This window comes from Nocardia cyriacigeorgica, assembly GCF_029868385.1.
Lineage (GTDB): Bacteria > Actinomycetota > Actinomycetes > Mycobacteriales > Mycobacteriaceae > Nocardia > Nocardia cyriacigeorgica_F.
In genome coordinates this window covers 1-57671 of the sequence record NZ_JARWNX010000029.1, presented here as the reverse complement: position 1 = coordinate 57671, position 57671 = coordinate 1, and the positions used below count along the sequence as shown (strand labels likewise).

The following is a 57671-nucleotide window of genomic DNA, read 5'->3' as shown; positions in this document are numbered from 1 at the left end:
AACAGTGGCACGCTGCGGATGGGTGATCTGGCCGGTGCGGCGATGCTGTCACCGGCTGCGCTCACCAATAGGGTGAATCGGCTCGTCGCCAAAGGGCTTATCGTTCGAACTCCCCACTCCGACAACCGGCGAATCGTGCAGACCTCCCTCACCGAGTCGGGGCGCCAGCTGGTCGACGCGTTGATCGGGGGGCACTTTGCCCACGAACGCGAGCTCGTCGACGGGCTCACCGCCGCCGAACAGGATCAGCTCGGCTCCCTGTTGCGCAAGCTGCTGGAATCCCTCGGCGACAGGTCCGCTACTGAACCTCGCTGATCGATGACGTCTCGATCTGGCTTCGGCTCGAACAAGGACTCCGACTCGGGCGTGCGCGGTCCACGGTTCAGCGGGGCTTGCCGGGTTGACCAAGTCCCAACAGGTTCGCTGTACGTCTGCATACGTCGAAGTTGCGTTCGACCTTCACGATCATCATCGGTATTCGAAATGGTCAAGACTAGCAACAGATTTCGGTTGTTATCGACAGCGGACTGCGATAAGGGGCGAACGCCTCGGGAGGGAACGGAAGGTCAGGGGCCTGATTCCGGGCTCACTCATCGCGTTTCGCCATACGTGCCCTGGTTCGGTTGACGGGGTGAGCTGACCGCGAGCCTGCTCGACGGCGTCGGGGGATCGGCGCACGCGCGCCGCGGCCCGACTGACTTCTCGTACACGGGAAGGTGAGTCGCCGGCCTCCGCATGCGATTCGCTTAGCATGTCGTGCGCTGGTTTCGGGGACGTAAATTTGCTGGTGGGGTTACGTTGAGCGGTTCGGTAGCTTCCGAAAACCGCGGAGGTGGTTACCGTTCGATCGTGGCGATCCGCCAGGTCCGGCGGCCCGGGAGGCGAAGGCTCCGGTCTTGGTTTTGACGATTGGAATGGTGTGAAGTACCGCTCGTTTCTTGATGTGGTGACCGACCGCGCGGCCGGCCAGCCGCGCGCCCTCGCCTATCGGTTTCTGGAGAATGGAGATGTCGACGGGCCGACGAGTGAGCTGACCTACGACCTGCTGGGTCGTCGTTCCCGCGCCATCGCCTCCTACCTGGACGATGCGGGATTGGCACACCGTCGGGCGCTGCTGCTGTACCCGCCGGGCCTTGATTTCATCTGCGGTTTCCTGGGCTGCTTGGCGGGCGCGGTGGTCGCCGTCCCGGCCCCCGTACCGCAGCCCCATGAACTCGATCGCGCGCTGCGGCGGCTGCGGGGCATGATCGCCGACGCCGATATTGACGCGGTTCTGTCCACGCGGCCCGTTATTGACGCAATATCTGCTGTGACACAACAGGTTCCGGAACTCCGGTCGTTGGTTTGGATCGCCACCGAGGAGATTCCGGACGATGCGGCGCAATCCTGGCGGGAACCGTTGTTGACGCCGGATTCCCTCGCGTTCCTGCAGTACACGTCCGGCTCCACCAGCACCCCGCGCGGTGTGATGATCACCCATGCCAACCTGCTGGACAACCAGCGAGCCATCGGTGAGGTGATGAACGATTCGCCCGAGCAGGTCGCGGACTGGGGCGGTGCGGCATCGTCGGTGAGTTGGCTGCCGATGTACCACGATATGGGGTTGATCGGCCCGGTCCTGCACACCGTCTATGTCGGAGCGACCACCGTGCTGATGTCACCGTTGCATTTTCTGCAACGGCCCCAGCGATGGCTGACGGCGGTGTCGGCGTACGGCGCACATACCAGCGGCGGTCCGAACTTCGGCTATGAGTTGAGCCTGCGTCGTGCGACACCCGAGTGGGTGGAATCCCTCGACCTGAGCAGGTGGGACGTGGCGTTCAACGGTGCCGAGCCGGTGCGCGCGGACACCTTGCGTCGCTTCGAGGAAGTCTTCGCCGGAGCCGGTTTCCGGGCCGAGGCATGGCAGCCGGTATACGGACTGGCCGAGGCCACATTGCTGGTATCGGGCACCCCGGCGGATCGGCCGCCGACATTGACCGGTCATCCCGACGTGGTGGGGAAGGTAGTCGGAGCCGGGTATCCGGCATCGGGGATCACTGTGGTGATCGCCGATGCCGAGCAGGCGACCGAACTCGGCCAGACGGAGATCGGCGAGATCTGGGTGGCGGGGGACAGTGTCGCCGAAGGCTATCTGGGAGATGACGTGAAGACCACGGAGACTTTCCGGGCGAGCCTCGACGACGGGCGCACCGGGTTCCTGCGCACCGGCGACCTCGGATTCATGTCCGACGGGGAACTCTTCATTACCGGGCGCAGCAAGGATCTGCTGGTCATCGATGGTAAGAACCATTATCCGCAGGATCTGGAGTGGACCGTGGAGGCGGCGCACAACAGCGTCCGGCGTGGTTGTGTAGCCGCGTTCGCGGTCGACGACGGCGCCGGCGAGCGGCCGGTCATCGTGGCGGAGGTGTCCACGACAGATTCCGCGGTGCTCATGGCCGTGGAGGATGCGGTGCGCGCATCGATCGGCGTCGATCACGGGCTGTCGGTGCGCGAGGTGGTGCTGATCGCACCGCGCACAATCCTCAAGACGAGCAGTGGCAAGATTCAGCGGCAGGCGTGCCGGCAGGCCTATATCGCGGGGGAATTGTCCATCGTGGCGGGCGTGAATTCCGCGCCGGAGCCCCGCCACGCCGAGAACGAGACGGTGCGCCGGAACGATGGCCTGGTGTCGTGGCTGGTAAAGAAGGTAGCCGCGGCCGCGGGGCTGGACGCGGCGCGGATCGACTCGGATCGGCCGCTGATGGAGTTCGGCCTCGGATCACGTGAGCTGGTGGAACTGACCGCCGAACTCTCGGGACGGGTAGGGCGGGAACTGGATCCGAGCCTGGTATTCGACTACCCGACGATCAACCTGCTCGCCGCCGCATTGGCCGACGACACCCGGGTGACTTCCGATTCCGGCCCAGTCGTATATGACGATGCGATCGCCGTGGTCTCAATGGCCTGCCGCTTCCCCGGAGGTGCGGACAGCCCGGAACGGTTGTGGCAGTTGCTGGTCGACGGTGCCGATGTAGTCTCCGATCCACCCACGGACCGTTGGCGTACCGACGGACTGCTGGACTCCGACCCGGCTGCCGCCGGTAAGGCCTACACTTTGCGCGGCGGATTCATCGAGGGTATCGACCTGTTTGATGCCGAGTTCTTCGGGATCGGTCCGAATGAAGCTGCCGCGATGGATCCCCAGCAACGACTGCTCCTGCAGGCGAGCTGGGAGGCGATCGAACGCTCCGGCCGCGACCCGCGGGAGTTGAACGGCACCGCGACAGGTGTCTACCTCGGGCTCTACGGCAGCGGTTACCTGGCCGATGCGAGTCTGGAACAGTTGAACGGATACATCGGCACCGGTACCGCGACCAGCGTCGCTTCCGGGCGCATCTCCTACACGCTCGGTTTGCGCGGACCGGCCGTCACGGTCGATACGGCATGCTCCTCGTCACTGGTCGCAGTACATCTGGCGGTGCAGGCGCTGCGGGTCGGCGACTGTGACCAGGCATTGGCCGGTGGTGCGACACTGCTGGTCTCGCCGAGCTCGCATGTCGAATTCAGCAGGCTCGGCGTGTTGTCGAGCAGCGGCCGGTGTGCGCCTTTCGGCGCGGACGCCGACGGCGCGGTCTGGTCCGAGGGCTGCGGCATGATCATGCTGAAACGCCTGGACGACGCGGTGCGTGACGGTGATCCGGTGCTGGCAGTCATCCGTGGGTCAGCTATCAACCAGGACGGCCGGAGCCAGGGGCTGAGCGCGCCGAACGGGCCTGCCCAGGAGCAGGTGGTGCATACGGCGTTGCGGGCCGCGGACCTGACGCCCGGCGATATCGACTACGTGGAGGCGCACGGTACAGGAACCCCCCTCGGTGATCCGATCGAAGCGCGGGCCTTGGCCCGGGTTTTCGGACCTGATCGAGATTCCGGGCAGCCAGTGGGGATCGGCTCGCTGAAATCCAATCTCGGACACACCCAGGCCGCCGCGGGTATCGCGGGTGTGATCAAGATCGTGCTGTCGCTACGGAACGAACTGGTACCGGCATCGCTGCATGCCGACACCGTGAGCACGCACGTCGACTGGGACAACGCCGGTGTCCGGGTGCAGAATCGGCCGATGCCGTGGTTGCCCGGCCGCCGGATCCGGCGGGCCGGCGTCAGTGCGTTCGGAATCAGTGGTACCAATGCCCACGTCGTCCTGGAGGAAGCGCCCGCCGCGGAACTTCCCGAACCTGTCGGGCCGGTGCCGAGGTTGTATCCGGTGTCGGCCCGCTCCGCAGCGTCGTTGCGCGGCCAGGCCGCCCGGCTGCACGCCCTGGTCGAGGGCGACCCGCAGCTGTCACTGCCGGCACTGGCCCGGTCCCTTGCCGTCGAGCGGACGCATTTCGAGCAGCGGGCGGTGGTCACTGCCCGGAATCGGGACGAATTACTCGCCGGACTGAGTGCGATCGCTGCCGATCGGTCGAGTGCACAGGTCGTGACGGGATCGAGCCCGGTGTCGATGGCACCGAAGCTGGCGTTCCTGCGTACCGGGCACGACAGCAACGCGGCCACGGCCGAACGTACCTGGCGAGACCACGGCGTGGTTGCCGATGCGGTCGTCGATGTCACGGAGTCGGTGGCCAGCACGGTGGAGCGCCTGACACTGGACGGCTACCGATACTTTGTCGAGTTGGGCGCCACGGCGCAGTGCGCTGTCGCCGGCGCTGTGGTGGTGGGTACGCCGGATATGGATCGCGGGCTCGCCGAGCTGTATGCGAACGGTGCGAGGATCGATTGGACGCGGCTGGTTTCCTCGGCCGGCCGGGTCGATCTGCCCACCTATGCCTTTCAGCGCAAACGCTACTGGCTGGAACCCGCGGAACGGGTCGCCGCCACCGGGCAGACTCTGGCGGCTTATCCGCTGTCGGCACCGGACTACACCGCACTCCGCGATGTAGCGGCCCGGCTGGTGCGCACTCTGGAAACGGACCGGCAGTTCGACCTGACCGCTCTCGCGCGCTCGCTGGCGCGGGGCGTGCACGCCGAGTACCGCGCTGTGGTCGTGGCGCGCGATCGCGGTCGGCTGCTCACCGCGCTGAATGGGCTGGTCGACGACCAGCCCACTCCCGGACTTGTGCAGACGTACAGCACCGTCGATCGCGGCAAACTGGCGTTCGTGTTTCCCGGGCAGGGTGCGCAATGGGTCGGGATGGCCCGCGATCTGCTCGTCGAATCCCCGGTGTTCCGCGCGGAATTCGACCGCTGTGATACCGCACTGCGCCCGCTCACCGGCTGGTCGGCGCGGGCGGCGCTGTGCGGGGCGGACGAGGCGCCGTCGCTGGAAGATCTGCTCGACCGGGAGGAGATCATCCAGCCGGTGCTGTTCGCGGTGATGGTGTCACTCGCCGCGGTCTGGCGCGCCCACGGTATCGAACCCGACGCCGTGGTCGGCCACAGTCAGGGCGAGATCGCGGCGGCCTGCGTCGCGGGTGCATTGACCCTGGCCGATGCGGCCGCTGTGGTGGTCCTGCGTAGTCAGGCCATGGCGGTCCATGACGCCGCCGGCCTCATGGCGGTGGTCGGATTGCCTTGCGATACGGTCGAATCGCGGCTGACTGCCGCGGCGGGCCAGGTGTCGGTCGCCGCGGTCAACAGTGGGCGCGCGACGGTCGTCGCCGGGGAGCCGGAACCGTTGCAGGCGCTCCTGGATGAGCTCGAGCAAGAATCGGTGTTCACCCGTATCCTCCCGGTTCGCCGACCCTCGCACTGCCGGCAGGTGGAGCCGATCCGGGAGCGGTTGCTGGCCGATCTCGCCGGTATCGATCCGGGACTCAGCAACCTGACCTGGTACTCGACTGTGCTGGCAGAGCCGATCGGGGACCGGGTCCCTGATGCGGATTACTGGTACGGCAACCTACGCAACCCGGTCCGGTTCGCGGAGACCATCGAGTCGATGATGGCTGATGGATACCGCTATTTCGTCGAGATCGGAGTGCACCCGTCGCTGACCGCTGCCGTCGAGACGATCGCCGAGGATTGCGGGCGCCAGGTCATTGCGGTCGGATCGCTTCGGCGCGGTGAGCACGGTCCGAGCTGCCTGTACGAAGGGCTCGCCCAGTTGTATACCGGCGGACGGACTCTGGACTGGACGCGACTGGCGCCGGTCGACGGCCACAGCGAACCGCCCGCCGAACTCGGCCATCTGGGTCTTCACCGTACGGCGCATCCCTTACTGCACGTCATCGTGCCGCAGCACGTGTCGGGCGGCATACTGCTGGCCGGTGTATTGTCGCCGGCGAACGCCCCGTGGCTGGTGGACCACCGTGTCACGGCTGGTGACACTTGGACGTTGCTGCCGGGGGCGGGACTGGTGGAACTGGCCCTGTGTGCCGGCCAGGAGGCCGGCGCCACAGGCATCAGTGAACTGGTTCTGACTGCTCCGATGGTGATCCCGGAGCATCAGGGACTTGCGGTACATGTGAGCGTCGGCGAACCCGACAGTTCCGGTGAACGCAGTGTGTCGATCCACTCCAGGCCCGCCGACGACTCCGCCGTGCCGTGGACTCAGCACGCGCACGGCATGCTGTCCTCGTCGCCGCAGCCAGTTTCGCCGGTAGTGGAGTTCGGCGAGTGGCCGCCAGCGGCCGCCGAGCAGCTCGATATCGATGAGCTGTACCGCGAGCTCACTTCGCGCGGTTACATTTTCGGGCCAGCTTTCCGCGGATTACGGGCTGCCTGGCGGGCGGGTACGGAGGTGTTCGCGGAGGTCGGGGCGCCGGACTCGACTCTGCGCGATGCAGGACTTTTCGGTCTGCATCCGGCGCTGCTCGACGCCGCTATGCACGCTGTCGGATTCACCGGCGTCGAGGCGCAACCCGGCAGCGTGCTCTTCCCGTTCTCCTGGTCCGGGGTATCGTTGCGGACCGGAGGTTCGCCGGTGCTCCGGGTGCGGCTCAGCGTGATCGGCGATCGGCAGGTCCGCGCTGATTTCGCGGACATCTCGGGCAATCCGGTGGCGCATATTGATTCGTTCGCCGTTCGCGAGGTGCCAACGGACCGGTTGGCCGCTCTACTCACCGCGGCCCGGCCGGCGCCGCGCCGCGTCGTCGAACAACCGCGGATCGTCGCCCGCCTGGAAGGACTACCCGGGCCGGATCGGCGCCGGCTGCTCCTGTCGATCATCCGAGATCAGGCCGCCACGGTGCTGGGCCATGACGGTGGCCACGCGGTGGAACCCGAAGCAACATTCAAGGATCTCGGGTTCAACTCGCTGGGAGCTGTCGAACTCCGCGATCGGTTGCGTCAGATGACCGGGGTCGCACTGCCCGCCACTACCGTCTTCGACTATCCCACCCCGGACGGTCTCGCCGACCACCTCCTGGACACGCTCGAACTATCGAACGAGTCGTCGGCCGGCCACGAGGCGGCACGCGGAGCGCGGGGCACATCCGCCGACGACCCGGTCGTGGTCGTCGGAATCGGTTGTCGCTATCCCGGAGGGGTGGCGTCGATGGACGATCTGTGGGATCTAGTGGGGAACCGCGGCACGGTGCAGTCGCCGTTTCCGGACGACCGCGGCTGGGACCTGGACACCCTGTTCGATCCGGATCCCGATACGCCCGGTACAAGCTACACTCGCACCGGCGGATTCCTGGACACCGCCGCCGATTTCGACGCCAGCTTCTTCCGGATCAGCCCGCGGGAAGCCGCTGCTATGGATCCGCAGCAGCGGTTGATGCTGGAAGTTTCGTGGGAGGCCCTGGAACGCGCCGGGATAGATCCGAAAACATTGCGGGGCAGCGCGACCGGTGTCTACGCCGGAGTTTCCTATATCGATTACGTATCCCGGCTGGCTGGCCGGATACCGGCGGGCGCCGAGGCCTTCCTCGGCGAAAGCGGCACCAGCAGTGTCGTATCCGGTCGGGTGGCGTACACGCTCGGGTTGGAAGGGCCGGCGGTATCGGTGGATACCGCGTGCTCGTCTTCGCTGGTCGCCATGCACCTCGGGGTACAAGCGCTACGGGCCGGTGAATGTTCACTGGCGTTGGCCGGTGGTGTGACGGTGATGTCGACGCCCAATGTATTTGTCGGGTTCTCCCGTCAGCGCGGGCTCGCGCCCGACGGCCGGGTGAAGGCGTTCGCCGACGCTGCCGACGGTACCGGTTTCTCCGACGGCGCGGCCGTGGTGGTGCTGGAACGCTTGTCGGACGCAGTGCGCAACGGGCATCCGGTGCTCGCGGTCGTGCGCGGCTCGGCAGTCAACCAGGACGGTGCCAGCAATGGAATGGCCGCGCCAAACGGTCCGTCGCAGCGCCGGGTTATCACCCGGGCGCTGGCCGATGCGGGGCTCACTGCCGCCGAGGTCGACGCCGTGGAGGCACACGGCACCGGGACCACACTCGGCGACCCCATCGAAGCGCAGGCGCTGCTGGCCACCTACGGTCAGGGCCGGCCGGATGACCGACCACTCTGGCTGGGTTCGTTGAAGTCCAACCTCGGTCATACGCAGGCGGCGTCGGGGGTCGGCGGTGTCATCAAGATGGTGGCGTCGATGCGGCACCGAATCCTCCCCGCGACATTGCACGTGGACGCGCCCAGCACCCATGTCGATTGGTCGGCAGGCGCGGTGAAGCTGCTCACCGAGTCCCGTGAATGGCTGACCGTGGCCGGTCGTCCCCGTCGTGCGGGCGTCTCGTCGTTCGGGATCAGCGGCACCAATGTGCACGTCATTCTGGAGGAGCCGCCGGCTACCACATCGGCGGGACCGGCGGGCGAGCAGCCCGAAATGCAGGCACCCACAGATCTCGTGGCGCGTCCAACCGAATCGGCGGCCGTCCCTGCAACGCAACGATCCGCGGTGGTGTCCGAGCGACGGGCTGTCCTGCCGCTCGTGTTGTCGGGCGCGACGGACGATGCCTTGACTGCCCAGGCGGCGCGGCTACTCGAACATCTGGAGCGCCGGCCCGATCTGGATCCGGTGGACGTGGGCTGGTCGCTGGTGACCACCCGGTCGTCGTTCGATGCCCGCGCGGTGGTGTTGGGCACCGATCGCGACCGGCTCCTGTCCGGACTGCGGGCGCTGAGCGCCGGCGAGCCTTCCGACGACGTCGTCCGCGGTCGGCGTACCGGGGCCGGCGATCCTGTCTTCGTTTTCGCCGGCAACGGTTCGCAATGGCAGGGGATGGCGCTGGAACTGCTCGAGACCTCGCCGGTATTCGCCGACCGGTTACGCGAATGCGAGAAGGTACTACGTGAATTCGTCGACTGGTCGCTGCTCGAGGTACTCGATGGTGCCGCCGGCGCGCCCGAACTGGATCGGCTGGATGTGGTCCAGCCGGTGTTGTTCGCGGTGGCCATATCGTTGACGCGATTGTGGGAATCGCTGGGTGTGCGCCCGGCGGCGGTGATCGGCCATTCGCAGGCGGAGATCGCGGCCGCCTGCGTGGCGGGCGCCCTGACCCTGCGCGAGGCCGCGGGGCTGGTGGCGCGGCGCGGCCGGGCGCTGGCCGGGCTGGCGGGCTCCGGTGCTATGGCGACGGTGGCGAGCTCACCCGACCAGGTCCGTGAGCTGCTCGCGCCCTGGGAAGGCCGGCTCGAGATCGCCGCGATCAATGGGCCCGCGTCCACTGTCGTCTCCGGTGACCGCACAGCCATCGACGAACTGCTGGCCCGATGCGAGGCGGATAACATCTGGGGACGGCGTATTGCGGTCGACTACAGCTCGCATTCACATCACGTCGACACCGTTCGCGACGAGCTGGAACGGGCATTCGCCGGTACGAAGGCCGGCGCCGCGCCTGTCGCATTCTTCTCCACAATGCAGGGTGACCTGCTCGACACCACCGAACTCGACGCGGACTACTGGTATCGCAACGTTCGCGGGACGGTGCTGTTCGAACAGGCCGTGCGTGCCGCCTACCGGGCTGGGCACCGGACGTTCCTCGAAGTGGGCCCGCACCCGCTGCTCACCGTCGGTATCGAGGAAACTGTGCATGCGATGGACCGGGAGGCCGAGGTCTACATCGGCGCGACCGTGCTGCGCGGTGACGGTGGTCTGTCGCGGATGCTCACCTCGGCCGCCCAGCTACACGTTGCGGGCGTGACCGTGGACTGGTCCGGGTGCTATGCGGGCGCGCACCGTGTCGAATTGCCGACCTATGCCTTCCAGCGCACCCGTTTCTGGCTGGAACCCGAAGCTCCCGCCGGGTATTCGGGCGCGCTGGGCTGGGCCCGGACCGGGCACCCGCTCGTAGCCGCGGTGGTGCCGCAGCCCGAATCCGACCAGGTGGCGCTGATCGGTTCGCTCGCGGTGACATCGCTGCCCTGGCTCGCCGACCACGCGGTATCGGGGGCGATCCTGTTCCCGGGCTCCGGATTCATCGAACTGGCCGTCCGTGCTGGGGACGAAGTCGGTTGTGGCTCACTGCGCGAACTGATTCTGGAGGCGCCGCTGGTGCTGCCGGACCGGGGTGCAGTGCAGATCCAGGCTCTTGTCGGCGAGGCCCGAACCGCGGACGACCGGGTGATATCGATCTACTCCAGGCCCGAAGGCGATACCGGGCCGTGGCAACGGCACGCCCACGGCGTACTGTGCCCCACGGTGGCCTCGATGGGGACCGGTACGGCCGAGTCATTCGGTGTGTGGCCGCCCGACGGTGCCGTTCCCGTCGAATTCGACGATGCGTACGCGCGCCTGAACGCCCGGGGCTACGGGTACGGTCCGGCCTTTCAAGGTGTTCGTGAGGTGTGGCGGCGCGGTGCGGAAATCTTCGCCGATATCACCCTGCCCGAACCCGTGCACTCCGATGCGGGCGACTACTGCCTGCACCCCGCCTTGCTGGACGCCGCGCTGCACGCGATGCTGATCGCCGATGAAGACGGCGACCAGGTGTATCTGCCGCTGGTCTGGAACGATGTGACGGTTTCGGCGTCCGGTGCCACGTCGCTGCGGGTGCGGCTGCGCCGGTCGGGAACAGGCAGTGCCGGAAGTACTGGCGCCGGGGTGGCGCTGTCGCTGCTCGCCGTCGATCCCGTCGGCCGGCCGGTGGTGACGGCGTCCGTGGTCGGCCGGCCGGTGGCCGTCGACAAGCTGGCACCCGCGCCGCTGTCGAAGTCCGATGGCGACCTGTTCCGGGTCGAATGGCAGGCCGCTCGCCGCGCTGCGACACCGGACGCGTCCGCATCGATCATGGTCGTCGAAAGTATGGCAGGAACCACCGCGGGTGTCGTGCACGCAGCTACCCGCGAGATGCTGGCGACACTACAGGAGTGGCTGGAAGACAATCAGCACACCGAGACGACGCTGGTGGTGCATACGCGCGGTGCCGTGGCACTGCCCGGTGAGGATGTGGTCGATCTGGCCGGTGCCGCGGTCTGGGGTCTGGTGCGGTCGGCGCAGACGGAGAACCCGGGCCGGATCGTGCTGGTGGACACGGATGGCCCGCTCGATCTCGGCGCAGTCCGCGCCGTCGGCGAGCCGCAGCTGGTATTCCGTGGCGGGCAAGCCCAGGTGCCCCGGCTGCAGCGCGCGCCGATAACCGGGCCGGGGCCAGGGGGCCAGCTGCTGGAGGGCGGCTCGGTACTGGTCACCGGCGCATTCGGCGGTATCGGCTCGCTGATTGCGCGACATCTGGTGGACAAGCACGGAGTGAAGCGACTGCTGCTCGCCGGTCGGCGCGGGATGGCCTCCCCGGGCGCGCAGGAACTGTGCGCGGAATTGGTCGGACTCGGCGCCGAGGTGGACGCTGTGGCCTGTGATATCACCGATGCCGGGAGCGTCCGGGAACTGGTAGCACGCACCACACTGACCGGAGTCGTGCATATCGCCGGCGTCATCGATGACGGTACGGTCGGTTCGCTGACCCCCGACCGGCTGGCCGCGGTACTCGCCCCTAAAGTCGATGCCGCACTTCATCTGCACGAGGCGACGGCACACCTCGAACTGGCGCTGTTCGTGCTGTTCTCCTCGGTATCGGGTGTCGTGGGCGCCCCGGGCCAGGCGAATTACGCGGCGGCCAACAGCTTCCTGGACGCACTGGCCACCCATCGCGTCGCGCACGGTCTGCCCGGCCAATCGCTGGCTTGGGGGATGTGGGCCGTCGGTCTGGCGGATACTTTGCGCGGTGGCGATCGAGACCGGGCGCGCCGCGCCGGGGTCGCGGCGCTGGCACCGCAGGACGGAATGAAACTGTTCGACACGGCGATCGGACTGCCCGAGTCCATCCTGGTTCCGGCCCGCTTCGACGCCACCGTCCGTGTCGACACGGTGCCACCGCTGCTGCGGAGCCTGGTTCGGGGCGCTCCCAGACCGGCAGCCGCGACTGGGACAGTCGATCCTGACGCCGCCAGGCGGTTCGCTGATCGCCTGGCGCGAATGAGCGAAAACGAGGCTGTTGCCGCGGCATCTGACGTTGTTCGCGCACAAATCGCGGCGGTGCTGGGCCATAACCGGGCCGAGGACATCGATGCCGAACAGTCCTTCCAGACCCTAGGGTTCGATTCGCTGACCGTTGTCGAATTGCGGAACGGACTGCGTGCGGCGACCGGGGCCACCATCGCGGTGCAAGCGGTTTTCGACAATCCAACCCCGATATCGCTTGCGCGTCACCTCGTATCCGCCGTGGCCGGTGGAGAGATCCAGGGTGCGGCATCCACCGCGTCTGTAGAAACGCCCGAGGTCCAGTCCTACCCCGCGACGCGCGACATGATGCGATTGCTGCGCGCCGCGCAAGCGGGGGTTCCGGCGGCCGCACATGTCGTGTCGTCGGCGGTTCGGTTGCGCGTTGCGGTCACCGAACCCCAGCTGGTCGCCATGCTGCACCGGTTGGCCGGTCGGCATGCGGCACTACGCGCGGCAGTTGTGCCGAGCCTCGAGCATGGCCGGGGCCTGGCGGTGCGGCGCGAACCGGCGGGGGCGCTGTTGCGCGCGATCCGCGTCGACGATCTGAGCGATCACACGGTGGCCGACCGGCTGCGCTCCCTGTTCGAGCCGCCGTTCGACCTGGCAACCGGGCCGCTGTGGAGATTCGAACTGCTCGAATCCGATAGCGGGGAACAGGTTCTCCTCTACGGTGCCCATCACAGTGTGTCCGATATCGCGTCGATGCTCGTGGTAGCAGATGAGCTCGATTCAGAACTCGACCGCCGCCCGCCGGAAGCGGTGGTGTCGAATCAGGATATCGACGACCTCATCGCGGCCCAGCAGCATCGGCCGGCCGCCAGCGGAAACGCCGACCGGCGTGCGGAATTCGCGGGAAGCCAGCGGCTCGAACTGACCTTGGCCCATCCCCGTCCGGCGATCAGGTCCTATCGTTGCGGGACGCTGGCACTGGACCTCCCCGCAGGGCTGTTGGACCGGGTGGGGGAACGAGCCCGCGAGCTGGACATCACCCCGGCCGCATTCTTTCTCGGCGCCTTGACGATTCTGCTGGCTCGACGCCGAGGCGTCGGCAAATTCGTCGTCGCGGTCCCGGTGGATACCCGGATCTATGGTGACGCGGAGCGCGCTATCGGCTACTTCGGTGTGCCGATGCCATATCCGGCGAGCGTCCACCCCGGGGACGCGGCCGCCGATGTGCTGGACCGCACAGGTTCCGGGCTGCGTGCGCTGCTCGCCCAGGGTCTCGGATTCTCCGACGTGTTGGCCTTGCTCGCGGCCGAAGGGCTGTACCGGGACAACGCGCCGATGGTAGAGGTCTACTTCAATTTCCTGCGATCCGGTTCCGGGCTCCGGAATCTGGAGCTGTTGCCGGCCACCAGTGGCTATACCGACCTCGATCTGATGGTGACGGTGATGGCCGATCTCGGCCGCATCGGCATCACCTTCAACCGAGATATCCTCGATGAGCGGGCCTGTGCCGACCTCGGCGCGCAATACCTCGACCTCCTTGCAGATATCGCCCGCACCCCAGATCAGCCGGCAGTGCCGCAGCCCACCACCGCGGTTCCGGCCGGGGCTACCGGATCGGCGTCGGCGGCCCTACAGCCTGCTGCGGCTTCTGGTGGTGAAATAGATTCGTCCGCGACATATTCCGAACTCTCTCAACACGGTGTCGGCGGGCCGGCGGTCTCGGCGGCGAGCCGCCTGGAGATCGGAACCGACAAGAGCTGCACCACCCCGGTTGTCGCGCTGGCCGCAACGTTTGCGCTGGGCTCGCTGCCACAGCTGTGCGGGCTCGTATTCGACGGTGCCGCGGTTGCCGAGGCGCCGTACCACCACGTGCTGACAGGGTTGCGTGATCCCGCCGGAGTCTTCTTTACACCCTCGACAACCGCCGGTGTCGTGTTGGTGCGTGCAGCCGATCTACCGCGATTCGGCCCGATCGATGACGAACTGCTGACCGAGCTCGGCGTCGAGTACCTGGCCGCAATCCGGTCGGTCGCCGAGCGGACCCGGCACCCGCTGGTCGTCGGATTCCTTCCGGCGCGTGCGCCCGAGGACCGTCTGGTCCGCTGGGAGCGGCAGCTGTCCGATGCTCTGCGAGAGCTACCAGGCGTTGCCGTAATCGGTGCGGACGAGTGGACCGCGGGTCACGACGTCGATGAGTGGTTCGACGCGCACACCGAGGACCTCGCTCATCTTCCGTTCACTCCGGAATTCCAAGCGGCGGTGGCATTGAAGCTCGCCGATGTCCTCGCCACTCTCACCGCACGGCCGCCGAAGGTGATCGCGGTGGACGGTGACGAGACGCTGTGGGGTGGTGTCGCCGCCGAGGCGGGTCCCGAGCACGTCGAGCTCGCTGGGCCACGAGCCCGGTTGGCCCGGCGATTGCTGCAATGGCGTGCCGCGGGTGTGCTGCTGGTGCTGGTCAGCAACAATGACGATGCGATCGTCCGGGCGGTGTTGGAGCGGCCGGACTCGGTATTGCACGCGGAGCATTTCCACGTGATCTCCACGGGTTGGCGTCCCAAGTCCGAGCGAATCGCCGCGGCCGCCCGGGAATTGGGGCTCGGGCTCGATAGTTTTGTCTTCCTCGACGACAATCCTGTCGAACTTGCCCGGATGCGGGATGCTCTGCCCGAAGTACTGAGCGTGACCTGCCCCCCGGCTGGCGAGCTGGATGCATTCTTGGCTCGGCTTTGGCCGTTGGTGCCGGTCGCTACGACGGCCGAGGACGCCACCCGCACGCAGTACTACACCCAGGAACGCGACCGGGCGGCGGCGCGCAGTCGCACAGAGTTCGGCGAGTTCCTGGCTCAGCTCGAACTCGCGGTCGATATCGCGGAACTGGACGATGAGAACGTCGAGCGCGCCGCCCAGCTCATCCGGCGCACCAACCAGTTCGCGTTGCACAAGGCCGCGGACACCGAGCTCGATCAATGGCGTCGTGACGGAGAGGTGTGGACGGCCACCGCCCGCGACCGCTTCGGTGACTACGGCCGCATCGGGGTACTGGCCGTGGTTGTCGACGGCGAAACTATTCAGGTTCTGGGCTGGCATCTGAGCTGCCGTGCCCTCGGCCGCGGCGTGGAGGAACGGCTGCTCGGCCACCTCGCCGACCGGGCCGAAGCCGCGGGCTGCGCTGGGGTGCGCTTCGTCGTGCAGAACACCGGCCGCAACCTTCCCGCCCGCCGTCTGATCGCGACCCTCGCCGGCCGGCCAGGTGATATCGACGAGCCGGCGCTCGACATCACGATGTCGCCGGAACACTTACGGTCGTTCCGATCGTGGGAGCACTGAGTATGAAAGGATTTTCCGTGGATCCACGGTCACGTACAGAGTTCGTCGAAACCGGTGCCCGCGGTGGGCTCAGCGTCGCCGAACTGCTCGCCCGCGCCCGCGGCGCGGGGGCCGCGAAACCGGCGGCCGGTGCCGAGTCCGTGGCCGACGCCGCATCGCCGGCCACTGTCGACACCGGCACTGGGCAGTTGGCGCGTGCTGATCCTCGGGGCCCTGGTGACCCCGCCACCACCGAGTCGGTGCCGGAGGCGCCCGCAGATGCCGAGCCGGTGGCCGCCGATCGGTCGCCGGCGATTCCCGAGCCGGCGGTCGGCTCCGCGGCGCCCGGTGAACGGGATGTCGATCGGTTGGCTGCTGCCATGACCGCGATCGCGAACCGGTTCTTGGCCGACCCCATAGACGCCGATACCGATTTCTTCGACGGCGGAGGCAAGTCCGTGGACGCTGTCGGCCTGGTCGCGGCCATCGCCCGCGAACTCGAGGTCGAGCTCAGCCTCGACGACGTGTTCGCTGATGCTCGTCCGCGCCGGCTGGCCAAGGGCTGGCTGACCACGTACGGGGTGGACGCGGCTGCCGGCCGTCCGGCAGCCGCGTCAGCCACCACCCGCGGCGACGAGGATCTCCGCCGGATCGTTGCCGATATCGCTGGCGCCGACAACCTCCCGTGGGTCGGCGCACCGGAGAAGGTCGCGCCGCGCCGAATCCTGCTGACCGGAGCGACCGGCTTCCTCGGTAGTCACGTGCTGCTGGATCTGTTGCGGCACAGCGACGCGCATGTTGCCTGCCTGGTCCGCGCGGACGACGATGCGGCTGCCGTGCAACGATTGGGTGCTGCACTGGCGAGCTTCCAGCTGCCCTGGTCCGCGGAGGTGCGTCGCCGGGTCACGGTGCTGGCGGGTGATATTCGCAAACCACGGCTGGGGTTGTCCGAGGAGAACTGGAACACGCTGGCCGAAGAGGCGGACGCCATTGTCAACGTCGCGGCGGCCGTCGACTTCCTGCGCGGCTACTCTTCACTGCGGCAGAGCAATGTGCTCGGACCGCTCACCCTCGCCGAACTAGCGGCCACCGGAAGAAGTAAGCCGCTGCACCATATTTCGTCGGTGGCGGTATTCAACGAGCTCGGTATCGAGTCGATGGGCGAGGACGATCCGGTCGCGCATATCGACAAATTGGTGGCCGGATACGACCAGTCCAAATGGGCTGCCGAGGCCGCCTTGCGCCGTGCCCGGGAACACGGTGTGGTGGTCACCTTCCTGCGTCCCGGCGGTATCGGCGGTAACACGCATACCGGTGCGCACAACCCGCGCGATCTGAGCACCGCGTTCAGCGGCGCGTTCACCCGGTTCCGCACCGCGCCCGCGTTCACCTATCTGAATGCCGCGCCGGTCGACTGGGTCAGCCGGATCACAGCGGCCGTCGTCTGCGACCCGGACGCGTGGGGGTACAACTACCACTTGACCGGCGTCCCCAGCACGCTCGACGATGTGGTGAGCCAGATGTCGCTCGCCGGTATGGGGTTACGGGTACAACCCTGGGAACAGTGGCGTTCAGAAACAGTGCAGCGCATAAAATCCGAGCCGGTGCCCGAGCTGGCTTTCCTGGCCCGTGTCCTGGAAAGTCCGACGGCCCGGCAGCTGTGCGAGGCCTCGGTGAATGTTCCCGCAGCCACCTGTGAGCGCACCCGTGCGTTCGTCGCCCGGCACGGGCTGCCACCGGTGCAGCGCCACGATGCGCGGGCACAGCAGGCGACCATCGAGCGCCTGGCAGCCACCGGTGTCGCAGTTCTGCCGAGCCCCGCGGATTCGCCGCACCTGTGGTTCCCGGAAACCCTGGAGGGCACGGTCGGCGACGATCGGTGCACCATGTCGCTGACCCTGTCCATTGCCAGCAACTACCAGATCATGAACGAGCGCCGTGTCGATGTAGGTGGTGAAATAATCTGTCCGGCAATCCATTCAGAGCCGCTGATAGTGGTTTCGGGTGATATGTGGGTCCGGCCACAGGCCGGTATTCCGCGTCAGCACGGCCTGCGGCATCCGTTGCTGCGCTATCGGCTTCGGCTGCGTGATGTCGACGGAAAATTCTGGTGGCTGGAGGGGCAGAAAACGGCCCGCCCCCGGCGTGACTGGTGGCGGCAGACCCGAGCGCTGGCCGTCGAGATCGGCCGCGACGGCGAACCGACCCTCGCGAGCGGCGAGGTCGTCGTGCCTTCCCACAGCTATGTGCCGGACCAGGTCGACGGTTTGCGCACCAACCCGGAACTCACCGACCGCGAGCAGCGGACGGCCAAACTTGTCTGGTTCGGCTGGCTGTACTCCCAAATGAGCCTCGGGCTCGCCGAACCCGCGTTGCGCGCCCTTGCTGAACTACTCGACCTGCTGCCCGGCAAGCGAATGAAGGAACTCGACCGATGACCCTGTTTCCAGTAGCCGATCGGCAGCGACTCGGAGAAATCCCGTTCCGCGCCGGAGACGGTACCCGGCTTCTGTTGCGTCGTGTAGACACCGGTGATCCGACACGTCCTGCGGTACTGCTGCTACACGGCCATGCGGCATCGTCAGAGATGTTCCTGCTGCCCGAAATCCGCAATCTGGCCGATGTGCTGGTGGACGCCGGATACGAACCGTGGCTGCTGGATTGGCGCGGTAGTTCCCGACTGCCGTACAACGAATCCGGTGCGCGATTCACCTACGATGACGTCGCCCTGTACGATATACCCGACGCTGTCGCGCAGATCCGAGGCGTAATCGGCGAGCGCCCGCTCTATATCGTCGCCCAGTGCATCGGCGCGCTCACCCTCTCCATGAGCCTCGCGGCAGGCCTGCTGCCCGGCCTGGCAGGTGTCGTCGCCCAGGGCGTTTTTCTCACACCGAAGATGAGTGGATCCTCCCGGCTGCGGGTGGCACTGGGTGGTGAACTGCTGCGGAGCCGGGTCAACCACATTCCGGCCGACTTTCGCAAGGTCGGTCTGTGGTCGCGGTACACCCCGCTGTTCGCTGCGATGTCGCGCCGCGGTGACTGCGCCGACCCGACGTGCCGTCTGGTCCACAGGAACTGGGGGTTGGGCGGTGAGTTGTTCCTGCACCGTAATCTCGATCCCCGTACCCATGATCGGCTGGCCGATCTGCTAGGCCCTGTCCCGCTGTGGATAATGCCGCATATGCGCCGGATCGAACTGGCGCATACCGTGGTTCGCTGGCACGAACGCGACGACCGTTACCGGGCGTTACCCGAGAATGCCCTCGACCATGCCGACCGGATCGACTGCCCGGTGCTGCTGATGTCCGGCAGTGACAACAAGTTCTGGTACGACTCCAATCGTCTCTGCCATGAGGTGCTCACCGCCCGTCACCCCGAACTCGAGGTCGACTACGTCGAAATCCCCGGTTACGGGCATCTGGATACCTTTATAGGCCGCGGCGCCGCCCTCGATGTTTTCGGCCATATCCTCGAATTTCTGGATACTCACCGCGGGTAGTCACCGGAATCGGGCCCGTGGACACCCGGGGCGACGCGAGCCGGCCGTAGGTGCCGGAGCCTGGTGCGCCGGTCCGAGAAATGAAAGCCCTCGTCAAACCCTGGGGGACCGGTGCAGGGCTGACGAGCCACTCGAGTTGTGTCAGCTCCGCCTCGGCTCGGACGAGCCGGCCGCGATCGGGACCGTTCTGCCCCAAGCGTTCCCGATGTCAATCCATACCTTATCTGCGCCGTGCTCGCCTGTTTCCGCCTCAGGGAATGACCGGACGGCTCGACTATGGTTACACAGTGCATGTTGCAATATTCGTCGACTATATGCCCGCAATTCATTCCGATATCCGCACGGTAATCGACTCACTCTGCAACGGCCTCGAAAGCGGGGGGCATCAGGTGACCTTGTTTGTCGCCGCCGGTCCGGAGGAACGCACCACAGCGCATGTGGTGCCGTTGGAGACAATCGGCAGGTTTGCGGTGAAGCATATCCCGATCGTGTTGCCCACCAAACGGAACGCGGACCTGATTGATAATGCATTCGCCGCTCGCGGGCCGATCGATCTAGTACACACCCACACTGTCCACGGCGTTGCGATCGCCGGTGCAAGGGCCGCACGCCGGCATCGGATTCCACTGGTGCATACCGTGCATGCCAGTGGCGATACGCCGATCGAACACTTCGCAGCTGTGCCCTACCCGGCGACGCTGGTACTGCAGGCCCTGTTCGGTCGATCCGCGCACCGTCGGCGGCGGAATCCGGCACCCACGGAAAAACGTGCGGTCCGGCATGCCTGGCGTGTACTTGTCGAGCATGCGCAGGAAGCCGACCAGGTCATCGCGCCGACTCGGCGTGTCGTCGACCGACTGCTTGCGCACGGGGTGGCCCGCGCCGTCGAGATCGCGCCCCGAGGCACCGGTGACGAACTGCCTGGGGACTGCATGAGCACTGCGGACCCGTCGCCGTCAGCGATTGCCGAGGCCATCGAGAAGTTCGCCTGCGATCGGACCGCGCTCGACGAAATACGGAACGCGGCGGCGACGCATCGTGCTGCGGTGCGGTATGCCGAGCGGATGCTGCACACCTATCGGCAGGTCACTGCGCGAGACGCAGGCAGCCCGGAACAGCAAATGCCACAGAGCCTTTCCGAGGTGCCCGTCGCGCCTGGTGGATGGCCCCTGGTAGGGCACAGTCTGCGCGCGCTGCGCGACGCCCGCGGATTCGTCACCGCGCTCTCGGACCTGGGGCCGGTGGTTCGGGTCCGATTCGGTCAGAAGAGCGGCTATCTGCTGACGACGCCGGATCTGGTACGCGAAGTCGGTCTTGGTGCCGAGGTGGATCGGGAAGATCTCCGCGAAGCGATCGAAGACCTCGCGGGGAGCTCGGTGAATGTGCTGCGTGGTGAGGAACACAAGGCGCGGCGCCGGATGATCGGCCCGGCCCTGCGGCAGGCGCGTCTCGCGGTTTATGCCGAATCGGCGGCGGATATCGCTGAACGTTGGTCGGCGGGCCTACCCGCGGATGGGCGAGTGAACCTCATGGCAGAGGCGAACGGCCTGATCCTGGATACCATGACCGCCACCCTGTTCACCGCCGATTTCAGCGATGACGTGCGCCGCCGGATCGGTGCCACCGTGCCCTCGCTGCTCAGCGAGATCATCGTGCGGACCGCGCTGCCGCCGCAGGTACGGCGGCTGCGGATATTCGCCAACCGGCGGTGGCGGCGCGAGGCGCGGGAACTGCGCGCTGCCATCGGTGGGATGGTCGCCGAGTATCGCCGCCGTGACGAGGACTTCCACGATGTGGTGTCTGCGCTCATCCGGCACACCGACGAGCGGGGTGACACGCTGTCCGATGATCACATCATCGATGATGTGATCATGATGCTGTCCGGGGGAATCGGAACGACGGCATCGATGGCAGGCTGGTTGTGGCATGAGGTCATGCGCAGGCCCGCCATCGCCGAGCGGCTCTACGCCGAACTCGACAGCGTAGTCGGTGGTGAGCCCGTTCGACCCGAGCATCTCACCCGGCTTCCCTATCTGAAACAGGTGGTGACAGAGACGCTCCGGTTCTGGGCTCCGTGGGTCAACGCGGTGACGGCCGATGGCGATATCGCCGTCGGCGGGCTCCTTGTTCCCGATGGCACCGCAATAATGTCCAGCCCCTATATGATTCAGCACGATAGACGCTATTTCGCCAACCCGGAAGCATTCGACCCGGACCGTTGGTCTCCGGAGCGTATCGGTGAGCTGGACAAGAAGTCCAACCTGTGGTTCGGTGTCGGCCGCCGAAGGTGCCCGGGCGAACATTTCGGGAACCTGGAGATCGCCCTTGCCTCTGCCGCACTGCTGTCCCGCTGGCGGCCCATTCCTGATCCGGATTACGCGGTGCGGGCCTTGACCAAAGATTTCGTTCTGTCGCCTTCGGCATTGCCGGTTACGCTGCATCCCCGGTGATAGAGCCGAATTCTGCGATAACGGAAACGGTCCATGGGTCATGCGCGAGCCCGCCGTCGAAGATCTCGCGTGGGTATTCCGCGTCGACGCAGTGCGGCCAGGGAGGTGGTGTGGTCGACGTCGAAATGATTGCCTACGTGTGCGAGTGTCCGGCCGAGTTCGTAGAGATGGACGGCGGTGTCGACTTGGTCGGAGAACGGGCCGCGACGGCGCATCGGTAGCCTGGTTGCGAATTCACAGGTGCGCGTCGAGCAGCCCACCTCCGAGGGCATCGACCGGTTTCATGGCGTTGCACACCACGCCGGGCATTGAACGCAAAACGGTCCCTCAACTTGTTGAGCGGGCGGTACCGGCATATGGCGGCGCATCAGCAGCAGACTGCACGCGAGATTCCGGTGACCGATGGCGCCGCGTGACGCATCACATGTAGTCCGATGACCGGGGCTTGGCTCAGTCGGGCGGTTGTACCGATAGGGCGTGCCGGAAGTGGTTTCGTGGATCCCACGTTCGCTTCACCTGTTGGAGCCGGGCGTAGTTCTTCCCGTAGTAGAGGGCGTGCCAGGGCACGGAGGAGGTGTTCTGTTCGGGGTCGGCCAGGTCGGGGTCGGGGTAGTTGATGTAACAGCCGCCGTTTCGGGCGTTGTGGGACGGTACGCCACTGGTTGTGGCGTATACCTCCCGGTAGAGGTCGCGTACCCACTGCTGATGTGCGGCGTCGTCCTCGGCAGACGAACCGGACGCGGTGAAGATGGCCTTGAGCACACAGTCGCGTTGCGCGACGGCGGTATCGCCAGGGCGGACGGCATTGACCTTGCCACCGGTGGAGACCAGCCACACCGCGCCCTGCGGCCCGGCTTCGGGCCGGGCGGACAGGGCTTGCCACAGCACCTGGATCTGCGCGTCGGTGAACCGGTCGCGCAGATACCCGGTCTTGACGACGAAGCGGGAGCCGAGAACTTCCTCACTGTCGCCCGCCGAGGTCTGGTTCTCGAGCCAGGGGCGGTACGCCTGCTCGAGGTGATGCGGTGCGCTCATGCCCGCGGTGAGAGCGGCGACGTAACCGGCCAGCGTGCGCTCGGCCTGCGGGCCGACCACCTGCCCCTTCACGATGACCGCGCCGAGTCTGGTCCCGAACAGCAGCAGCGCGCTGTGCAGGGCGGTGCCGGGGGAATCAGGCGCGCTGTTGGCGGCGTGCCATCGGCCGTGCTGGCGAACCAACCTGGTGAACGACTCATGGTCGAGCTGGTCCCATCCCCACACCAATTGGAAGTCCAGCACCATCGCGGGTGGGCGCGGCAGCAGGTGCCGCGGGTCGTCACCGGCCGCACCGGGTGTCCGCATCCAGTAACGGGTCAGCACGCCGAAATTGCCGCCGCCGCCTCCCGTATGCGCCCACCACAGGTCGCGGTTGGGATCATGGGACTCACAGGTGGCCACGCTGACCCGCACTGTGTTCGAGGCGTCGACGGTCACGACCTCGACGGCGTACAGGTGGTCGACGCCTAGCCCGTGCAGCCGCGACATCGCACCGTGCCCACCGCCCACGATATGCCCGCCTGCCCCCACCTCAGGGCAACTGCCGAGCGGGACGGTCACTCCCCACCCGAGGAACAGTCGCCGATACAGCTCTCCGAGCTGAATGCCCGGTTCGATCGCAAACGCCCGCAGAGCGGAGTCGTACCACAGGCCGGTCATCCCGGCCAGGTCGATGATGACCTCGGTATCGGGGTTGTCCACGAAGTCGGCGAAGCAACCTCCACCACTGCGGACGGCGATGCGTTTCCCAGCGCTCACAGCCTCGGCGACTGCGGCAACGACCTGGTCGGTAGAGGAGGCCATGTGAATGTAGTCCGGTGCGGCGCGAAACCGTTGGTTGGCGCCCCTGGCGACCAGATCGGGGTATCGGGTGTCGCGGCTACCCACCTTGTCCGCCGGTGGGTAGGTGGCGGGCGTCGCTGCGGTGGTCGACCGGGATACGGCCCAGCCGCCCACGCCGCCGGTGGCGAGGCCTCCCACCGCGCCGACGGTCAGACCGGCCAGAACGGCGCGGCGATCAGGCATGTTCATCGAACTTCCTCCTCCTGGAAGCAGCTCATATACAAAGACGGTGGACGTGCCGGGCGCCCCAGGCGAGGACGAGATGCCTGAAGCCGCGCGCGGATCCGGAAGTCAGCCGAACATCACCTTCCGGCAACCAGCAGGTTGACGACCGCGTTGACGGCCAGGGCGATGCCGAGGCCGCCGACGGTCCAGCCCAGCAGTTTGGCGCTGTTCTTGGTGAGCCATGCGTTGAGCCGCTGCAGGAGCGGATCCATCCGCTGATGGGCGGCGAGCCTCGCAATGGCCAGGGCCGCAGCCGGGACCACCATAATCGCGCAGTATCCGGCGAGGACTCCGCCAGTGAGTTGCCAGTCGAGGCCGGCGTCGGCGATCAGCGCGATCGCGGCCAGGTAGGGCAGCATTGTGGCCAACTCCAGAGCGGCCGCCACGGTGGCCAGACTCATCAGCGCCCGTGCGCTGCCCGAGCCCGTCATCGCCCGTGTCCGCCATCGGTGGACTTTGCCCGGCTCGTCGCCTTGACGGCGGGCCCGGGCCTCCAGTCGGTAGCTCCATACGATGATCAACACACCGGCGGTGAGCTGCCCGATCCGAAGCGGAAGCGAAGGGACTTCTGCAAGCGCGCGTTGTACGGTTCCCAGCGCTGCATTGGCGCCGGTGGCCAGCAGAATGCCCACCAGGAAATAGAACAGTGCCACGGTGGCGAGGTAGATGAAGATCCGCCCGGTACGTAGCCGGCCCGGCGTCAGCAGCAGCCAGATCGGAATCAGCAGTGTCCCGAAACTTGTGCTGTCGAGCAGGCTGAGCCCTGTCAGCCCCACCACGAGTGTCATCCGTGCCTGCCTCGGTCAAACAGCCGATCGATGTAGGCCCGCAGCGCCGCACGCGAACTCGCGGCGTCGAAGCTGTTGGTGGCCACGTGATGCAGGCACAGCCCGTCCACGAAAGCCGCTAACGCCGCGGCCTCGGCCCTGACATCGAACTCGGGCTCGAGCTCCCCGGCTCTTTGAGCCCCCTCGAAGGCCTCGGCGAGACCGTCGATCAGCTCGGTGACGCCCGCCTGGTGAATCGCGGCCATCTCCTGATCGGTGAGCGAGGCCTGGACGAAGCTCAGCCAGACGCCCAACTCCTTCTCTCGCTCAGGTTCCAGGGGCAGGATCTGCTCCATCAGCGCAATGACGATCTCCCGGACCGGAGGCACGATCGGGACTCGACGCAACCGCTCCTGCGTACGTCGACAGACGTGGTCGAACCCGAACCGCAGCAGTTCGTCCTTGGAGCGGAAATAGCGCTGCACCAGGCCCACCGACACCCCGGCCGTGGCCGCGACATCTGCCAGAGTGGTCCGTGCCAGCCCTCGCTCGGCGACTGTGGTCAGTAGTGCTTCGGCGACCTGAGTTCTTCGTTGCTCGGCATCGGCATGTCGGGTCACAGATAGAATAGTATCATATTATTTTAGTTAGATGATTCTCCAGCGCCATCACTTCTGGTGCCTACTGGACATCGCGGAGATCATATGGTCGGTCGCCCGCGCGGTCATGTCGGTGGGCGCGACCGAATCCGGCCTTCGCCCCGCTGCCGAACTAGCGGCGGCCGAAGAGGTCACCGAGTCGACCGCGCGATGAAGAACTGCAGCATGAACATCGCGCACAGCACTAGCCATGCACACACCGCCGCGGGCCTACCCGAGCTCGGGGCAGGCCCGCGGATCCACGCTCACGCGCAGGTCAGAATTCGACTACCTGTCGTACTTCCACTCGGCCGTACCGTGCGGTGGGGATGCGCTGCGCCCACGAGACGGCCGTGTCCTCATCGGAGACCTCGAGGACGTAGAACCCTGCCGCTACGACACCGGAAACCCCCTTGTCGACGGTGGCATCACCGTCGCGCACTTCGATCACCTTGGCGTCGTCACCAGGATGGAACCCGGCCTCGTGGACGAAGATCCCGGCTTCCTTGACCTGGTTGTCGAACTCGATCCATTCCTGGACCTCGTCGTCGGTCTGCCGGGAGGTGGCAGGATCGTGGGCGTAGATCAACGTGTACTTCATGGTGTTCGGTTCCTTCGATCATCTTCTGTCAACCACTGTTCGTTATCGACTCAATCCAGCTGGATCGCGCCATTCGATCTTGTAGACGCTGAGGGAGGCCCGAATTCATCGGTAGTCCGCGATCGCGGACCACACCGAATGCCCTGCGGCTGCACATCGAGAAGCCGGCCGTTGCCGCCGAATAACACCGGCTTGCCCGGCCCGGCCATCGTGCTGCCATTGCGGGCGCGATGTGCAGGCTATGCAGTCCGCACCCGTTCCAGTACGACGACCGGAATCGTGCGCCTGCTGCGTGCCGCATAGGTGTGATAGACGGGCGCCATATCGGTCATCAGATCCCACAGACGTTGCCGCTGCGCGCCTTCGGCGGTGCGGGCCACCGCGGTGAACCGCTCGGCGAGGATCTGCACCTGGACCAGCGGCTGCGCGATCAGGTTGAGATACCACTGCGGATGGGTGTGGGTGATGGCCGAACCCGAGGCGACGAGGATGTAGCGGTCGTTGTCCTCGCCGAAGAACAACCCGGTGCGGTGCAACCTGCCGGTGGTCCGGCCGCGATGGGTGAGGATCAGATTCGGTGAACCTCCTTCCAGATAACCACTGGCTCCGTCGGTCGCGAGATAGCGGCGCACATGCTCGGCCACCGACGGATCGGGGCTGTCGCGGACGGCGTCGCGGGTGAGATCGTCGGACATCGCCACGACCTCAGTGCGCGACCGGCAGGCCCTGGGCGAAGCCACCGTCCACCGCGAGCTCGACATTGGTGCTGAAGGTGGCCTCGGCGGCAAGGAACAACGCCGCGGCCGCGACCTCTTCCACGGTGCCGGTCCGGCGCAGCGGCGTGGATTCGTGACCCTGCCGCACGAACTCGGCACGCTCCTGCTCGCTGAGGCCGGGTACGCCCATCGTCGGCGTCTCGATGAAGCCGGGCGCCACCGAGTTCACTCGGATCTTGCGCGGCAACAGTTCGGCGGCCAGCACATGCGCGAAGGCCCGCACCGCTTCCTTGGAGGCGGAGTAGGCGCTCAATCCCGGGAAGATCAGGTCGTTGCCGACCGTGGTGAACACAATGGAGCCGCCGTCGGCCAGCAGCGGAGCCAGTGCCTGCACGGTGAAGAAGGCGCCCTTGGTGTTGACGGTGAAGTGGCGGTCCCATGCCTCTTCGGTCACCTCGGCGAGTTCGGCGAACGCGGCGATACCGTGGTTGACGAACAGGTGGTCGATATGGCCGAGCCGCTCCCGCGCGGTATCGGCCAACGCCGCGACATCCGCCATGCTCGCGGCATCGGAGCGCACCACATGCGCGGCCTGCCCGGCGAGTTCGGTGCGTGCCTCTTCGAGGGTCTGCTCGTTACGGCCGGTGAGGACCACCTCGGCGCCGGCATCGAGCAGGGCCTTGACGATCGCCAGCCCCATCCCGTGGGTGCCGCCGGTGACGAGTGCCTTCTTGCCGGTGAGGTTGCTGCTCATGTCGAATCTCCTGGTTCGGTTGTCGTGCGGACACCGACGACTGTGCGATGCGGCGCTGTCGATTCGCTGTCGGTCGGCTCTCGGTCCGCATGCGGACGTCGATTACGCTGGTCCGGTGCGTTTCGGGGTTCTTGGTCCGCTCACCGTGTGGGCCGCGGACGGCACGGTGGTGCCGGTGCCGGAGAAGAAGGTCCGTACGCTGCTGGCGATCCTGCTGCTGGGACCCGGCCGGGTGGTCTCGGCCGACCGGCTGATCGACGGGATATGGGGTACGCAGGTTCCGGCCCGCCCGGACGGTGCGTTGCAGACGCTGGTGTCGCGGCTGCGCCGGGCACTGGGTGCGGCGGGATCCGGCCTTGTGGTGCGCCGTGCCAACGGTTATCTGCTCGATATCGCGGCCGATGCGGTCGACGCGGGACGCTTCCTCACCGCGGTCGAAGCGGCCCGACAGGCCGGTGAGCCCCGGCAGCGGGTGGCCGGATTCGTCGACGCCTTGGCGCAGTGGCGCGGCGACGCCTTCGCCGATATCGCCGATGAACCACTGGCCCTGAGCACAGTGACACGGCTGAACGAGCAACGCTTGCTCGTCCTGGAGGAGCTGGCCGATACCCGGCTGCTGCTGGGCGAATACGGTGCACTCGCCGCTGAACTGCCCGACCTCGTCGAGCAGCACCCATTGCGGGAACGGCTGCGCGCGACCCAGATGCGGGCACTGCACGGCGCTGGACGTGTCGCCGAGGCTCTAGCCGTCTTCCGCGATGTGCGTCGCCGTCTCGACACCGAACTCGGCCTCGAGCCCGGCCCCGCGCTCACCGAACTCCACGAGCAGATCCTGCGCGCCGACCCCGCGGCGCTACCTGCCGCGCCCATCCCTGCCGAGATCACTCCGCGCACGAACCTGCCCGCGCCGACCACCGACCTCATCGGCCGCCGATCGGACCTGGCGCACGTGCGCGCATTGCTGAGCACCGAACGGCTGGTGACATTGGCCGGGCCCGGCGGCGTCGGCAAGACCCGGCTCGCAGTCGCGGCGGCGAGCGAAACCTCGCACGACTACGCCCACGGCGTCCGGCTGGTGGAACTCGGCGGCCACACCGTAGCGAACGAGGAGATCGACGGACTCGCCGATATCGTGGCGGCGGCATTGGGGATTCGCGACGATGCGCTGATTCCCGACCGGCCCGCGCTGTCGTCGCAAGACCGGATGGTGCAGGCGTTACGCGATCGCGAGCTGCTGATCGTGCTGGACAACTGCGAGCATGTGATCGGTGCCGTTGCCGCGCTGGTGCGGCTGCTGCTGGACCGGGCGCCAACGGTGCGTGTGCTGGCCACCAGCCGGGAGCCGCTCGGAATCGCCGGTGAAAGCCTGTGGCAGGTGCAGCCGCTCGATGTGCCCGCACCGGGCGCCTCGCTCGAAGCGGTGCTGCGCTCGGGTGCGGTCCGGCTGTTCGCGGAGCGGGCCGCCGCGGCGGTGCCGGGATTCGTCCTCGATGCCGACAATGCCGCCGCCGTGGCGACCGTATGCCGCCGGATGGATGGGCTTCCCCTCGCTCTGGAATTGGCGTCGACCCGGGTCCGGGTTCTCGGACCCGAGCGCCTCGCCGAACGGCTCGACGACCGGTTCGGCCTGCTCACCGGCGGCCGCCGCGATGCGCCGCCGCGTCAACAGACCCTGCGCGCGGTGATCGATTGGAGCTGGGAGTTGCTGACCGCGGCCGAGCAGACGGTGCTGCGGCGGCTGGCCATCCACGCCGATGGATGCACACTCGATGCCGCCGAACAGTTGTGCGCCGGCGCCGGGGTGAGTTCGGTGGAGGTGCTCGATCTCCTTGCGCGGCTGGTGGATCGGTCGCTGGTGGTGGTCACCCATGACGGCGAACCCCGGTATCGCCTGCTCGAATCGATCGGCGCCTACGGTATCGAACGGCTGCGCGGGTATCCGGCCGCCGAGCCCTACCGGACCGAATACGACCGGCTGCGGTATGCACACGCAGCTCATTACACCGATTTCGCCGAGCAGGCCGCCACCCACCTGCGCGGTCCGCGGCAGCGGTACTGGCTGGACCGGTTGGACGCCGAATCCGCCAATCTGCGCCGCGCGCTCGACACGGCAACCGATTCCGGCGATGCCACGCTGGCACAGCGGCTGACGCTGGCACTGACCTGGTACTGGTTCCTGCGCGGGCGACTGGGCGAAGCCCGGCGGTCGATCACCCGCGCACTCGCGGTGCCCGAACCGGCTGCGGCGGCCGATTCGCCGCGCGCACGGTTGGCAGTCTGGCGCGCCGCGATGGCGCTACTGGCCGGCGAGGGAGCCGCATCCACGGATGCGGGCACTCCGCTGCGCTTGTTCGACGCGCTGGCGCCGGATGAACGGGCCGGGCCGGGTTGGTTTCTCGGATATGCCGTCACGATGTTCGGTGTCATGGACGATGCCGTGCAGATCATCGACCGTGTCCTGGACGAGATACCCGCCGGTGACGACAGCTGGACCACGGCTGCGGCCCACACCGTCCGTGCGATCCAACGTTATTCCCGTGGTGAACTCGATGCGGCCCGTATCGATGCCGAACAGGCCATGATCTTGTTCGGCGACGAGCATTGGGGCCGGTTACAGGCCACCGCGGTGCTGGGCCGGTTGCACGAGATCCGCGGTGAGTACGGCGAAGCCGAGGCCCGGTATCGAGCCGGGGTTCGGATCGCCGAGGATTTGGGATTGTGGACCGAGGCGGCGGCGCACTGGTCGCAGCTGGGCCGGATCGCCCTGCTCCGCCAGGATTTCGACTGCGCCGACGAGCTACACGAACGGGCCCGCCGCCTGGCGGCGGCGCACGGTGACCGGCCGGCGCTGGAAACCGCGGAGGTGGGGCTGGCGATGAGTGCTCGCCGCCGCGGCGACCTCGATACCGCCGACGAGCTGCTGCGCCCCTGGCTGGACTGGAATCTCGGCTTCGACGCGGCCAATGGTGCCGCCCTCATCCTCGCCGAACTCGGTTTCATCGCCGAACTGCGCGGCGACGCCGCCACCGCGCTCGCCTTGCACGAGCGCGGCCGGGCAGCCGCCGAACGCACCGGCGACCCGCGTGCGGTCGCCCTGGCGCTGGAAGGGCTCGCCGGCGCACACACCGCGGCCGGCGCCCTCGAACCGGCGGCCCGGCTGCTCGACACCGCCACCCGCATGCGCGCATCGGTCGGCGCCGCCCTCCCGCCGGGTGAACGCGGCGACGTCGATCGCATCGTGGCACGGCTGCGTTCGGAGCTGGGTGACACCGATATCGGTTTCGACGCAGACAGCATCGGCGGCTCGTCGTAATCCGAGCGCTGGTGTGCACACTCGAGGTCTCGATGGGGCATTCCAGGAAACGCAGTGAACATCGGGGAGGATCTCGGTGCGATGCACGCTGGTGACGTGCTATGTGCCAGGGATGACCCCGAGCTCCGAATCCGGCAGTCCCGCCGGGGTGTTGCCCATAATGCCGCTGCCCTGATCCCCGACCCATCTGGGAACGTCGCAGGCGTCTCCAGCGAACACTTCTCGAGCCGGTGGTGTCCTCGAGACCGAGAAGCGTCGAGAATGTCCGCCGTGGCGATGACGTACCGTTGTTCTGTGTCCGATAGCTACTCGGTTTCCCCGGTGTGACGGTCGAGGTACCGCATGAGGTAGCTCTGTTCCTCAACCTCATCGGAGTCCCGTATCCGGACATCGATGAGGATCAGATCCGTGAACTCGCTCGGCAGGTAAGGGATTTCGCCACACGGGTCGCGGATACCCACGAGTCGGCGACCAGCGCGATCCAACAGATGGGCTCGGTGTACTCGGGCTACTCCTACGAGGGGCTGGTGGCGGCATGGGCGCGGATGAGTGCCGACCATATGGCCAGTCTCGACCATGCGTGCCGGATCGCTGCGCAGATACTCGACGCGACTGCGCAGGTGATCGTCGTGGTGAAAACCGTCGTGCTGGTCGAACTCACGGCATTGGCGTCCGGTTACCTCGCCCTGATGGCTGCCTCGGCAGCGACCGCCGGGGGGTCGGCGGTGCTCGCCGCCATGGTCCGGCAAGCCGTGACCAGAGTGGTATCGTCGATGGAGCAGATGCTGCTCGGCTACATCGTTGCGGAGGTGATCGGCAAGGCTATCGAGCCACTCGAGGATGTCGTCTCCCGCATCGTCATGGGTGTGGTCGGCAAGGTCGCCCACACCCTCGACGTGCCACCACGCCCGAACAACTCCGCACTGTTCGTTGAGCCGGATGAGGTACTGCGTTATGCCCAGGTGCTCGACGATTACGCCGACGACATCCTGGACCACGCCGTGCGGTTCGCCGATAATGTTGCGGCGCTGGACTTCACCACGTCATCCAGGCCAGCAGATCCGGGACACACGGCCCAATGGACACCACCCGGCCCGGCCATTTCGCCGCCCCCGGAGTCCACGGATCGAGCACCTGTCGCGCCGGTGCGGGCTGACGCGTTATCCGCGCCACCGCCGACAGACGTGTCGCCCTTGTGGCCTCGTGCGGATGTGTCGCTGCCGCAGGGACTGGACACCCTGCCCCTGCGGTCTACCGCGCCGCTCGGGCAGAGCTCGGCATCAGGGCCGGACTCAGTACCTGGACAGGACTCGATGCTCGGCCAGGGCCTGATACCAGCCCGAGGCTCGGACGAGCGGACAGGAATTGACGCGTCCCAGACGATGATCGCCCCGGTTCGTAGCTCGGTGGGATTCGTGCCCGACGCTCCGGCCGAGGCCAACGGAGGGGATCAGACGGGTAGGAGCGGCATACAGAACATGCTCGATCGTTCGGCGTACGCGGTCCGGGATATGCTCGGCGGGTCGACCGGCTCGATGCCCAGCGACAACACCGATTTCCGCACGGCCGACTCGGCCGCGACCGATGCCGGTCCGCATCGCCCCATGGCGGCACCGAATCCGGCCGATCAGAACGCGCCGTTCGGCGGCGACGGGTACGGGAATCTCCGACCGGACACTCCGAATCGCCCGCAGGCCGACGACATCGTGCAGTCCACGCCCTGGAGTCGGGCGAACCGGCCGGGCGAGTTGCGCCGCTCCCCGCAGCGGCCGGCGCGTCGTCACACCGAACGTCGCGGCGGTCCGGCCCCTCTTACACTCGGGAGCACTCCCTGGTCGACCAAGCTTGCCGCAGTCGCCCCGAAGACGAGGGTATTCGGTACACCGGTCGACCGGCCCCGGCGGCCGAGTCGTGGTGGCGAGGCCACCGGGACGCCGAATCGTCACTCTGCCCCCGCGCAGGCGATACCGAAATCTGCTGATACGGAATCTACTCCCTAACCGCGGGAGGGATATCCAGCACCGGCCAATTGCCACAGCGGCAGCGGTGGCGGACCGAGAGGGCATGATCGGCGGTTGTCTCTGCGACGATCAGCGCCTCTATCTCGACGCGGTATCCGGCAGCGCGGAACTCGTGGGCGTAAACATCCGCGGTGTTCGGACCACCGGTTCCGATCGCGAGCAGCACATTGCCGCGGTGGGAGATGGTGTGGTCGACCGCCATGACCACCCACTCCAGCAGATCGGGCCCGAGGACATCGTCGGCGTGGGCATCGTTGGCGAGGACGAGATCCCAGCAATGCGGGTGGTACGCGCGGTAGCTGCTCGGATCGATCAATGTCGGGGCAGCACCGTGCCAGTCGCGGTACCGGCGGCGCAGTACGGCGGTCTTCCCGGACCCAGGTGGGCCAGTGACTATCACTGCGACGGGCCCCACCTGCGGGCACGGGGTTCCGATCATTTCTGGCGCGATCCGATCCCAGAACACGGCGGCACGCGTTTCTCGGTCGAGTCGGTGGGTACGCGACCGGCTTCGTGCGGGCGTGTTCGGCCTCGGTGCCTCGACCTTGCTCGCCAGGATGGTGCCGTAGTCACGAATCGCCTCGTCTACCGCTGCGGTGTTCTGGGGGTCGAGTTCGGCTAGCTCGGCCAGGTACGCCCGACGTAGCGACCGCATATCCTCGCGCACTCCGATGTCGTCGGCTCGTGCGGCCAGCGTCTCGACCGCGGTGCACTGCGCCATGAGGCTGGTGAAGATATCTACCGCAGCCTCATAGTGCAGCATCCGCTGCCATTGCGAAGACGGCCCGGCCACTACAGCAGTCCCGCGAATCGGCCGAGCAGTGGGATCGCCGACTGCTTGATCACGTGGGCCTCCGTCGTCAGGCGTTGCCAGACCGGTTCCTCCTCGGGGCGAAGCTGTCGTCCGAGGGCGATACCCTCGTCCAGGTCCTTCATCTGACCGACGAAGCCGCGCTGCTCGACCGCGGTCATCGGTCGGTTTCGCTCGTACTCCATGAGTTCCGATCCCTCCGGGTGTTTGGACCAAGTACCCGACGACAGCCGGTGGTTCTCGAACAACACATCGGTGCGTGACCGCACCCGCAGGTTCTCGATCAATACCGGCGGCTCCGCGGATTCGAGGACTCGAACCAAGTCGGCAGAGCCGGTGTAGCACGCGTCCTGCGCACCGTTGGGAACGTATCGGCCAGTGCCGCGCTCCAGACGTTCGCGCAGGAACCGGTTCAGGTTGGACAGCCGACTCTGCAACCGGCGGACGGCGAGCGCCTCGACCTGTGATCTGTAGTCGTTGTCGTCGAACTTGCGCATGGTTCGAACCGTGCGCATGAGATCACCCACACCTTCTTCGAGGATGACGTTGTTGCGTTGGGCGATCGCACGGTCGATGGCCATATCGAGCCATCTCTGCGCCGTCGGATAGATGTGGTCGCCAGCGGTGAAATCGTCGCGGACTCGCAGTTCCGCGTACCGTGGGTGGATCTTCATCAGATCGTCGCCGATCAGCACGACAGCGCCGCCCCGGTCCCGGAAGGAGTCAGCGATCTGTCGAACGACCGTCGACTTGCCCGCTGCTGATTGACCGGTCACGACGACCAACTCGGGTCGCTGGAGGTTACCCCGGGCGTCGCCGAACGTTTCGGGAATGACTTTATCGTCGAAGCGGCGAGCCATCTCCCGATCGGACAGCACGAAGGTCTCGGCGACATCGCGGACTGTGCCTGCCAACCGATGCCCCGTATCCGAGAGGCTCCTACCTGCTCGGCCGACCGACGCCTCGATTCGGCGGGTTCCTTCGCGTAGCGCAACAACGGCAGCCGTCACCGACGTATTCACTGGCGCTATTGTTCCACGTCCCAGTTCCAGGGGAGCCGGTACAAGGCAACGGCAGTATCGAAAGGACGCCCGACGACGTTCGTGGGCCGGTGACCTGACTCGGCGCGTGCTTGCCGTTCCGAGGCCGCGCTCTGCCTCAGTGCCGGTCAGGCAGCCAGAGGCTGGGCGGGCGCACGGTGGCAGCGGCAGGCCAATCGGCGCACCTCCATGCCCAGTGGCGCGGCGGCGAAATAGGTGGTTCGGTGGTCCTGTTCCACCGTGGTCACCACGGCCGGTGACGGCGCGAGACAGTCTGCGGTGGCCGCCGAGACCGGCTGCCAGGGGCCGAAACCGCGCAATTTGGCCGGTGGGGTCGGAAGCGGGGGAATGTCCACCTTCTGGCGCAGCGCGTCCGGGACATGGAAATAGCAATAGAACTCGGGTCGCAAACCGCCGGTGAGGTCGCGGGCGATGGCCGCCGCCTGTTCGTAACTCGGCGCCGGGATATATATCTGCGGATTGGCGCTCGGAATGACCGCCCACTGCCAGAGCGTGGTGGTGGCGTGCATGGCGATCCGGGTGTCCTGATCGGTCACTGCACCGCTCCGGTGACGATGACGCCGAGCACGACGACGAACGCCATGACGGTCGCGACCAGCAGCAGCGCGAAGCCGAGGCTGTCGAGTAGGCGGGAGAGCGAGAATCGGTGGTGTCGCTCGAGATGAATGTGCATGATTTCCGGCTCCATCCGATGTGCGGCGGTAGTGTGCCGAACGTCGTCGAGGCGACCGGTTCAACCGGTACTGATCAATTTGCTAGATGAATTCTATGAGCCATCTCCGACCAGTTATTCCCTCTGTTGGGCATAGTTTGGTCTGGGGAGGTTGTGTTGTTCGCGACTATTCGGTGTGAATTGCCTGTCAGTAACTTTGTTTCTTCCGGTGGTCCCGGAATTGTTGAAACTTGTTGTATGTCAACGAGGGTTTCCGAGTCGTCGCGAAGGTCGCCCAGGTGGCGGATGTGCCGAATGGGGCCGAGCAGATCGGGCGTGATTATCGAAGCCCGGCCTGTCCGGGTGTGATGGCTGCCAGGACCATGTCCACCGTGCGTTCGGCGAGGGACTCGGTGAGTGGCAGATGGCCGAACAGGGCGCGGTAGTACAGCGGGGCGGCCAGGGCGTCGAGGGTGAAGTCCATATCGATGCCCGGATCGATCTCGCCGCGCTCGATCGCCGAACGCAGTGCGGCGGCGGTAGTTTCGCGGCGGGGATCGAAGACGCGGCGGCGGAACTCGGCGGCGAGTTCGGGGTCGGAAGCGAGGTCGGCCACCAGGGCGGGGAGCGCGCGGCCGAGGGCGGTGCCCGACAGCGCGTGTACCAGCGTGGTCATACCGGCCACGAGATCGCCGCGCAGATCCCCGGTGTCGGGAGTCGGGGTGACGCCGAGTTGTCCGGCGACGGCCTCCACCACCAGGTGCTGTTTCGACGGCCAGCGTCGATACACCGCCGGTCGGTGGACGCCGGCCTCGGCGGCGACGGCCCCCATCGTGAGCTGCTGGTAGCCCACCGTGCCCAGCAACTCGACCGTCGCGGCCAGGATCGCCTCATCGATCCGAACATCCCTGGTGCGCACCATGCGCCCACCCTAGAAGACCGGTTTCGGCACCATCACCACCCGCCAACCATCCGGATCCTCGAAGGTGAGCGCGCCGACACCATCCCAGTACGGGTTCTCGGCCGCGACCGGTTCATGACCCGCGGCGGCCAACCGCTCGACCGCCTCATACATCCGGGCATCACCGTGAAAATACAGAACGAGCAGGTTATCGGCAGTCGGCGCCGGACATGGGCTGCCATCCACGTGCGTGGTGAATTCCAGGTGATAGTCCGTGCCGGGCAGCCCGAGCATCACCCCGTCGTACCCGGCGTGATTCTCGAACCGATAGAGCACGGGCAGGCCGAGGTGGTGTGCGTAGAACTGCTCGACTTCGGCGAGCCGGTCGGTGGGGCGGGCGATGCGGACTTGTGCGACCTCGAGGTCGGTCGGCCAGGGAGAAGTAGTAGTCACCTTCATAACGGTACAGCATGTACCGTTATGAAGGTAGACGTACTCGCGGACGCTGGCTCGCGTCTGGTCGCCGCGTGGTTCTCGGCTGGTTCCCCACTGTTGTCGTCGGAAACCGGCGGCGAGGATGGGGATTCGTCGGTCAGTAGAGCGGACGGCGCGCCGCACAGCGGCGTCTAGCCATTCGGCCGACGGCAGTCACCAGCCGACTCGACTACCGAACCAACGGCCGGTGCCGATCATTGAAGCGCTGCTCGAAACCCTCGATGTACTCACCCGGTGCGACCGAGGACGACGACTGTTCCAACACACCATCATCGGCCACGTAGAAGATGGCGCGACCGATGGAGATCTCGCCGTCGGGTACCGGTACGTACACCATCCAGCCGGTGCTGAGCCGGTGCGCGGTCAACTCCGACAACGGATATCCGGTCGTATCGAGTCCCCGGGTGACGATGTAGTCGCGTACGCGGCCGATCGCCGCGTCCTCGGGCAGTTGCTCGGGCAGCGTCGACACCAGACCGGCCAGCCCGAGCTGATAGAGCGCGCCGTCGATATCGAACCGGTCGCCGTCGAACACCGCGCCGAGTGTTTCCCGTGTCACCACTCCGGCTTCCGCCGCCGCGACCAGCGCCTCGGCTCGTTGTGAGATCTCGGCGCCGGGGGAATCCTCGACGAGCCTTGCGACAATGTTCGCGACGATATCGGCCGTCCACACTCCGGGAACGGCGGTGGCGCACTGTTCGGCACCCGGCGATTCGCCCCGATACCAGCGCCCGCCCTCCCACCAGTAGCAGAACGAGAGCATCCCCGTCGACGCCCGCGGGTTCAACACCGGATTCGCCACCCAGTCCGGCGCACCTGCATAGAGCCGCGGCAACGCCGCGTCCCCGTTGTATGCCGCATCCAACGTGGGCGCGTTCCATACCCCGCCCGACAGCACGGCCCGTCCACCCGGCAACACATGCAGCGTCGACCCGCTGCGCGCCGAGCCCTCGAAGATCCCCGTCCACGGAAGCAGCCGAGGACCCCACTGCGATTTCGCGGCCACGAATGCAGCACTCAGTGTCGCCCATCGTGCCCACATGACCGGAAACGGCGGAAACTCGTTGTCCGCGTGCACCGCCCACACCTGCTCCGCCCGATCCGACCGCGCCTGCTCGGCCGCCTGCTGCGGCGTACGCTGTTGACGATCGCCGTGCAGGGTATAGGCAGCCAGCCATACCGGCACCTGTTTGCGCGGGTAGGTCACCAGGTCGGCGCGGTAGGCCTCCGGTTCGAAGATCTGCTCATGGGGAAACGGCTCGGCGCCGTAGTCGTAGTCGACGGTGATCTCATCGGAGGCGGTCATCGATATCAGCAATCGCCACCACGGCCCCCTCGCCGATCCGACAGCATCGGCCCGCAACTTCCGGACATGTGCGAGCAGCGGCTCCGTCGGCGGAGCGGGGATCTGCTGGGTGCCGACGGTGTAGACGATCTGAGCGGTCTCGTCCGCGACGGTCATGGCGATTTCCGCGTCGACCCGAGTCCACCCGGCGGGGGCCTGCGTCCGCAACTCACGGGCGAGGGGGTGCTGGGCGGTCAGGTCATTCGGCTTATCAGCCACACCATTCTCCATCCGCAAGTGTTCGGCGTAAGCCGACGAAGGTGGCGCGGTGGCAACCTCGGCCGGCACTTATCGGTCATGGAACCACTCGGCAATCGAGCCGAGGCTGTGGGTCAGTATGTACTTGGGGATCCGTGGTCCCCATATGTGGCGATAGGGCAGCATCACGTCTACTCGGCTCGACATGCTGTGCGGAGTATCTACCGTGGGCGGAACTCGTCCGCCCACGGTGAACCCCAATAGGATTCGAATGTGGGTTGGTGTAAACCATTCGGGGTGATCACCGCTTCGGCGGCCAGAAACGAATTGTCCCCCCATGACGGGCAGAGGAGATTGCTGGTGCAGAAGTGAATGTTGCGATACATCTCCGCGTCATTGATCAGATAGTCGGCAGTGTACTGTGCGGTTGCGCTACCCAGTTGGGCCGGACTGCATGATCCGATGATCAGTGCGCGATACTCATCAGTTGAGAGCATCTCCATTACTCGCTCGGTATTGGCCAGCAGGCGCCCGTAGGCAATGCCATCGAGGAACACTTCCTTTGTTGTCTCGCCGGACCTGACCTGAACTACGTAGAAGTTGGCGCTCGCGTGTGCGAACACGATAAAAGGCGATTTGCCGGTCGCGAGCACTTCCCGCTGCCATGCCGCGTCCTCGGGAGGGCCGTAGTCGACCCGATCGTCCGGGAGCCGGTACGCGGTGTAGACGCACAGTTCATGTGTCCGGTTCGGCCTGCTGGCCCAGAACGCGAGTCTGCCGTCCGGGTCGTCTGTCGACGGCAGGACGACGACATCTCCGTGCCCATCGCTGTTGGGTAGCGTCACCGCGATGACATCGTTCGGGTCGATCTCGATGTCGAGACCAGTCGACGGATCTGTGCCGATGATCGGGATAGTGGAGCCGTGCTGCCCGGGCGCAGCGGGTCCACCGGTCGCGCCGTCATCGAACCGGCCGGGGGCGGCGGTGAGCTCGACTCTCGGTACTACGATCCCGGACGGTATCGGTGACGGAGCCGGCGGCGGGATGGATGCGCTGCGCTCGTGGGGTTTCTCTTCAGATCGATTCGGCGGTGCAGTATCGCCGTGCAGCAGGAGAAGAGCGCGTAGCAGCACCCCCATGTCGCCGATCACGGCATCCGGTTCGTACGGCTCGAACGCGTCGACCTTGCCCGGTTTGTCCGCCAGTGCGATGGCAGGCATTCCGATCGCATGCGCGGCGATGATGTCAGTTGTCGAGTCTCCGACGTAGACGCAGTGCATCGGCAATATGTTGTGATCTGCGAGGATCCGATCCAAGACGAATCTGTCGGGCTTCAATCGGCTGAGGTAGTGCGACGAGCGGCCATAGATTCCTTTCAGATAGTTCTCGAGACCATGCTTCGCCGCATAATGATGCAACGCGGACGTCGCGTTGTTACTGCCGAGGAACACCTGTCGACCGTGTTGAGCGGCGGTACGGATCATGTCGTGCGCGTGATTGGTCGGTACGGCGCTGTCCATCGCTCGTATTTCGAGTTCGGTCAGCATCTGCTCGGCCGATACGGCGTATTCTTCGCCGGAACTCGCGATGAAGCGGACCACAGCGAACGGATCGGTGGCGTTCTGGATCGATTCCGGCAGTGTCTTATTCGGCTGCCATAGCCTGCCAGCGCGGCGAATCTCCTCGGCGACCATGTGGTCGCGGAGCATCCCGAACACCGAGCAGACCGGTCCGTCGACATCGAGCAGCAGGTTGTTCTTGTCTGCGATGAGTTCACATACTTCCTCGACCGTGCTCAGTCGACCGTGGCCGGTTTCATTCTTGCTCCGCGGCACGAGCAGGTGCGGCTTGAACAGCTGTCGTGGTTCAGTCACTTCGGCTGGGCGCAAAGAGTCGGACGATGGTTGGCTGTGTTCGCTGGCCCGGGTCGTCGGCTCGATGGAGGCCCCGGCGTGTTGGGGTGTAACCGGGGGTTCGGGTAGCGGTCCGGTGATGTTGTGGATGAACGGTATGTGTGCGGTGCTTCCGGGCGGGTGGCGGTGGGAGACCGTCTGCCGTACGTGGTCGATATATGCCAAGTATTCGGGGCGCGCTCGGTGATGGAGATACTTACCGAAATCGGTGTGTCCATCGAGTAGTTGGTCGACGGTGACAGCGAATTCTCGGAGTGCGTGGTCTGCCGGAGACATTCCGCTGGTTCGGCGTCGTGTTTGCGTGCGGAGGCTTCGGCTGAGGATACGCGCCGCCGCATGGGGTGGCGCGTGGAGAATGGTGGCTACTGTTGTGGCGAACCACTGCCCAATTCGGTCGTTCGCGGACAGGACTCGACCTCTATAGCTATTGACGAGTTTGCTGGCGTGACGGCGCTGATAGGGAATGACGACGTCGTCCATCAAATACCCGTAGAAAGTAGGGGAGGCGATCTCGGGGAGGAGAACGTCGGCATAGTAGCGGGTCTGTAGGTAGGTGAGTGAGCCGTTCACATGGTTGCGGCAGCCCGGGTATTGCGATGTGAAGACTCCGTCACGGGGGATACGCATGAAGCGTTCGTCTTCGGCGGGTGTCAGGATCTCGCGCGTCCGTTCGATGTCGACTTTGTTCAACGGTCGTGCTGCGACGATAGCTATGTACGCGTACTGGGGGATTTCATCGAGTGATAGCTGTCGTCCGAGATCGCCGATGATGCTGGCGTCGGCGGGATCCTCGGAGCCGAGTGATACTGCCTTCCACACGTACAGGGTCTCGCCGGGCAGTCGGGGGCGTTCTTGCACGAGCAACACCGGTCCCGATGTCGTGTTGGGCATACCCAGCAGCTTCTCCGCTTCCGTTGCAGCCAGGGTGAACGCACCGAGGGCGCTGAGCATGGGGCCGTTGGCCGCGAGCCAGTCACGCTCCCACGCCAATTGGAGGTCGGTGTCGAAGAATGCGGCACCTGTCGGCTCGCCCGGCTGGTTGGCGGGCCGCTCGCGGATATAGTCGAAACCGGATGCACGCAGCAACGCCGCCTCCAGTCCGGCGGCGAAGTCGACTGGAGGCTCCTTGGACGGCTCCACGCGCTCCGTCGGTACCGCAGCGGGCGTACTGTTCGCTCGATGGAACTGTGCCTGACTGGGCGGCGTTTCCCCCTTACCTCCGCCGCGTTCGGCACCACCACCGTCGACGTTCAGTTGCGCAAGCCGTTCCACCGAACTCTGTCCCCGGCCCGGTTTCGGTCCGCGATCCCATGGGGTCTTACCGCCGCCATCTAGCGGGGCGTCGGGGTCGGGGACACCCATGGTCCCGATCATGGCCGGGGGGCGTCCTGCTGGCCTGGCGTGAGCAGTACCGGAGGTAGCGGCGGGCGCTGTACCAGAGGCATCCGCAGAGCGCGATTGTGCTGGGGTGGATTCCGTGGCCGGCTCGTGTACGGGCTGGGGTGAGGATCGTGGCCGGTAGCTGAACCAGTCACCGACGGATGCGGTCCGCTCGGCCTCCGGATCGTTGAGCCGGGAACCGACTTGACGTTGCAGCCAGGTCGGATTTTCGACGCTCGGCCGGAGCGGGGCGTGTGGTACCTCGTTGCCACGGCCCACCGCGATCAGGCCGAAGTAACCGAGCGGCTCGGTCGGATTCCAGAAGACGGCGTCGATGTACTGCCAGTACTGGCGGTGCGTGCGCAGCGCGTCGGAGAACCGCGGCACATCCGGGAATTCCGACGGGATCCGATGATGCGCTCCGAACTGTTCGGTCGCCGGATCCATTCCCTGACCGCGACCGGCGAACCGGCCCGGTTGGCCGAGCGTGCTCGACCCGAGCCAGGTCACCGGATCCCTACTGCCCGCGGCGACGTATACCTCGTCGACCTCGAACTGGTCAGCGTGCTCCAGAGGGCCCATGCCGGGAGAACCGAGTGGGAGCACCGATTTGACTCGGCCGCGCAATCGTCCGCCCGCGGCGGCGTAGGCCATGGTGGTGGAACCGTAACTGTGGGCGTAAAGCCGGTTCAGCGGCGGCGGTGAACCGTCGGGCAGGTCTGCCTGCAAGGTGCGCGTGGTATCGAAACCCACGAGGTCTCGGACCAGCAGCCGGCCGCCTTCGATGGCCGGTTGGGGTGAGATCGTCTCGGTCATCATCTTGCCGCCGCTCGGTGCGTCGTATCCGAGCCATGCGATCGAGAGGATGTCGAGGCTGGGATCCAGTTTCGCCGAGACGGCGTACAGGTTCGAAGAATTGGTCAGTCGGCTGTTCAGACGCTGTAGCGTCGTAGTGATTCCAGGAATCTGCCACAGTGTGACCCCGGCGCGGTCGCCGTCACCGAAGCCGACAGCGGCACGCCCGGAACCACCGAATTCCCTTGCGTCGTACGCCATTACCTGAATCCGAGGTGCGGGCACCGTCGGTTCCATCGATCGTGCTTTCAGCTCGGCCATCGAGAGCGCATCGTGGGTGTAGACCAGATTCCGCAGATGCAGCCGCTCGGCATCGCTGAGTTCGGTACTCATCCATTGTTCGATATCGGCGCCCACGGGCAACCGGTTGCGGTAGACGATCAGGTCACGGGCGATCGCCAGCCGGTTCGCTTCATCCCGCACCGCGAACGGGATGCCGTCGGCATTGCCCAACTCCGCCGGATGCGCCCGCAGGACCGCTTTCTGCTGATCCTCCGACAGCGCGTGCCACCAACGGAAGTTCAGCTCGGTCCGCTGCTCCGTCAGCGCCACGACCTCTTCGTCGGAGTAGTCGCCGTGCAGCAGATCCGTCGCGTTCCGTACGAGTCGCGAAGCCTCGAACGCACTGCGCGTCAACATTTCTTCGGCCGGGGAAGGTGGCGCCGCGGTCGGCAGGGTATCCGGATGCGGCGCTCGGAAGCTTCCCGGACCAGGGATACCCTCGCCGAGATCAGGGCGGGTGCCGGAGCCGTCGTCGACCCTGGAGAAACTGGCCGCCACGCCGCGTGGTGACACCACCTGGGGTACCCAGAACGACGGCCTGTCCGGACGCGCGCGACGACGCTCGAAATCGGCGGGAATCGACATGATGCGCTGCCGCACGTTCGGCTCGTCCACCGCCGGGCGGTGCTCGGTGCGTGGTGCTTCGTCGCCGCGCCCGACGGTGACCAGGCCGATCCCCAGCAGCGAAGTGGTCGGCTCGCGGGTCTCCGGGTCGGCGAACGAGAAATAGCCCTGATGCACGGCCATCCAATTGCCGAAGTCCGGCGCGAAATCCGCCTGGATCCGCACCGCGCCCCACGTCGCGTTCGCCGGATCGACTCCAAGCCCCTTACCGAAGACCCGGCCCATCCGCCCCGGCGTATCCGCGCCGAACCACCCGATGACATCCCGGCTCGAAGTGGTCACGTACACCTCGACATTCGGACCGAATTCGCGGGCGTGACGCATGCGAGTACCCGGTGTGCCGGCGAGAATCGCGTGATCGATCTCGCCGTCCAGCAGACCATCCATGCCCGCCTGGGTCACGGTGGCCGAGCCGTAGTTATGGCCGGCGAGGGTGACCAGTCTCGGCTTCGCGCTCCCCTCGGGCAAGGTCGCCTGGAACTCGCGAGTCGCGTTGTACGCCACCACCGATTGCGCCACGAGGAAGCCACCCACGTCGGCGTAGATCGTTTTGGCCGCGTCCGCGTACCCGGTGGGGTGGTGGTATCCGATATCGATGATGCTCACTGTCTCCTCGTCCGGCGACAGTTGTCTCGACACTTCGTATTGGTTGCGCGCGAACCCGGACCGGTACAGCAACGATTGCAGCGTTGTGCCGAACCCGCCGACATGCCTGGTCACCGTCGCCGCCCGGTCGGCGTCACCGATCGACACCGAGGCCGCACCATTTCCGCCGAACCGGACCGCGCTGAAGGACAGCAGCTGAACAGCGGGCGACCCGATCGTCTCGTTCGCCCCGCGTTCGATGGCCGCGAGATGGTCGCGGGCAGTCTCCAGGTTCTCCAGCTTCCGGTGATCGGCACGTGAGAGGTCGCCGCGTGCCGAGCGGCGCTCGAGCAGAGTGTCGAGGTCTCGGGTCATCGACAGCCGGTTCGCCGCGTCCCGCACCGCGAACGGGACGCCATCGGTATTGCCGATCATATGTGGGTGCAGGCGCACCATCGCCGACTGCTGCTCTGAACTCAGCGCCTGCCACCATCGGGCGTTGTCGTTGGTGCGCCGACGGGTGGAGCCCACCACATCGTGCCGATCGATCCGGCGCATCAAGGAGCTGAGGTCCGCATTCGGCCCGAGATGGTCTTTCAGCGTGTTTCTGGCCTGGTGCGCGAGTTCGCGTTCGGCGCGGGTGAGCGGCGGATCTGCCGGAAGTGTGTCCGACAGGTCCTGGTGCCCGTCCTGAACCGGTGTGTGCGGCGGGCCGCCCGTCGGGGCGGTGGGAGCCGAGGCGGCGATTCCGGCGAGCATTGTGAGCGACGGCGTCGCAACCCTGGTATCCGGTTCAGCGGACAGATAGCGTTCGAGCGTCGAGCGGCCCGCCACCGGTGCAGGCTCCACGACAAGACGGCGCGCGAAGGGATCCGTGTGGGCACTGCGGCCGAAGAACCGGCCGAGGTCGGTGCCGAGCACCGTGAACCGCTTCGACTGCGTTTCCACGATATTCACTTGCTCGACGCGGTACTCCGTCGAGTCGATCGACCGCCCCGCGCCACGTGGGTCGGCCAGGGTGACCGTCTGGACCTCACCGCTCAGCGCGCCCTGTGCGGCCGCGGCGTCGATGGCAGCCGCGCTCGGACCGTAACCGAAGATGTGGTGGACGGGCATGGGCGCGCCGTCGGGCAGTTGGGCCGCGAACATCCGGCTCCCGTTGAAGCCCGCGATATTCCCCGAGACCAGCCGTGCGTCCTGCACAACCACGGCCTTCGCCGCACCCGGCGCATCGTGCCGATGCGAGAGGACCACCGCGACCGGAGTTCCCGATGCCAGCCGTGCGGTCGCCTCATAGTGATTGCGCGCGTAGACCACATCGTCGATCAACGACGACAGACTCGCACCACGGCTGAGCACATGCCGCGATATCGACTTCGCGTCATCGGAATCACCGAACCCGATCTCGACTTCGCCATCGCTGTAGGCCAACAGCTGCACCAGAGGCGGCGCGACCTCGGGATGTACCGCCGCCGCCAGCTGCTCGGCCCGTGCCAGGGCCTTACGCGCATCGAGAATATTGCGCAGCCTCTGTGGTTCGTCGGGTCCGAACTCGGGATTGACCAGCTGACCGCTGCCAAGCCGCTCCGGCCGACGAGCCACGAAGGCCCCGAGATCGCGTTCGAGCGCCAGCCGGTTCGCGGCGTCCTTCACCGCACCAGGAAGGCCGTAGGCATTGCCGACCTCGGCGGGATGCACGAGCACCACCGCCTCCTTCTGAGGCGTACCCAGCTCATGCCACCAGGCGGCGTTCTGCGCCGCCCGATCACGCGCCGCCGCGACCACGTCACCGTCGGGTTTGCGGTCCAGGAGCAGATCCGTCGCGCGCGCACCAGGCCCAAGGTCACGCAGCGCATCCTCCGCGTAGGCGAGGTCGATATCGGTAGGAGCGTCGGTGCGGTCGGCAACCGAAGAAGCAGCTGTCCTGCCAGCCTGCGAGGTCTGCGTCGATGAAGCATCGCTGGAAGCCGATCTCCCCTTGCCGAAACCCGGCACACCATCGGGTGGGGAGTGGAAGGTGATGAGCCGCTCGAGGCCTGGTTTGGACCACGGAACATACGAGCGAATCTGCTCGGTGTCGTTATACGAGTTGCCCGAATCCGAACGGATCGTTCCGGGCGCGGGGGTCTGTGTGCGAGTTGGACGGCCTGGATGCCATGGCTTCGGCGGTTGCCCGGCCGGGACTGGATTCGCCTGTGCCGGCGTCGTGGTGTCCGGCGTGATGATCCGGGACGCCGGCGCCGCCTCTCGCTCTGGACCACCGTTCGGCCCGCCGTCGACCAGACCGAGATCACCCTCCTGCCCGGATGCCGGCGCGATGTCGGAAGGTCTTGGTTCACCTGCTTCGGGAGTTTCGCCGGCGGATCGGCGCGACGGGTCCGTGGCGGCGCCTGGATCGGGTGATGTCGGGCCCCCGGTCATGGTGTTCGATTCGGCAACGGGATAGGCGTCTCGGCTGAATCGGGCATGGACCAAGGTGAATTCACCCCTCGCACGGAGCTCCTGCACCGATTGCCCCGTGTCATCGCCTTGCAGCGAGAGGAACCGAACTCTGGTGTAGCCGTGATTCTTTGCCATCTCGCCTATGAAGGTGTGCTCGAGCGCAGCGTCCTCCATGGTGAGTGTGGGGTCACTCGCCAGGGAATTGTTGAATCTGGTGAGGTCGTTTTCCAGTGGGATTCCGGGCGCGGTTTCGAGGAGCTCCCAGCGGCCGTCTATCTCTCGAATCGGCAATGGTGCTTCGGCCATGAGATCATCGAACATCTGCCGGTCTGTGGGGGTTTCGGCACTGGTGCGGATGGTCACATGGAGTACGCCGCCGGTCTTGATTTCGGCGGTAGCACCGAAATATCTCGTTCCATAAAGGTTCATATAGTCGGCGACCATCTTGTCGAGATGAGCCGTCCATCGGCCACGGTGCACGATCCGGGGGGCCGGCGTGTCGTGATCTACCAGGATTGCCGGCGAGTCGCCGGCGGTATGGCTCGTCCCGATCAATTCTGCTTCCGCGGCTCGGATTTCGCGGTCGAATCGCGCCTGCCATTCCGCATCGGATTCGTTGTTCGGCGCCGGGTAGCGCCCGCCTTCCGCGAGATCGGCGAGTCGAAGCGTCAGCACATCGAGGTAGGCGTCCATCAAGCCCGGCCACGCCTCGTCGGTTTCGAGGAGTTCCACCGCACGCGTGTCCAACAGGTAGGCGGCGCGGAGCAATTTGTTGAGGTAGTCGAATCGATCGATATCGACGAGCGCCTGTTGATCGTCGCGTCCGGCGAACTCCCGCCGGAGCTGATCGGAGGCCGCGCTCCATTGTCGAGGGGTGACATTGTTGTCGTACGCGAGCGGCACCCCGAACTGCGTGGCCAGTTCGTCGCGGAGTCTTTCGAGTTCCTGGATGACTTCAGGGAGAGTGAGCGCCGGTGGTGCTGTATCGTCTTCGGCCTTGGCACCTACGGCCTCCAGCCGGTTCATCACGCCCTCGAACCACGATATCCGGTTCAATCGTGCGAAGTCTTCTCGGAGCGCGGCGACTCGGCTGCGGATTCCATCGAGTTCGGCTCGTGGGAGATTGTGTTGTAGGTATTTCGGTGGCCCACCGCCCGATTGCACGAACATACTGGAAAACCCGCCGGTCGGCAGGTCGCGATCGAACGAATTGCTGTGGTCGATGGGCACCAGGCGGACGCCGTGGACGAATCCGAAATTCTGGCCCTCATATCGATCCCACGGTCGGGTGAGAACTTCGCCGAGTCCGTTCCTCCTCGCGTCCGGAGTATGGCGATGGGTGCTCCAGTTGCTCTCTCCGATCGTAATGTCCAGGACATCTGGTATGTAGGGCGTGTAGAAGACGTGATCGCGCCGCACTACGTCGGGCGTATGCACGCCGATGGCTCGCAGTACGAGAGTCGCCAGTTCTTCGGCATCGGCTTGGTGTGCCGAACGGACCGTCTTCTCGACTGCGCAGAAGCCGTTGGCGTAGATGACCAACGTCACCTGCTCCGACATGGTGGAGTCGGTGTTCGGTTCCTTGATGACCAGGCGACTGGCTACGCCGCGGGCTTCGGCTTCTGTCAGCTTTTCGGCGAATGATCGATCATCGGCAAGATCGTTCAGCCACAGCTTGCTGTCGTTGATGTAATACCTGAATCCCCAGAGCGGTTCGGGGTCGCCGCCCGAGATCTGCTCGACCCCGACGTGCCCATCGTCATCCACCCGGATGTGCCAGTATTCGATCGGAGTACCCTCATCGGCCATCCGCTGCCGGAATCCGGCGGAGAACATATCGAGCAGTCGCATTTGTCCGAGCATCGGTGACACGACCACCACGCGCCACCCGCTGTCGGACTGCGCGTCCCGGACCCGCCCGACACCTTCGTAGAGGAACTGGGCTCCCTTCGCCGCGAGCACCTCCCGGGCCGCGAGAATCGGTAGCACCGAACGAATTTCGTTGACGTACCGGTGCCACTCATCTATATGCCGCCGCAGCGCGACGAACATGTGGTTGATCTTGGAGAACTCCCCGTCTTCGGCGAGGACGCGGGCGATGACGCCGTCGATGACGAGCCTGCGCAGCGCTCCATCCATCCGTGCGCGCCGTGTATCCGACATGATGCCGAGCAGCGCGTCACCGATCTCCTGAGTGCTCTTCCCGATCACATGGGTGACGTCGATGCCGAGCCGAGCCGCAGGGCGCAGCGCTTCACGCACGACCTCGTCGGCCTCGGCTTGGGCCCTGGCCAATGATCTGAGCGCGGCGGGCGGGATCTGAACCGGTTCGTCGGGCGGCCGTGACGGTCCGGCATCGGCGCCGGGCCCGCGGTGGCCCGCTTCGTCGGACTCCGCTTCCGCCTGTTCGCCGGAGGTCTCGACGCCCGCCGGGATCCGGTCGACGGAGATACCTCGTGGTTCGAGGAATGGCGCGACGTCCGGGTCATCGCCCAAATATCCCTCGACGATCTCGCGCAGGCCGACTTCTTCGTGGCGGAAGATGTTCTCGCGCATCCAGTCGCCGACTTCCCTCGTCAGCCCGTGCTGCTCGATGAGCTGCTCGACGGTCGAGGTGACCATTTTCGCGAGGAGTTCGGTGACGGGGTAGGCGTACATGACGCCGCCGTAGGAGAAACCGATGATATGGCCGAAATGTTGTAGTGGATGGCTGTCGAGGACATAGGTCAGATCGAGCCCATGCCTCGCCAATTCGGCATCTTCGAGTGCGCGGATGGCAGCCTGCCGATCCGCCGCGTCTGTAGTCGAGAGCATGGCGAGCGGTGTGCGTTCGCTGTGCCACAGCCGGTCAACGACGGTGTAAGCGAAGATTCGGGCAGTACCCATGCCCATCTGGACCTGGCTGGATGTCAAGAGTTCATCGATCATGCTCTCCGGCATCGGCTCGCCTGTGTCGTGATGCCTTGCGTACCTGCGGATCATCTGCGGATGTGATCGGAACAATTCCAATACCTGGGCCGGGAATTCGGCCCAGGTACGTGGTTTGCGGCTGCCGAGCAGCTCTCGCATACCATCGCCGACCAGGATGTTCACCGCATGCCCGAACTCGTGGAACACCGTGCGAACATTGACCCAGCTCAACAGAGTCGGTTGATCGGGTGGCGGTTCGGCGAAGTTCGTGACGACGACACAGACCGGGAGTTGCTCGGTCGGCGCGAACTTGCTGACGATCCCTTGCGTCCAGGCCCCGCCGTTCTTCCCCGGTCGGGCGAACGGGTCCCACAGCACCAGGCCCAGCTTCGTCCCATCGTCATCGGTGACTTCGAACGTACGGACATCCGGATGGAACCCCCGGATGTCGGGGCGTTCGGTGAATGTCAGTCCGAACAGTTCCTTCGCGACGAAGCCGAACCCTTCCTCGAATACCTGATCCAGCTCGAAATAGTTCGGTGCGTCGTCGCTGAGCCGCGTGGTGGCGCCGCCGGAGCTGTCTTCTTGTGCGGTGAGGGTACGGCGGCGGGCGTGCGGTACATCCCAGGGGCTCAGCTCCGGTAGGCCGAGCGCCTCGGCTCCCTTCGCCAGATCATCCCTCGCCGCGGCGACCGTCGGCGGGATCAGCCTTTCCAACAGCGAGGACCATTGTTGCGGGCTGACGGGCTCGCCTTCGGCGACGAATGCGGTGTGATCGGGATAGCCGAGTAGTGCGGCGCGGTCAGCGCGCAATCGCATCACCTCGACAGCGATGTCGGTGTTGTTGTGTACCACGCCGCGGCCGATTTCGGTTGCGGCGTGGTACAAGAGCTCCCGAAGCTCGCGGTCGTCCAGCATCTCGAGCAGCGGCTGATAGTTACCGGAGGCGGCGGGGGCGAGTTCGATGAGGTACCCATCGGCGAAGCCGCGACTCTGAGCTGCGAATTTCGCGGTCTCGATCTGCGCCGTGGACAGACCGGAGAGGCGGCCGACATCGGTGACATGTATCGCCGCGTCCCGCGTCGCCGCCGTGATATTGCTTTCGTATGTGCTGATCAGGCTGGCGATTTTGTCATCGATTTCCTCGAGTGCGGCCTGGTCGTCGGCGGGAAGGTCGATGCCGGTGCGGTGGAAGTCCCGGTAGAGGCGCTCGAGATGTTCTCCGGTGGCCGGATCGAGGCCAAGCTCGTCCCGCTGTTCGTAGAGTTTTCGCACACGTTCGAAAAAGGCTTTGTTCGTGAATATTTCATTGCGAATCGCCGACGCCATCGCGGTGAGCTCCGGGATAATCATCTTGATTCCGGGGAAACGTTCTTCATCCTTCAGATTCCCGGAGATGACATTCGACGTCAGAACCACACGGTTGAAGAGATTTCCGGCCGCAGCGAACCGGTCCAGGGTGTTTGCGATCGTTGCGGGAGCCGGATCGTCGGCAATCGCGGCGACCTCGGCCCTCAGTTCCGCGATTGCAGAATGCATCGCCGGTATCAGGTGTTCGGAGTGCAGCAGATCCCACTGCACCATCCCGTAGGTATCGACATTATCGTCGGCGGTGATCAGCGGGTTCGAGCTGTCCGCAACCCCCGTGACCGGACCGGTGAGCTGGATGAATCCAGGTGGGGCACCCGGCTCATTCCGGGCGGCGTCGGCCCCGAGTTCCTTGACCATGCCGAGAGTGCCCGCCGCGAGGCCGGTGAATTGCTTGTCTGTTCTGAGGAAGTAGAACTCATACGACTCGATGGAGTAGGCCGATGGGCCACCGTCCGCCAGTTGCTCGACCATCCACCGGGTATCGGTCGTGACGTCGCGGCCGATCTGTCCGTCGAGGTAGCGGATGATGCCGTGGTCGTTGACCACGTTCAGGATGTGCCCCTCCTCGCTCCCGCTCTTGCGGTATGCAAGCATGCCCCGGGCCAGATGTCCGCCGTCCGACAATTCGGTCTCGAGGTCGACCAGACTTGTCACAGGTCGGAATTGCGTCGCGTAGTGCGCATCGATGAACGGCGATCGAGGGTGCCCATCCTCGAACTGGAGAGCTGCCCAGGTTTTCCGCGGTGACGCGACGTAGTTCTTGCCGTCGATGTTGCGGTCGATGACCACTGCGCAATCCGCGCAGTTGACATATGCCGAATCGTCGCCGGTGTCGGTAGCCCGCGGCGCCAGGGGGTTCACCGCTCGGACGAGGTCGAGGAGCGGGTCGGCACCGAGGTGGCGCCCGGAGTCCGCCTCGAGCGCCCGTTCGGCGAGATCGACGAATCGTGTGAGGTCATCGGATGGGGAACCGGCTGCGCGCAGGCGGGCGGCGATATCGCGCAACTCTGCGAATGGGTTCTCGCTCGATGGCTCCCGCCATTGGGTGCTCGAGGTGTCCAAGCGCAACATGTTCTGTAGCCAGTCGTCGAGATGCCCCAGCCGGATAGTGAGCCGCTCACGTTCTTTCGGCGTAACTCCTCGCGACATCGCCGCCCATACATCGCGGTGGTATCCGATTCGCTGGGCGATCCAGTCTCCGATCTTGGCGAGCCTGCCATGCTCGATCGCCAGTGTCCGCGCCTGCGGACTCATCTCGCGCCATTCGGATTGGACGAGTTCCACCGCGTGCCAGATCAATTCCTGCTGGTCGAGCCACTCGGGTTCCCCTCCGAGCAGTCGTGCGAGCTCCGAGCGCGCCGGGACCTGGCCCGGTGACGTTCGGGCGTCGGGTTGCTCGACCTCGGACGTCGAATCGGTGCCTCGAGGCTGCTCGGGGGTGCTCCCTGCTCCGGGGTCGGGGGCCGGGTCGAAGCGGTTGAAAACCGACGGGTCGTCTGCCTCCTGGCCGAGCGACGAGCGGGTGACTGTGTCTACGAGCCGGCGACGTTCGGGCGCGAGCGGGTTGAAGTCGGGGTCGGGATTGCCCGAACCGGTAGGAGTCCCCGGCGTCCAAGGAGTCGGACGCGAGCCGGCCCGATTCGGCTGATCGGATGCGGGTGCGCTGCTGGCGGATCGGCGCGCCCATGGGCTCGTCGACGAGGATGGTGCCGATGGTTCCGGGCTCTTGACGGTCGGGCGCGGTTCTTGCCGCGGGGCCACTTCGTCGATGTCGGCGAGGATGTCGTCGATATCGCGTCGTACCGGGGCGTCGGTGGCCTCGTTACGGGGCATGGCGACCGGTCGAGACTCACCCAGAGCGTCGGCGATGGTGTCGAGAACGTTCGATGCGCCTGGCCGTCCTGTGCCCGGCCCGGTCGGGCTGTGCTCACCTCCGGCTGGATCGATCCCGACGGTGCCGGTTTCCTCGGCGCCCGGCCGTAAATCCACAGCGGCCCACGTGACCGAGCCACCGCCCCATTGCTCTCGCCCCGATCGCGTGGTCAGGTGCGCCGTCGGCGGTTGGTATGCCTGCCCGATGCTGTCGTCGCCCGGGGTACGGTCGGCCACGGCGACACGGAACTCCAGCCCGTCCCTGCCCATCGTCACCATGCCGGTGAGCAGGGCCTCGCCGCGGGGGCCCGCCACCAGATCGTCCACCAGACCGATCGTCAACGATGTCGCGGCCTGCCGGGCGTCAGCGCGGATGAGTTCTGCTGGTACCGAGTCGAACAGGCGATCGACGAGCGCGGCCGGTCGCGCCAGTACCTGTACTGGATCGGCGCCCGCCGGGAACAGATGCTCACCCCGCGCGAATGCGTCGACTCCGTCGAACATATCGCTGACGTTCGCGATCGGATCGCTCCCGATCCACCAATGCAGGTCGACCAACCAGCTGTTGCGGTAGAACGCCAACGCCGCAGGCGAATTCGGCGCCGAGTTCACCGTGCGCTGGAACAGCTCGACCAGCGGTATCGCCTCGCGGTCTTGTGGACCCGTCACTGTAAGGGCCAGGACCTTGCTGTCCGGCTCACCGGAGACGTGCACATCCACCCGCCACGGTCCGGAATCACCGGCGCTGCTCGCGAAGTCGGTGATCCTCCGGTACAGCACGGTCTCGGCTGCGGCCAGGTGGTCGGGATCGGTCCAGCGGTGCCGGGCCATCTGGGTCCGCGCTTTTTCCAGGATGGCGGCCATCATCGTCGCGCTGACGGCGTGGTCCGAAATACTGAGCTGGGGCTCGGCGGCTCCGGACGGCCGGAAGACGACCTGCTGGTACTTCCTCGGCTCCATACCGACGCGATCCCGCACGATCTCCATGGTCAGCAATCCGGACTGCGTGACGCGGGCGATGAAGCTGATGTCTTCTCGCCATCTGTCCATCGCGTCCTGGACCGTCTGCTGCGCGAGCGTCATCGCCTCGCCGACATCGACGTGGCGTACGCGCTCGGACAGCAGACTGCTCACCAGATTGCGAGCCTCGATGGGAGGCCGTCCCTGCGGAACAAACTCCATGGTCCGGGTATCGACGATCGGGTCATCGTTGCTCCCTGCGGCATCGCGGGGAGCAACGATCACCTCATCGTCGAGCCGGCGGAAGTCGAGGACCACCCGCCGGAATTCGGGCGTCACGTCGGTTGACCACGCGGTGGTCGTGAGATCCAGGATCCGGATGAGCTGCGGTGGGATATCGCGACGGTCGGCGTGGGTGATCGTCACCCGCAGGCCGAGCGCCTCTCGCGGTTCGGCGCGTACCGTGACCGTGGCGCCCGGCTCGGCGGCGCCGACCACATCACCGACGGTGCGCGCTATCGCGGCGCGAGTGGATTCCCCCCACCCGGGTGACGCGTCGTCGATCGCTCCGCGCAGGATCGGTGCCACCTGCGGATCGTCGGACATGAACCGCACGCGCGCGCCGTTCGCCTGCGCCGCGGCGGGCATCTCGGACGCATCGGTCACCGGATCGTCGAGGTTCCGCGCGACCGGTGCGGCACTCTCGTCTGATGAAAAGGCCTGGTAGAAGATCCGATCGGGCTGGCGGTCGAGCACGGTCAGGGTCAGTCCGTCGGGCGGTGTGCCGAGGACCGCAATCAACCGATCGACGCTGTTCTGCGCCGAATCCGCGTAATCGGTGTCTGCCCATTCGGGGATCGGCTCGACGGTCAGTTCCGCGCTTCGATCCGAAGCATGGGCCTCACGATCGGACAGGGCGGCCACGAGGTCTACCGACCCATCGGCCTCATCGCCCATCACCACCCACGCGGTGTAGCCGTCTGCTCCGTACTCGATCCCGTAGTCGTCGGCGTACATCGGCGCGATGTTGAGTTGTGGGCTCCTGCCGACTCCGCGCACCCGGCTTTCGACGCTGATCGCCTCGACCTCGGCCGCGGTCCACAACCAGGTCACCACCACGACACCCTCGGCCTCGGGGTGGTTCAGGATGTTGCTGGCCAGCTCATCGATCAGCAGTTCCACCGTCTCGCCGCGGCGGAAGGACCAGGCCGTATTGCCATCGCTGATATCGACCAGATCGGTGACGAGCTCGGTTATCACCTCTCCGATGCGCTCGGCGTCGGCATCGGGCCCGATCTCCAGGATGCGCACCATCGCCGAGCCGATCGGTTGGCCGGTGACGGTCGGGTCTTCCGTGGCTGCGGGCTGTGCGGGCAAGTTCTGACCGGCGAACTCACTCAGCGGCTGATCAGGTGCCCGGTCGTTGTTCGCCGCTGGATCGGAGTCACCCGGTGGCTCGACGTCGGGCGTGTTGTAGAAGAACGTGAACGGGTCGAGTCCGTCCGGGCCGAGGCCGCCGCGGGGGCGCCTGCGGCCCCGTCGAGATGGGAGGTCGAGAGGGTCGGGGTCAGTGAAGGGCTGGAACCCGAGGCCCGGGCCGGGGATCGGGCCCGGGTCGGCCCCCTTCGGTGGTTTCAAGTCTCCGAGCGTTGGCAGGAGAACGCGCCGGCGTTCGGACCCTTGCTGGTCGACAGTGGCTCTCGATGGGGAGGCGGATACGTCGGGAGTCGGGGTTCGGTCCATCGGGATGCCGCGTGTTTCGAGGAAACGGCTGACGTCCGGGTCGTCGCCGAGGAGCCTGTCGACGATCTCCCGCAGGCCGGTCTCGTTGTGGCCGAAGGCATTGTCGCGTAACCAGTCGCCGACCACGCTGGTCAATCCGTGCTGCTCGATGAGCTGCTCGGCATGCTGGATGGTCATCTGGGCGAGGATGTCGGCTACGAGGTAGGCGAACATCACACCGCCGTAGCTCGAGCCGATGATGTGGCCGTAGTGCTGAAGAGTGTGGCTGTCGGTGACGTATGGCAGATCGAGCCCATGCTCGGCGAGCACGGCGACCTCGAGCTCACGGATCTTCCGTTGCAGATCTGGAACCGTTGGCAACTCGTCCGGTCTGCTCTGATACCACATCAGATCGAGAATGGTGTAGGCGAGATTGCGGGCGGTGCCGATGCCCATATGAGATTGCCTGGATGCCAGCAGCGCCTCGGCCATCTGCCGTGGCATCTTCTTATCGCTTATCGAATGATGTTTCGCATACCGCTGGAACACAGCGGGATGAGACCGGAACATTTCCATTACCTGAGCCGGGAATTCGGCCCAGTTGCGTGGCATGCGCATGCCCAGCTGTTCGAGGACTCCGGACCCGAGAGCGACGTTGACCGAATGGCCGAACTCGTGGAACAGGGTGCCGACCCAGTCCCAGGACAGCAGGACCGGTTCTCCAGGTGGTGGTTTGGGCACGTTCAAGCTGACGATTGATACCGGGAGTTGCCCCGTCGGGTTGAACTTGTCGACGAGAACGTGCGTCCACGCACCACCGCGTTTCGTCGGTCGGGCGAACGGGTCGAACAACACCAGACCGCGCTTCTTCCCATCCGCGTCGGTGACTTCGAACGTGCGGATATCCGGATGGAGTGTCGGGATATCGAATCGTTCGGTGTAGGTGAGGCCGAATACTTTCTCGGCGACAAAGCGGAAGCCCGAGTCGATTACCCGATCGAGTTCCAAGTAGTTCTGGGGCTCATCGCCGGGTGGTGTGGTTGCGTCGTCGGTGAGTGCCGACGCGGTCTGGGCCTTCCTCTTCGCATACGGAACATCCCAGGCCTCCAGCTTCTCCAGCCCGAGCAGCTCGGCGCCTTGTCTCAGTTCGTCATGGGACGCCGCGACTGTCGGGGGGATGAGCTTGTCCAGTACGGCAAGCCACTGCTCTGGACGGACGGGCTCTTCCTCGGCGACGAATTCCGCGTAGTCGGAGTTGCCCAGTGCCTGGGCTTTCCGGGCGCGCTCCTTGACCACCTCCATGCCGGGCGCGGTGTTGTTGTGTTCTTCGCGGCTGCCGATTTCGGTGGAAGCGATATACAACTCCCTGCGGAGTTCGCGATCGTCCAGCACTTCGAGCAGGGGCTGATTGTTCCCGGAGGACGTGGGCGTCAGCTCGATGAGATACCCCGGAATTCCTCGAGATTCGGCGGCGAATCTGGCGGCTTCCACCTGTGCCGGGGACATACCGGACAGCCGCTCGACATCGGTGACATGGATGGCCGAGTCACGATATGCCTCCAGCATATTATTGTTGTATGCGCTGATCCGTGCGGCAGTCGTGTTGTCTATTTCTTTGAGCAGCTCTTTATCGGGCAGGTCGATTCCGGTGCGGCGGAAATCCTGATAGAGCCGTTGCAGATGTTCGGCGGTGGCAGCATCGAGAGCCAGATTTTCGCGCTGCTGATAGAGCGCTCGCACCCGGTCGAAGAACGCTTCATTCGTGAAGACTTCTCGAACGATGTCAGACTTCATCGCCCTGATCTTCGGAATGATCTCGTCGATACCAGGGAACCGTTCGGGATCTTTGTGGTTGTCGGCGATTACCGCAACCACTCGATCCACGCGATTGATGCCCTTCCCCGCTGCCGCGAAGCGGTCGAGGGTATTGGCTATCGTCGCCTCCGCGGGGTCGTCGGTGATGGCGAGGATGTCACGCCTGAACTCCTCGACCGCCGCCTCCATCGCCGGGATCAGATGCTTGGATTCGAGCAGATCCCAGCGCACCATTCCATAGGCATCGAGATTCTCGTCTGCGGTGAGCAGCGGGTTCGGTTCCGGCGGTGCGCCGGAATCCCAGGTAACCGAACCGGCTCCCGGACCGCGATAGGTCCCGGCAGTCGATGAGACGTAACCCGCACGCATTGCCGCGATCGCCGGATCGTCGGCACCACGGTCGGGGGGCGTCGGCTCGGCCGGTGATTGTGGTGTCGCGGCCGGTGGGTTGGTGGTTGTCTCGGTTGTCCGCCATTCCAGTTCGGTTTCGAGTGTGTGTAGCTCCTCTGTCCAGAGTTCGGCGATCTGTGGGTCGTCGGTGTCGGCGATTCGTTGTTCGGCGGCGGCGATGCCGCGGCGGATGTCGGCGGGAGTCAGGTCCTCGCCCATGAGCAGGTCGCCGCTCATTTGTCCGTGGCGGTAGATGATGGGTTGGCCGTATTTCTGGTCCAGGAATGGTTTCTGGATGGTGTAATGACTGTAGCCGTAACCTATGAATACATCTGCGCCTTGTGTATTCCAGCGGTCGATCTCGCCCATGATGACGAGTTCGCGTGTGTTGACTTCGAAGCGCGCGGTTTCTCGTATCGGATTACCGGTCAGGTTGGGGTTGTAGACATGCTCTGCTTTTCTGGTGATGTCGAATGGTTCGCCGAGATGTTTCTGGTACCAGCGCAACAGGTCGTCATAGGTCAGCTGTTGTGGGCCGTTCGCCTTCGGCCACACGCCTGTCTCGCGCAGCGCTGCTTCCCGGCTCGCCAGGGCGGA

The 57671-nt window shown here is 65.9% G+C and carries 23 protein-coding genes (1 of these 23 running past the window's edge); 9 read left to right on the top strand and 14 right to left on the bottom strand.

Going from position 1 to position 57671, the window contains the following annotated elements; genetic code table 11:
• The 5 genes from QH168_RS05975 to QH168_RS05955 all read left to right on the top strand — a co-directional run.
• A protein-coding gene (locus QH168_RS05975) for a MarR family winged helix-turn-helix transcriptional regulator (protein WP_280233453.1) crosses the window boundary here: on the top strand, nt 1-315 show its 3' portion. The gene continues 195 nt to the left of window position 1, outside the view; the window shows 315 of its 510 coding nt (coding positions 196-510); its start codon lies off the left edge, out of view; its stop codon occupies nt 313-315.
• A gap of 631 nt (nt 316-946) precedes the next feature.
• On the top strand, nt 947-15646 hold the full coding sequence (locus tag QH168_RS05970; protein WP_280233452.1) for a type I polyketide synthase: 14700 nt from the start codon (nt 947-949) through the stop codon (nt 15644-15646).
• 17 nt (nt 15647-15663) lie between these two features.
• The gene (locus QH168_RS05965; RefSeq protein WP_280233451.1) at nt 15664-18063 is read left to right on the top strand and encodes a thioester reductase domain-containing protein; all 2400 of its coding nucleotides are present in this window, start codon (nt 15664-15666) and stop codon (nt 18061-18063) included.
• Nucleotides 18060-19127 carry an alpha/beta hydrolase gene (locus QH168_RS05960; protein ID WP_280233449.1) on the top strand — a complete coding sequence of 356 codons (1068 nt, stop codon included), beginning with the start codon at nt 18060-18062 and terminating at the stop codon, nt 19125-19127. Before QH168_RS05965 ends, QH168_RS05960 begins: the two co-directional genes overlap by 4 nt.
• A gap of 257 nt (nt 19128-19384) precedes the next feature.
• Nucleotides 19385-21577, top strand: a complete 2193-nt coding sequence (locus QH168_RS05955; protein WP_280233448.1) for a cytochrome P450 — start codon at nt 19385-19387, stop codon at nt 21575-21577.
• 450 nt (nt 21578-22027) lie between these two features.
• Here the strand turns inward: QH168_RS05955 and QH168_RS05950 are convergent, their stop codons facing one another.
• From QH168_RS05950 to QH168_RS05940, 3 genes are all read right to left on the bottom strand, one after another.
• On the bottom strand, nt 22028-23644 hold the full coding sequence (locus QH168_RS05950; protein WP_280233447.1) for an FAD-dependent oxidoreductase: 1617 nt from the start codon (nt 23642-23644) through the stop codon (nt 22028-22030).
• 113 nt (nt 23645-23757) lie between these two features.
• A complete protein-coding gene (locus tag QH168_RS05945) occupies nt 23758-24468 on the bottom strand; it encodes a GAP family protein (protein ID WP_280233446.1) in 711 nt (236 codons plus the stop codon).
• The gene (locus QH168_RS05940; protein ID WP_280233445.1) at nt 24465-25067 is read right to left on the bottom strand and encodes a TetR/AcrR family transcriptional regulator; all 603 of its coding nucleotides are present in this window, start codon (nt 25065-25067) and stop codon (nt 24465-24467) included. The genes QH168_RS05945 and QH168_RS05940 overlap by 4 nt, the downstream gene beginning before the upstream one ends.
• Nucleotides 25068-25098: 31 nt before the next feature.
• Between QH168_RS05940 and QH168_RS05935 the strand changes: the two genes are divergently transcribed.
• A complete protein-coding gene (locus QH168_RS05935; protein ID WP_280233444.1) occupies nt 25099-25260 on the top strand; it encodes a hypothetical protein in 162 nt (53 codons plus the stop codon).
• A 102-nt stretch (nt 25261-25362) separates the two neighbouring features.
• Here the strand turns inward: QH168_RS05935 and QH168_RS05930 are convergent, their stop codons facing one another.
• The 3 genes from QH168_RS05930 to QH168_RS05920 all read right to left on the bottom strand — a co-directional run bounded on the left by QH168_RS05930 (nt 25363) and on the right by QH168_RS05920 (nt 27156).
• Nucleotides 25363-25686, bottom strand: a complete 324-nt coding sequence (locus QH168_RS05930) for a YciI family protein (RefSeq protein ID WP_280233443.1) — start codon at nt 25684-25686, stop codon at nt 25363-25365.
• Between the two features lie 239 nt (nt 25687-25925).
• Nucleotides 25926-26381 (bottom strand): nitroreductase family deazaflavin-dependent oxidoreductase, encoded by a 456-nt coding sequence (locus QH168_RS05925; protein WP_280233442.1) that lies wholly within the window; start codon nt 26379-26381, stop codon nt 25926-25928.
• A gap of 10 nt (nt 26382-26391) precedes the next feature.
• On the bottom strand, nt 26392-27156 hold the full coding sequence (locus QH168_RS05920) for an SDR family oxidoreductase (protein ID WP_280233441.1): 765 nt from the start codon (nt 27154-27156) through the stop codon (nt 26392-26394).
• Nucleotides 27157-27271: 115 nt separating this feature from the next.
• Between QH168_RS05920 and QH168_RS05915 the strand changes: the two genes are divergently transcribed.
• A complete protein-coding gene (locus tag QH168_RS05915) occupies nt 27272-30469 on the top strand; it encodes a BTAD domain-containing putative transcriptional regulator (RefSeq protein ID WP_280233440.1) in 3198 nt (1065 codons plus the stop codon).
• A gap of 323 nt (nt 30470-30792) precedes the next feature.
• Nucleotides 30793-32469 carry a hypothetical protein gene (locus QH168_RS05910; protein WP_280233439.1) on the top strand — a complete coding sequence of 559 codons (1677 nt, stop codon included), beginning with the start codon at nt 30793-30795 and terminating at the stop codon, nt 32467-32469.
• Here QH168_RS05910 and QH168_RS05905 read toward each other — a convergent pair.
• From QH168_RS05905 to QH168_RS05870, 8 genes are all read right to left on the bottom strand, one after another.
• Nucleotides 32459-33253: a zeta toxin family protein gene (locus tag QH168_RS05905; protein ID WP_280233437.1), complete on the bottom strand. Its 795-nt coding sequence runs from the start codon at nt 33251-33253 to the stop codon at nt 32459-32461. The two genes, QH168_RS05910 and QH168_RS05905, sit on opposite strands and share 11 nt — an antisense overlap.
• A 29-nt stretch (nt 33254-33282) precedes the next feature.
• Nucleotides 33283-34215 (bottom strand): zeta toxin family protein, encoded by a 933-nt coding sequence (locus QH168_RS05900; protein ID WP_280233436.1) that lies wholly within the window; start codon nt 34213-34215, stop codon nt 33283-33285.
• A 254-nt stretch (nt 34216-34469) separates the two neighbouring features.
• A complete protein-coding gene (locus QH168_RS05895; protein ID WP_280233435.1) occupies nt 34470-34898 on the bottom strand; it encodes a hypothetical protein in 429 nt (142 codons plus the stop codon).
• On the bottom strand, nt 34895-35035 hold the full coding sequence (locus QH168_RS05890) for a hypothetical protein (RefSeq protein ID WP_280233434.1): 141 nt from the start codon (nt 35033-35035) through the stop codon (nt 34895-34897). The genes QH168_RS05895 and QH168_RS05890 overlap by 4 nt, the downstream gene beginning before the upstream one ends.
• A 319-nt stretch (nt 35036-35354) precedes the next feature.
• Entirely contained in the window at nt 35355-35936 is a 582-nt protein-coding gene (locus QH168_RS05885) for a TetR/AcrR family transcriptional regulator (protein ID WP_280233433.1), read from the bottom strand.
• Between the two features lie 9 nt (nt 35937-35945).
• Entirely contained in the window at nt 35946-36368 is a 423-nt protein-coding gene (locus tag QH168_RS05880; RefSeq protein ID WP_280233432.1) for a VOC family protein, read from the bottom strand.
• A 211-nt stretch (nt 36369-36579) separates the two neighbouring features.
• The gene (locus QH168_RS05875; protein ID WP_280233431.1) at nt 36580-37974 is read right to left on the bottom strand and encodes a hypothetical protein; all 1395 of its coding nucleotides are present in this window, start codon (nt 37972-37974) and stop codon (nt 36580-36582) included.
• Nucleotides 37975-38174: 200 nt separating this feature from the next.
• Nucleotides 38175-57311, bottom strand: a complete 19137-nt coding sequence (locus QH168_RS05870; RefSeq protein WP_280233430.1) for a M3 family metallopeptidase — start codon at nt 57309-57311, stop codon at nt 38175-38177.
• 6 nt (nt 57312-57317) lie between these two features.
• On the opposite strand from QH168_RS05870, the gene QH168_RS05865 reads away from it, so the two are divergent.
• The coding region (locus QH168_RS05865) for a hypothetical protein (RefSeq protein ID WP_280233429.1) at nt 57318-57671 on the top strand (354 nt) is incomplete at its 3' end.

Coding starts and splice junctions, on each gene's coding strand:
- QH168_RS05960 (WP_280233449.1), top strand. CDS start 18,060: ATGACCCTGTTTCCAGTAGCCGATCGGCAGCGACTCGGAGAAATCCCG.
- QH168_RS05955 (WP_280233448.1), top strand. CDS start 19,385: ATGACCGGACGGCTCGACTATGGTTACACAGTGCATGTTGCAATATTC.
- QH168_RS05950 (WP_280233447.1), bottom strand. CDS start 23,644: ATGAACATGCCTGATCGCCGCGCCGTTCTGGCCGGTCTGACCGTCGGC.
- QH168_RS05945 (WP_280233446.1), bottom strand. CDS start 24,468: ATGACACTCGTGGTGGGGCTGACAGGGCTCAGCCTGCTCGACAGCACA.
- QH168_RS05935 (WP_280233444.1), top strand. CDS start 25,099: ATGATTCTCCAGCGCCATCACTTCTGGTGCCTACTGGACATCGCGGAG.
- QH168_RS05930 (WP_280233443.1), bottom strand. CDS start 25,686: ATGAAGTACACGTTGATCTACGCCCACGATCCTGCCACCTCCCGGCAG.
- QH168_RS05925 (WP_280233442.1), bottom strand. CDS start 26,381: ATGTCCGACGATCTCACCCGCGACGCCGTCCGCGACAGCCCCGATCCG.
- QH168_RS05920 (WP_280233441.1), bottom strand. CDS start 27,156: ATGAGCAGCAACCTCACCGGCAAGAAGGCACTCGTCACCGGCGGCACC.
- QH168_RS05905 (WP_280233437.1), bottom strand. CDS start 33,253: ATGCTGCACTATGAGGCTGCGGTAGATATCTTCACCAGCCTCATGGCG.
- QH168_RS05890 (WP_280233434.1), bottom strand. CDS start 35,035: ATGCACATTCATCTCGAGCGACACCACCGATTCTCGCTCTCCCGCCTA.
- QH168_RS05885 (WP_280233433.1), bottom strand. CDS start 35,936: ATGGTGCGCACCAGGGATGTTCGGATCGATGAGGCGATCCTGGCCGCG.
- QH168_RS05870 (WP_280233430.1), bottom strand. CDS start 57,311: ATGAGCGGCGACCTGCTCATGGGCGAGGACCTGACTCCCGCCGACATC.